Below are 53739 nucleotides of genomic sequence, written 5' to 3' on the forward strand. Positions count from 1 at the left end.
AGGCCTGGGCCGCGTTGAACGGCTCCGCCCCGGTGGCCCGCTCGTACAGGCCGCCCATATAGGTGAAGGCCGGCACGGTCACGCCGCGGTAGGTCCAGCCCTCGACCTGGCCGTACGACAGACGCAGACTGAAGGTGGCGTCCGGATATTGGTTGGTCCCATAGACCGCGAACCGGGCCTTGGCGACCGACTCGGCCGCGCGGGCGGTCGGGGCGTTGACCTCGGCGTTCCACCGCGCGCCGATCGCAGAGGCGGCGGCGTCATTGGCGATGATGAAGGCCAGCAGCGGATCGGCTGCGGCCATCTGTTCCGTGGTCATCGCGGCGGCCTGGGCGCGGAAGGCGGCGTCGCCCATCCGGGTGTTCGAGATCAGCCGTTCGGCCAGGGCCTCGGGGCTCTCGCGGCCCAGCATCGCCTTCACTTCCGGATTATCGACCGTCAGATATTCGCGAGTCTTGGACAGCCAATAGCGCAAACGAATCTCTTCCATCTCGGTCGAGATCGGCGTCTCGGCGCCCACCGCGGCGACCAGACGCGCGCGCTGCGCTTCGGTCATGGCCGTGTTCTTAGACGCCCGCACGATGGCGCGGGCCATCTGGTAGAGGGTCGAGCCGCCGCCGGCGGCCTGATCCAGCTGACGGACCGGCAGATACAGTTCGCGGGCCGTCGCCTGGACGCGCTCGAGGTCGCCCCACGGATCCCCGATCTGCTGCACCAGGTTCGGGTCGGCGGCGACGCGGGCGCGCAGCTCGGTTTCGGCCTCGCGCCGGGCGCCGAGGAACTCAGGGTCCAGCAGCGCCTGATGCTGGCCGTACTGGGCCTTGAAGCTGTTCTCCAGGCCAAAGATCGGATCGAACGAGACGCGCTTGGCCTCGTCCCCGGTCAGCGAATACTCCAGCAGGCGTCCGCGCAGTTCCGAGCTCTGGATCAGGGTCAGCGGCAGCTGCTGGTCACGCAGCCGCTCCAGCTGGCTCATGGTCAGCAGGCGGGAGGTCGAGCCGGGGTTGCCGGCCACGAACACCGGGTCGCCCTCGGCCGGAGCGTTCGGATTCCAGCGCAGGAAGCCGGGGCTCTCGACCGGACGGCCGTCCTCATAGGCGCGCAGGAAGCCGGCATCGAGGGCGTAGCGCGGGAAGTTGAAATTGTCGGGGTCGCCACCGAAGAAGGCCGCCTGGTTCTCGGGCGCGAACACCAGCCGGACGTCATCGTACTTGCGGAACTTGTACAGGGCGTAGCGACCGCCGCGGTAGAAGCTGATCACCTGGCAGTTGAACTTGGGATCGCCGGCGCAGGCCTCGGTCTGGATCGTATTGGTCTCGGCGGTGCGGGCGGCGTTGAAGGCCGCGCCTTCCAGGCCGACGCCGGCCCCCAGCACCCGGTCGGTCACGTCGACGATGTCCACCAGCACCTCGGCGGTCTGGCCGGGGCAACGCTTCTCTTCCTCGCGGTTGGCGGTCAGGAAGCCGTTCTTGACATAGTCCTGCTCGGGCGACGACAGCTCCTGGGCGCAGCCGACGACGCAGTGCCAGTTGGTCAGGATCAGACCCTGGTCGGACACGAACGAGGCCGAACAGCCCTGGAGGCGTACGGCGGCGTTGCGGACCCGGTCCAGCCACGCCTGGTCGATGTGGGTGCCGTATTTGTCGTTGACCATCTGGATCGGGAAATTGTCGAACGTCCACATGCCTTCATCGGCGCGGGCCGGAGTGGGCGTCGCCATCATGGCCATGATCCCGGCGACGGCGGCGAGCGAGGCGGTCGCCGACACGGCGGCGCGGAGTGAACGAAGCGGCATTCTGCGAAATCTCCCAAGGTGTCGGCGGATGTCGCCGATCGTTGCAACCTGCATAGACCCGATGAACGGTTTCCGTCCATCGCCGCGGGCGGGGCTTACAAATCCGTAACGGTGATCGCCTTACCCCGATTTAACTTGGCCCCGCTCCCTTGCATCGTCAGATAGCGGTCAACGTCAGGGGTCTTTCCGTTTCCATGTCGCTTGCACTGTCTACCCTTCTCTATGAGTGGCGGCGCTACATGGCCGCCGTCATGGCGCTTGCCCTGTCCGGCCTGCTGGTGCTCGCCATGACCGGCGTCTTCATCGGCATCGGCAAGGGTTTCACCGCCACCATCGAGCGGTCCAGCGCCGACATCATCATCATGCAGCCGGGCGCGACCAGCCTGATGGGCGGCCCCTCAGGCGTGCCCCGCCGCTTCATCCCGCTGGCCTACCGCAATCCCCAGGTGATCGAGGTCCAGCCGCTCGACGGAGCCGGGGGCTCCTTCCAGAGCGTCAAGAACGTTGACGCGACCATGTCCCAGGCCGACCGCGCCCGTCAGGGGGCCCCGAAGCAGGAATTCGTGCAGGCCAGCATCATCGACACCACCCCCGGCGCGGTCACCATCCCCACCGACTATTCCCCGGAACTGGTCGATGCGCTGCGCCAGCCCTACACGGTGGCGATCGACGAAACGGCATTGACCAAGCTGGGCGTCAAGCTCGGCGACAAGGCCCTCTACAACGGCCAGACCGTGACCGTGGTTGGCGTCACCCGCGGCTATCCCAACATGATGGGCGCCACCATTGTGATGTCGCGCGACACGCTGCGGATGCTGGGCCAGGCTGACACCGGTCCTCGCGTCGGCCCCTTGATGATCAAGCTGCGCGACCCGGCCCAGGCAGAGCGCGTCGCCGCCCAGCTGAACACGCTGGGCGACGGCCAGTGGAAGGCATGGACCCGTCAGGAACTGGCCGACGCCAACGCCGGCGCCATGTTCGAGGAAGGCATCCTCGTCATCATCATCGGCGGCTGCGTGGTGCTGGGCACCATCATCGGCGTGGCGATCACCTGGCAGACCCTGCGCGGCGCCATCATGGCCAATATCAAGGAGTTCGCCTCGCTGCGCGCCCTGGGCGTCGGCATGGGGTCGCTGAACCTCATTGTCATGGAACTCAGCTTCTGGGTCGGCCTCGTCGGCGTCGTCGCCGCCATCGGCTTGACCCTGCTGGTGCAGATGTTGGCCGCGGCCAATGCCGTCATCATCGCCCTGCCGCTCGTCCTGCTTATCATCGTCGGCGGCGGACTAATCGTTATCTCAATCCTGTCCGGTGCGCTGTCCCTCGGCATCCTCAAGAACAGCCAACCGGCGGATCTGCTGCGATGAGCCCGACCCGCACCCACGGCAAACACGGCGACTTCGCCATCGAGGCCAGGGGCCTGGTGAAACGCTTCAAGTCCGGCAAATCCTTCGTGGAGGTGCTGAAGGGCGTGGATTTCGACGCCCGCCACGGCGACCTGACCATGGTCATGGGCCCGTCGGGCTCGGGCAAATCCACCCTGATCGCCGCCTTGTCAGGCCTGCTGCGGCCGGAGGAAGGCCGGGTTGACACCCTCGACATCGACGATCTGTGGAAACTGTCGGCCGGCAAGATCGACAAATTCCGTCTCGACCACTGCGGCTTCATCTTCCAGGGCTTCAACCTCTTCCCCGCCCTGTCCGCACTGCAACAGGTCGAGGTGGTGTTGAAATTCCAGGGCCTGTCCAAGGACGACGCCCGGCGTCAGGCGAAGGCGACGCTGGAGGAGGTCGGCCTCGGCCCGCGTCTGCATCAGCGGCCCTCGGCCCTTTCCGGCGGCGAGAAGCAGCGCGTCGCCATCGCCCGCTGTCTGGCCAAGAACCCCCAGATCCTGTTCGCCGACGAACCGACTTCGGCCCTCGACGGCGAGAACGGCCAGATCGTCATCCGGCTGCTGCGCCGCGCCGCCACGGAACACGGCGCCGCGGTCATCTGCGTGACCCACGATCCTCGTCTCGAGGACTGGGCCGACCGCGTCATCAAGATCGAAGACGGTGTGATCATCGACGATCAACGCCGCACCCCCAATCCCGACGCCACCCTGGCCTCGCACTGAGCCGCCTTAGGACCTCCGCCATGCCCGCCTTCCTGAAGAACAAATGGCTCTGGATCGGCGTGGTGCTGATCGTCCTCATCGTCGTCGGCTTCATGTTCATGCAGAACGCGGGCAAGGCGAAGAAGGTCGAGGAAGAGAAGGAAGCGGCCACCCGGGTCGAGAGCCCCTATGCGGCCATCGCCAACGGCAAGGTCGATGTCGAGGGCGGCATCATCCAGATCGCGGCCCGCCGTGGCGGCGTCGTGCGCGAAGTGCTGGTGCAGGAAGGCGACCGCGTCGTCGCCGGCCAGATCCTCGCCCGTCAGGAAGACGACGAGCCTCGTCTGGCCCTGCAGAGCGCCAACGCCGACGTCGCCCAGGCCGAAAGCCAGCTGCGGTCGCTTCAGGTTGACATCCGCACCGCCCAGCGCGAGCACGACCGTCTCGCCCGTCTGGTCGACTCCAACTTCGTCGCCGCCTCGCGCATGGATCAGGCCCGTGACGCCATCGCCACGGCCCAGGCCCGGCTCGGCTCGCAGCAGGCGGCGGTCCAGACGGCCCGCGCCCGCCGCGACCAGGCCGCCTACAACGTCGAGCTGACGGTGATCCGCGCGCCCCAGTCGGGCCGCATCGTGCGCCGCTACGCCAACCCCGGCGCCGGAGCCTCGACCCTGAACGTGTCCAACATGTTCGATCTCGAGCCCGACGCCCCGCGCATCGCCCGGGCCGAGATTGTCGAGAGCGACATTCCCAACATCACCCCCGGCCAGGCCGTCGAAATCACCCCCGAGGGCGACCCGTCCAAGGTCTATGTCGGCGCCGTCCTGCGCCGCGCCGCTGTCTTCGGCGCCCGCAAGCTGGCCTCGGACGATCCGTCGCAGCGCTCGGACGAGCGCGTGGTCGAGGTGGTCGTCACCGCCGGCGACGCCCCGCTGCTGATCGGCCAGCGGGTGCTGGTCAAATTCATGAAGCCCGGCGAGACCCCCGGCGCCCCGCGCGCGGCCGCCGCCGGCGTTCCGGCCGATCGCTCGATGCAGGCCCCGGCGCAGGCCGGTTGAGGCAGTAGGCAGTAGCGAAACCAGCAAGCGGTATCTTCCTACTGCCTACTGCCTACCGCCTCACTTCCCCTCAAACACCGCCCCCCGCTTCTCCACCGCCGCTGTCACCCCCTCCAGATGGTCGTCCGTCAGGTGCGCCAGCGCCTGCATGGACGCCGTCATCTCCAGGATCTGGTCGAAGGTCGCGTCGCGGCCCTGGCGCAGCAGGGCCTTGGTCATGCGCAGGGCCGTGGGCGCCTGGGCAGCCACCTCGCCCGCAACGACCATGGCCTCGTCCATCAGCTTTTCGGGCGCGACCACCCGGCTGACCAGCCCCCATTCCATCGCCGTCCGGGCGTCCAGCGTCCGGGCGGTGAACAGCATCTCGGCCGCCCGCGCATAGCCGATATTGCGCGGCATCAGCCAGGCCCCGCCGTCGCCCGGCAATATGCCCAGCTTCAGGAACGGCACGCCGAATGTCGCCGTCTCCGAGGCGATGCGAATGTCGGCCAGCCCGGCGATGTCGCAGCCCAGCCCCATGGCCGGGCCGTTCACCGCCGCGATCAGCGGAACCTCCAGCCCGTACAGCGAGCGCACGATCCGGTGCACGACGCGGCGATAGCGTTCGCGGATCTCCGCCCCCGATCCGGCGAACATGTCGCGCCGGTCCTTCATCGCCTTCAGGTCGCCGCCCGCCGAGAACGCCCGCCCGGCCCCGGTCAGCACCACGCAACGGACGCTCTGGTCCGCGTTCACCGCCTCGCAGGCCGCGGCGAAGGCCTCGCCGTCCTCCGGATCGGGCAGGGCGTTCAGCCGGTCGGGCCGGTCCAGGGTCCAGAGTTCGATATGGTCGCGGCGGTCTCGGCGGATCAGGGTCATCCGGCCGATGTGCCGCAGGCGGGGTCTCGCCGCAATGTCAGGCCAGGAACGTCACGTCCGCGACGGCTTGCCCGACAGCGACCACCAGGCCAGCATGCCGGCGGTCTCCGCAACGTCCTCGCATGGAGGCTCGATCGCCGCCTCGGCCGCGGCGAGGTGGGCGAAGCTGCGCACCACTGCGGCGCATGGCGGCGCGACCCAGTCCTCGTCGATGAAACAGGCCGGTTCTGCAGCGGGCGTCTCGTCACGCGCTACAGGCGGGGCGGTCGTCGGTCGCGCCGCCGCGGCCAGTGAAAAATCCACCCCGCGGTCCTCGGACCAGCCGGTGCGCCACGGCCGCATGAGCGTCGTGGCGACGAGCGTCGCCTTCAGCCTGAACATGGTCCCCACCCCCCGAGTGATTACTCTGGCACAGGTTGAGCGATCACGCGAATGACGAACCCTGACGGGTGAATTGCAAAGCCCCGCACCTTGCGGACCGGGGCTGGGTCATCTGAGCAGCGGCGCGAACCTAGTCGCGCTTGCGAAGCTTGATGGGCACGAAGTTCGACGGGTGGCTGACCACGCGGTCGCCGGCCCCGTAGCCGTTCTTCGTATTCACCAGCATCCCGCCCCAGAGGGCGAAGGACATCATGGCGTGCTGCAGGTTGCGGTCTCTGTCTTTCATCCTGCGTCTCCTTTCGAGTGATCGATGAAAAGAGACACGTCGTGCTTTTCGGGAATCTCACCGTCATAGTCGTTTCGCGTCACGGTCAAGGTAACCGCGACGCGCAGAAAATGCAACAGGTTTTACTCCGCTACCGGATCATATTTCGCGCTCATGTCATCGACCGCCTCTCCCCCGTCCGGCCCGCCGCGCAGCATCGCCACCCCCTGCGTCAAGGTCTGCGTCGTCGACGGCGCCTCCAGCCTCTGCCTCGGCTGCTGGCGCACCCTGTCCGAGATCGGCGGCTGGAGCGGGTTCACCGACACGGAACGGGCGCGGATCATGGCGGCGCTGCCCGCGCGCGAAGCGCGCGCGGGAGGGCGTGAGGATTAGGGTGTGGGGTGCGGGGTGAGGCGAGGGCCGCGCGGACGATGCCGTACTTGGTTCACACCCTACACCCCACTCCCCACGCCCGCCCTTAACCCCCCGCAAACCATCCCCTTTCACCCCATCCCAACCGCCGTGTGCGACAGGGGAGGGGCCGCAGAAGCGGCGCGTTCACGGCGAGCTGCGTATGCGTTTCGACCTTTCCTCTCTCGGCGTCATGGCCCTTGCGGTCGCGTCCGCCCTCTCCACCGCCTGGTGGCTGAACCACGCCGACGCGGGGGGCCAGGCGCATGCCGCTACGCCCGCGGCCATCCATGCGCCCGCCACCGGCGGACCTGCACAGGTTCTGAAGGCCGCCGACGGCCACTACTGGGCCGAGGCCCTGATCGACGGCAAGGCCGTGCGGGTCATGGTCGATACCGGCGCCAGCGTCGTGGTCCTGACTCCCGAGGACGCCGCCCGTCTGGGCCTGCGGCTCAAGTCCGGCGACTTCTCCGCCACCGTCATCACCGCCTCCGGCCCAGTCAGCGCCGCCCCGGTCGCCCTCCAGACCGTCGCCGTCGCCGGCGCCCGCGTCGAACATGTCGAGGCCCTGGTCGTCGAGCGCGGCCTGCCGCACAGCCTGCTCGGCATGAGCTACCTCGGCCGCCTGTCGTCGTTCAGCGCCACGCCCGTGGGGCTGACGCTGCGGCCTTAAGGTCGGGGGTGGGGTATGGGGTATGGGGTGTGGGGGATGGCTATCAGGAATTAGTCCGCGCTTTGACCCCTGACACCTCCCCAACACCCCATACCCCACACCCCATACCCTACAGCGCCTTCACCACCACGGCCCCCGCCGTCACCAGCAGCCACACCGCGAACGCCCGTCTCAGCACGGCCCGGTCCGGCGAATGCGCCAGCTTCGCCCCCCAGGGCGCGACCGCCGGGGTCAGCACCGCCATCACCACCGCCCCGGGCACATTGACATATCCCGTCGATAGCGGCGGTCGCCCGCCCGCGTCCCGGCCCAACACCACAAACCCCCGCGTCGCCCTCAGTGCCGTAACCCCTCACCCTCCCCCCGCTTCGCGGGCGGGTCCCTCCCTCTCCCGGCAGCAGAGGGACCAAGCTGACCGCAACCTTTCCCCGCCGACACCCGTTCTTCCCGGTGAACAGGGCAACTCCCACCCGGAAAGAATTCCCCATGACCAGAATCAAGACTCTCACGGCTGTCGCCGCCGCCACCCTGACCCTCGCCGCCGCCGGCGTGGCCTCGGCCCAGACGCCTTACGGCCAGAGCCCCTACGGCCAGAGCCCCTACGGCCAAGTCCCCTACGGCCAGCAGCCTTCAGCGGGCGGGCAGGTGCTGGAGGCGATCCTCGGCACATTGTTCGGGAACGGGGGCCAGACCACGCTGGACAGCGAATGGGGCCGCGGCCGCCGGCCGCTGTTCAATCAGCGCGCAGCCTTTGAGTCCCAGCTCGACGCCCGGGTCCGTGACGGATCCCTGCCCTATTCCCACGCGACCCAGCTGCGCGCGGACTTCGGCGACCTGGTCGGGCTGGAAACCCGCTACGCCGCCGACGGCCGGTTCACCACGACCGAGCGGAGCGATCTGACTGAGCGCTATCGCAACCTGACCCGGCATCTTGAGACCGACTCGGACGGCTACGGCGACAACGACGGATATGACGGCGACCATGGCCGTTGGGATCGTCTGGCGGACCAGGGCGCGGCCTTCGACGCCCGTGTGGCCGCCAGCCTGCGAGCGCGCACCATCAGCCGCACGGAATCCAGCCGGCTGCGCGCCGACTTCCAGGCCCTCGTCCGGCTCGAAGCCCAGTATGAGCGCGACGGCCTCAGCCAACGCGAACGCGAGGACCTTGAGGCGCGCTACGCCGATCTGAACCGCCGCGTCGGCGACAACTACATGCCGGGTAACAGCGGCGGCGGCTATGGCGATCCGCACGCGATGCAGATCGAGGCCCGCATCGCCGCCGGTCTGCGTGACGGCTCAATCAGCCGCAACGACGCCGCCCGCTACCGCGACGAGCTCAGCGAGCTGAGCCGCCGCTGGGCCGACCTCGAGGCCCGGGTCTCCGTGCGCCGCTAACCGGGAACCCCTCTCCCATCGGGAGAGGGGCAGGGGTGAGGGGGTACGGTGTTCGACACGTTCGACGCCGCTACCCCTCACCCTTCCGCGCTCAAGCCGTCTCCCGTGGGAGAGGGTGCGCCACCCACACCCTGACTGCGACACCGCCGACCGGCCGGCGTCAGATGATCCGTGATACCCGGACTGGTGCTGTCAGGGGACCGGTCCATGGTTCAAATACTCGTCGCCTTCGCCGTCGGATTGCTGATCCTGACCGCGGCTATCCACTCCCTGCTGGGCGAGAAGCGCCTGATCACGCCGCTGATGCGGGAGCGGACAGGGGTGCTCGCCTCCGCGCAAGGTCGCTTTCTGCTGCGTCTGACCTGGCATCTGGCCTCGGTCCTCTGGCTGGCTCTCGCGGTGATCCTGCTGGCGGCGGTCTGGCGGCCCGAGACCGTGGTGCGCGTCGCCCTCGCCGCCACCGGCGGACTCTTTCTGATCAGCGGGCTGGTCGATGCCGTCGCGACCCGGTTCCGCCACATCGGCTGGCCCTTCCTGACCGCCATCGGCGTGCTCACCCTGACGGCGCTGGCGATGCTGCCTGCCGGCTAGATCAGCAGCGCCCCCTCGTGCCGGAGCAGCCAGCCCTTGCGCTCCAGCCCGCCGCCGAAGCCGGTCAGCGAACCGTCCGCCCCGATCACCCGATGGCAGGCCAGCACCAGCGGGATGGGATTGCGGTTCAGCGCGGTCCCGGCCGCCTGCGCCGCGCCGGGCTCTCCGGCCCGCTTCGCCATTTCGCCATAGCTGAGCGTGACCCCCGCCGGCACGACGGCCAACGCCCGCCAAACCCGCGCCTGAAAGCCGTCGCCGGCCGCCGCGCCGTCCAGCGACCATGTCACCCGCGTCAACGCCTCGCGGTCGCCGTCGAAATAGGCGGCGATGTCGCGTGCCGCCCTGGACGGCGCGACGCCGTCGCTCAGGCCCGCGCCCGGATACTCCCGCCGCATCGCCCCGATCAGCCCGTCCCCGAACGACAGCCCCCGCACCACGCCCGCGGGGTCGCACGCCAGCGCCAGCGGGCCGATCGGGCTCTCCAGCCAGGACAGGGTGAGGCGGTCGGGCGGGGCGGAGATCATCGCCTCAGTCTGTCGCGCTTGCCTCGTCGCGTCTCGCGGTTTTCGGACCGGAACAGGCGCGGCGCCGCAGCGTTATGGTGAAGCTAAGACCGGCATCCCGCCGCGTCGCGCATCAGGACACAGCCCCATGGCCCTTCGTCGCGCCGGCCTTCCCCTCACCGCCCCGTCCGTGCCCCTCTTCGCCATCGCCGTAGTGCTGGCGATCCTGGCCATGCTGGTCCAGTACGGCGACGTCGCCATCCCGGTGATCAGCGCGCACGCCTTCAACACCCTGGCCGTCGCCTTCGCGGTCCTGACCGCCGGGGTCCTGCTCCGCGGCGCCTGACCGCCCCTAGCCGCGCCGGGCCGCCGTCCCTAAGTTCCGTTCATGGCTCGTTCTCCTGCATCGCACGGCAAGTCCGCCAAGCCCATCCACGTCCCCGGCCAGTCGGCGGAGATGTCCGCCGGTCTGTCCGAGGCGCGCGCGCCCTTCATCTTCGACCCGGCGACGGCGAAGAACCGCATGCCGATGTTCGCTCCCGTCACCGGCCCGCGCCTGACGCCGGAGGAGGCCCCCGGCAAGCCCGCCGACTGGGTCCCGCACCGCCCTGACCGCCCCGACGGGCGCAAGCACATCCCCTTCCGGCTGCAGACTGAATACACCCCAGCCGGCGACCAGCCCTCGGCCATCGCCGAGCTCGTCGCCACCGCCAGGACCGGCGAGCGCGACCAGGTCCTGCTCGGCGTCACCGGCTCGGGCAAGACCTTCACCATGGCCAAGGTCATCGAGGCCACCCAGCGCCCGGCCCTGATCCTCGCCCCCAACAAGACCCTCGCCGCCCAGCTCTATTCCGAGTTCAAAAGCTTCTTCCCCGACAACGCCGTCGAGTATTTCGTCTCGTACTACGACTACTATCAACCCGAAGCTTATGTTCCGAAATCAGATACTTACATCGAGAAGGACAGCTCCATAAACGAGCAGATCGACCGCATGCGCCACTCGGCGACGCGGGCGATCCTCGAGCGGGACGACGTCATCGTGGTCGCCTCGGTCAGCTGCATCTACGGCATCGGCTCGGTCGAGACCTACACCGCCATGACCTTCACCCTGAAGGTCGGCGACCAGATCGACGAGTCCAAGCTCCGCGCCGACCTGATCGCGCTGCAGTACAAGCGCAACGACCTGAATTTCGACCGCGGCATGTTCCGCAAGCGCGGCGACACCCTCGAAATCTTCCCGGTCCACATGGAGGACCGCGCCTGGCGCATCCAGCTGTTCGGGGACGAGCTCGAATCCATCCAGGAGTTCGACCCCCTGACCGGCAAGAAGACCAACGACCTCACCGAGATCACCGTCTACGCCGCCAGCCACTACGTCACCCCGCGTCCCTCGCTCAACCAGGCCATAACCGGCATCAAGGCCGAGCTGAAGGAGACGCTCGACTGGATGGTCGAGAACGGCAAACTGCTGGAGGCCCAGCGCCTCGAGCAACGCGTGCGCTTCGATCTGGAGATGATGGAGGCCACCGGCTCCTGCGCCGGCATCGAGAACTACAGCCGCTGGCTGACCGGCCGCAGCCCCGGCGAGCCGCCGCCCACCTTCTTCGAATACATCCCCGACAACGCCCTGCTGTTCGTCGACGAGAGCCACGTCACCGTCGGCCAGATCAGCGGCATGTACCGCGGCGACTACCGCCGCAAATCCACCCTCGCCGAATACGGCTTCCGCCTGCCCAGCTGCATCGACAACCGCCCGCTGAAGTTCGACGAATGGGACGCCATGCGGCCCCAGACCCTGTTCGTCACCGCCACCCCCGGCGACTGGGAGATGGAGCGCACCGGCGGCGTCTTCACCGAACAGGTCATCCGCCCCACCGGCCTGATCGACCCCCCGGTCGAGATCCGCCCGGTCAGCGGCACGACCCGCAACCAGGTCGACGACGTCATCGATGAGGTGAAATCCGTCGCCCGCGCCGGCTATCGCTCCCTGGTCACCGTCCTGACCAAGAAGATGGCCGAGGACCTGACGGAATACATGCACGAACAGGGCGTCCGCGTCCGCTACATGCACTCCGACGTCGACACCATGGAGCGGATCGAGATCCTGCGGGATCTGCGCGTCGGCAGTTTCGACGTCCTGATCGGCATCAACCTGCTGCGCGAGGGCCTCGACATCCCCGAGTGCGGCCTGGTCGCCATCCTGGACGCCGACAAGGAGGGCTTCCTGCGCTCCGAGACCTCCCTGATCCAGACCATCGGCCGCGCCGCCCGCAACGTCGACGGCCGCGTCATCCTCTACGCCGACCGCATGACCGGCTCGATGGAACGCGCCATCGCCGAGACCAACCGCCGCCGCGAAAAGCAGCAAGCCTATAACGAAGAGCACGGCATCACGCCCGAGAGCGTCAAGCGCGACATCCGCGAGATCATGGCCAGCCCCTATGAGAGCCGCGCCCTCGACAAGCTGACCGCCCCGGGGATGAAGGAGGAGTCCAGACCCTTCACCGGCTCCAACTTCCAGGCCGCCCTCAAGGACATCGAAAGCCGCATGCGCAACGCCGCCGCCAACCTCGAGTTCGAGGAGGCCGCCCGCCTGCGCGACGAGATCAAACGCATGAAGCTGATGGACCTGGAGTTCGCCAACGAGGTGCTGACGGCGGAGGGCGAGACGGTCGACAAGGCGGCGCCGAAGCGCTGGCGGGCGGATGCGGCGGCGGAGAAGGCGGAGGCGTTCCGGAAGGGGCGGTAGGGCGGGCGGCGGGGTCGGCACTGCCGGAGGCAGGGTCGTCGTCAATTCAATCGGATAAAGCTGGTGGATCTGGAGTTCGCGAAGGATATGCTGGGCGCTGACTGAGTTTCGCCCCGAGGCTGGGTTTCAAAGCCTTATTGGGCGGGCGGCTACGGAGTGGTGAATCCTCGTCATTAGCGCGAACGACAGTCACTTTCACGCGCCGGGGCGCAAGCGGTATTCGGACGCAGAAGTTCGCCGACAATACCCAAGGGTGCGCGCGGCCTCACAATGCCAGTTATGGCCCTCCGGCGACTATAGGGTAGGGACTCTTCCAGCGCCCGTCCGGCCCCGATACGAGCGGCCGCATCTGCTCCTGGCGGTCGCTGCCTGGGCGTGACGGTTTGGGGGGTGCTGCCAGCCACCCGAGTGTCATTGGTGGTAGGGGGATTGACCTGCGCTGAAGCTTGAGTACCGATCACAACTGAAGTGAGCGTCGCCACGATGATGAGGTGGAGCTTTGACATGCCGGTTCTCCCTGTTGGATTAGAGCTAAGCAGCGCCAAACGTGATGAACGGGGTATGAACATAACCGCTGTCCGCTTGGGTTCGATATGAATATCTCTCGCTGCTTGTTTGCTGGCTTGCTGACGTGGCTGTCGAGTTGCGCTCCCTCGATCGACGCGATGTCTCCTGCCGAACTGATGGCACTTGATGACAGGGCGCTTTGCTCGGCCGTCGCCTACGGCCGCGAGCGAGGGGTCGGATCAGAATTTGTCGAGATCGAGAGAGAGCGTCGCAATCTTAGTTGTCTTGCCGCGATTGAAGAAATCGTAGACGACTGTTCTCCGCTGGAGATCGCAGACAACAACCCCCAAACTCAATACTATCCCGGACCGAACGGGGAATACGCTTATACGGTTACGCTATCGATCACCAACAAGAAGTCAAAACCGATGGATTTCAGTATATTCTGGAAGGGTCGGCAGGTGGATTTCTACACTATCAGGCCAAACCAAACCCGAGATTATACATTCATTTCAGGACTTGGGTCGCACGACCAGATGGGGCGCCCCCTGCCCGACGTCGGGGCTTATCTGAGATTTTGCAGGGTCATGAGCGGATTTGGAGGCTAAGCAGACTGGGCAGGCTTTCAGGCCTACCAGCTGACTTCGCGTTGACCGTACCCCGGCTCTACAAGGCACTCTTGAAGATAGGCCCGGGTTCTCCTGAGTTGTCCATTCGAATCGACAGGAGATTCCAGGTACGCGGACACCTCGAACGACTGTTCTGAACTGGCTCCAATATGCTGGAGCAGAGTCAGGCTGCCGCGCCAGACAATCCTGAAACTGCGGGGAGCGGTGTCTGTATTGCGTATCTGGATGGAGGCAACATGCTGGTAGCCACGACCGTCGGCCGCCATCCGCAGGCTGGCCTGCGGGTCAGGATTCGCGATCACCAGCTTGCTGCAATCGCTGACCCGTTCGGCGATTTCTGCCTGGCAGGAGAGGGATCGTCGCTGGCGCTCAAGCTCGGCCAGTGGTGTCGAGCGCCGAGAAGCCATGCCTTGCGCGATTGCATAACAGAGTGACTCTGACGGAACGTTTTGCAATTCGGTCGAGTCCATCTCCCACACGCGGATCGGAGCATTGGCGCAACTACCGACCATCGAGGCTAGAACGACTACCAAGTACGGCAAAGGGCGCATTTTTAGTCCTTTAAGAATGGCGGCGTCACTTCAGCGCGGATGCTCCGTGGCGACCGTCGATACGTTTGGTCTACCGGCGAGTTCATCTGTCACCCGAGTCAAAACCCATGACTCTCCATGACCAGAAGGTATGGCTTGATTATATATTGTTCCAATTCCGCTCGTTGATGTCCTGCGGGATATGAAGACTTGGCGTCTTATCCGGACTCCGACCAATCCTGAATCCAATGGTTCAACGGTCGCCCGGTATCTGTCCATCCACATCGCATCCCGATTCTGGCTCTCCGCGAACTCTGTTTCAAATACACCGTTCTGCAGGTCGGAAATTTTCATGGGATGACCCAAGGACGCCATAGCTCCTTCGAGCGCGCGCGAGACCTCAGGCGAAGTCGCTTGGAACGTCCTGCAGAAACCGGGTGGCTCCTGGCCAAGCCGGTTGAGCCGGCGACCCTGAAACCTGTCATGAGTCTGGACTTGGCCTGAAGCGAGGTCTCCCGTTCGACCGATAACATTCCCGGCTACCGTGCCGTATGGCTCCGAGCGACCGGTGAACGCTGCGCCCGCTTCGGCGGCGACGATTCTGGGGACGTCAGTTACGGTCTGCTGACCGATCTCCTGGAGTATCGATCCGTAGGTCGTGAAGTAGCGGTCCTTTTCCAGTCGCGTAACCCGGACGTTCGGGGCGATGTTCTGGCAGTTGGCAAGGACCGGACCGCCCGTGGCGATCTCGGTATCAAGGAGCGTCGGCGCTCCAGGAGCGGCGCAGCTACTTGCGAGAACCGAGGCGGTCCCGGCCATCAAGGCAGCAAGCCCACTCGCGCGGGTCATTCTCGAGAGTTCCATTGGCCCCTCCCCCTCCGGAGGAGCCTATCACGCGGAGACCGGAGGTAAACTATTCCGCCGCCACTGACGAGTTGTACGAATACGTCTTCCACGTCGGCGCATAGGTCTCGTCCGCCTGATTGCCCCACACGGCCCAGCCCGGCCGCTCGCCGCGCGCGAACAGTTCCAGATAGGGCCCCGTGCTGCACGCCTCGACCAGTTCGTACTGCTCGTCGGGCTTGCGGCTGTGTTCGCGCTTGCGGGTCTGGATCATGTTGACCTGGCTGCGGCCGGGGGCCTCGGTGCGGGCGTTCCTGCCGCGCGTTCCGAACAGCAGGATCTCGGTGACATTGCGGAAATAGAAGCCCACGCCCCGACCGTCCGAGCCGCCGTCTTTCCTGATCTTGTGCCAGATCAGGTTGGATTTGTAGTTGAAACCCCAGGCCTTCATGACCTCCAGCCCCTCGGGCAGCAGGGCGTTCGGCACCCACATGTAGAGGTGCGCCGTATCCTGCGCGACCTCGGCCACCGGCAGGTCGCAGATCGCCTTCAGGTCCATGGTCGAATAGCGGTTCAGCCGCTTGTGCTCGGGCGCGATCTTGCCCGTGCGGTTCTGGAACTGCCACGGCGGGTCGGCGAGGATCGTGCGGAACCGTTCGCCGCCCGCGAAGGCCCGCAGGTTTTCCGCCGGATCGGGAAACGCGGCTATAGGGAGCATCGCGTTCATGCTGGTTTCTTCCTGCCGCCGGGACGGCTTTTCTTCGGTCGCGTGATCGTAAGGAAGCCTTCGCTCAGGGCGGGCGTGGCTACGTCATCAGCATACAGGGACGGCTTGATCCCGATCGCCAGGACGGGACATCCGCCTCCCGCGCCACCGTCCAAGCGGCGCTGCAGCTTTGAAAGGATGGTTGTCGAGGCGCCGTAGCTCGTTCCTCGTCCCAGCGACTTGAATATGGTCTGGAGTTCGTCGCAGCGAGTGACGATCACGCCGACATCGACCGCTTCAAGCTCGAACAGGCGCCGAAAATTGTTCAGGTCGCGATCATAGAACTCGGTCCGGGCATTCCACTCGACCTCAAGCGCGACCTTACCCTTGAAGCAATCAACCTCATGGGTCGGACTTTCCTTGGCGACCCCGTCCACAACTATGCTTGTGGCGAACTCTCGCGGCTTCCAGCCACGGGCCTGGAACCCGTAGTCATCCATGCGCAGGACCACTTTGCTTCGGTCGCCGAACTTCTCCGCATCGGGGTCCGTGCTCTTTTCGATATCCGAGCGAAACAGTCGGAAGTTCCTCAAGACGTGCAGAAGGTCGCCCCACTCCTCCGGATACGCGGCCGACAGAACGGCAATCGCGTTTCGCCACTCGTGAAACTCGTAGAGGTCGCGCAGGTCTTCCGGCACGAATCGCATGTTGGACATTCATCAAGGGTATCCCTTCCGCGTCCTAGATCTAGGACACGCTGCCGTTCACTATCTGTTCTCTCGGCACCCCTGCAACCACCCGCAAGTTGTGAACCTGGCGAGTACGACCGTTTTTGACGGGGACGGCAAAACCGTCCCTTCTCCCGGTGGGAGAAGGTGGGCGGCGAAGCCGCTCGGATGTGGGTCGGCTGGTTGGAGCGGCGAAGCCGCCCGCGGGCGGTGAACCCTCACCCTTTCGCGCAAGAACGACCGCTTCGCGCTCGTGCGCTCAAACCCTCTCCCACCGGGAGAGGGCGCACTCCACCGCTACCAATCCACCAACTCCCAGCATAATCCACCACCCACCGTCCCCTCCCGACCCCAATCCTTTCAACCCCTTGCGCCCCGCGCCCGGTCTTTTCGCCCCTTTCAGCCCGCCATAGGAACCGCCTGCCGCAGACTCCGCCGCCTCAACACGGAGCGGAGATCATGAAGAAGACGAAGAGACGGCCCGACCCGATCGGCTACGCCCTGACGCTGGCCCAGGGCGTCGAACGGGTGGCGAACATGGCCCGGGCGGCGAGGCGGCTGCCGCCCGGCTCGGCGGCTCAGGACGCGGCCCTGACGCTGGCCGAGCGGGCGCTGGCGAGGCTGGAGCGGTTCGCGAACCGGGGGCCGCGATGAGGGCGCTGCCGAAGACCCGCTATGTCACCGTCGCGGCGGAGACCTGGGGCCTGATCCGCGGGGCCTATCTGTCGGGCCTGTCGGCGCCGACGGTGGCGGCGCGGTTCGGGGTGTCGGTGACGGCCCTGCGCAAACATGCGGCGAGGGAGGGCTGGACCAAACGGGCCTTCGCGGCCCGTCAGGCCGCGGAACGGACGGCCCTGCCTTCCGGATCCTGGGCCGCCGGACCGACGCCCGCCGCGCCCGCTGACGGCCCGCCCGACGAGGCCGCGGTGCTGGCGGCGTGGCGCTCGCCCCTGCACATCCGCCCCGAGGATCTCGCCCGCCGCGCCCTGGCCAACGCCGCCCATGCACTGAAGGCCGGCGAAGGGTTGAACGCCATCCGCCTCGCCCGCGCCGCCACCGAGATCGCCCGTCTGAACGGCGTGCTCGAATGGGCCGAGGAGGATGTGGCCCAGGCCGACGAACGGTTCGAGGCCGGTCAGGCCATGATGCGGCTGTTCCTGCGCGAACGCGCCCTGACCCTGGCGCAGGACCTCATCGCCGGCCGCGACCTGCCCCCGGAGTACGAAGACCTGAAGCTCGAACTGGCCCGGCTGGAGGCCGTGCGCGCGGCGGCGGCGGAGGGGGCGGGATGACAGCTTTCAGCGATTTTCAGCGGGGAGTGTCAACGTGCCCTTCTCCCTCCCCTCATGGGGAGGGTGGATGTCGCGTAGCGACAGACGGGTGGGGTGGAGGAGGGTCGCACGGCGACCCGACGACGACCGCACGGTCGAGCCCTGCCCTGACACACCCCACCCTGTCGTCGCTTCGCGCCGACATCCCTCCCCATGAAGGGCAGGGAGAAATCACTGTCTTCTCTCGCTATACCCCTCCCATGCCCGCCTCCCGCCTCTCCGCCCTGCTGGTGCTTATCGCCGCCGCCTGCGTCCTCGCCTTCGCCCCCATCCTCGTGCGGCTGACCGAGACCGGCCCCGCCGCCGCGGGCTTCTGGCGTTTCGCCTTCGCCATGCCGCTGCTCCTGGCGCTCACCGCCCGGCCCAAATTCCTGGGCGGGGGCGGAGAGGGCATCGGACGGCCGTCGAAATGGATGGGGTTGGCGACGCTGTTCTTCGTGCTGGACCTGTCGTTCTGGCACTACGGCATCGTCATGACCTCGGTCGCCAACGCCACCGTGCTGTGCAATCTGACGCCGGTCGTCGTCACCCTGTTCGGCTGGATCGTGTTCAGGGACCGGCCCCGCCGCCTGTTCGTGGCGGCCATCGGCCTGGCCATGGGCGGGGCGTTCGCCATGTCGGCGGGGGCGGACGGCCAGCAGGGGACCAATCCGCCGCTGGGCGACCTGTTCTCCCTGTCGGTGGCGCTCTGGTACGCGGGCTATTTCCTGGCGGTGAAGGCCGCGCGGGCGACGGCGGGGGCCATGCGCATCCTGCTCTGGTCGACCGGCCTTGGTCTGCCGCTGCTGCTCGGCGTGTCGCTGGCGCTGGGCGAGGAGCTGCTGCCCGCCTCGGCCTCCGGCTGGGCCGCCTGCGCCGCCATGGGGCTGATGCATGTGGTGGGGCAGGGCGGGGTGGCCTGGTCGCTGGGCCGGCTGCCCGCCTCCCTGACCGCCGTGACCATCCTGATCCAGCCGGTCGTCGCCTCGGGCCTCGGCTGGCTGATCTTCAAGGAGACCATGACCCCGATCCAGATGATCGGCGGCGCCGTCGTCCTCGCCGCCATCGTGCTGGCGCAGTGGTCGTCAGGCCGCCCCCGGGTCCGACCATCGGTCGGCCCGAGGACAGGCTCTGGATCGGGAGGTCCCGAAGGGCCGACGACCGCGGCCCCACCCAAAAAGAAAGGCGCGGAAGCCGAAGCCGCCGCGCCCGTCTCATGATGGGGTCAGTCGTGGCCTCAGAGGATTTTGAGATCGATCGCCGAGGTCTTGCCGCGCTGGGATTCCAGCTCGTATTCGACCTTGGCGTTCTCATCGAGCCCTTGCAGGCCCGCCTTCTGGACGGCGGTGACGTGAACGAACACGTCCTGACCGCCGCCGTCGGGCTGGATGAAGCCGAAACCCTTGGTCGGGTTGAACCACTTGACCGTGCCGGTCGCCATATTGCGTCTCCTGAACGCGCTTTCCAGGCAGGCGTCCCGAAGGGGAGGCCCGTCAGTCCTGCTGGACGGCTCGTTCAGGCGAAGGAGCAGGCACGGGTGTGGAGGCCGTGCGAAATCCGGACTGCGGCGATATTTTCCCGCGAGAAGGGAGGGCGGTCAACCGGTTTCCGCCGCCGCGTCCCTGGCGTCCTTCGCCGCCTGCTCCGGCGACGGTCCCATGGCGCACAGCGACCGGGGCGCGCCGTCGAGGTGCAGGTGGTTGGCGTGAGCCTCGTTATAGTCCGGCGTCAGCACGGTCGAGAACACCCGGCAGGCGCCGTCGCGGATTCGCCTCAGGAAGCTCGCCCCCTCGACCCCCGCGGGACCCGTTCCGGGCCAGTCGGTCAGCACCGAGACCTTTCGGCCGTCGGCCAGGGTCATGCCGCCGATGTCCAGCGCATTGGCCCGGGCGTGTTCGCTGGGCCGGGCAGCGAGGTCGGTCTGGCCGTAGATGCGGCGGCAGGCGTAGGTGCCGACGTCGTTGATCCGCGCCACCCGGCTGCCGAAGGTCGCCTCGGCCGCCGGCTGCAGCACCTGCCGGTCCCAGATGACGTAGCGGACCGCCAGCGGGCACTGCATGACGGGACTGCCCGCCAGCGGCGTCACCGCCCCGCCGGTGATGCGCACGGCGCCGCGCACGACGCAGAAGCCGCCGTCGTCGACGTCCTCGGCCCGCTCCACCTGGACCCCGGCCTCGCGCAGCACCTGCATACAGGCCTCGGTGACGGCGGCGCTCTCTTCGGGCGCGGCGGTTTGGGGCAGGATGAAATCGGCCACCTTGGCCGCGGTCGCCTGGCCGATCGGCCGGCTGAGGTCGAGCGGCTTCCACGGCAGGTCCTGCTGCGGCGCGAAGGCGTTGATCAGCGAGAAGGCCGCACAGACGCCGAGCGCCAGCTCCCACAGCAGGTTCCAGAAATCGGCGAAATCACGCTTCATGTTCCGACAGGCTTACCCGGACCCCGTGTCGGGCGGAAGGCGTTGTTAATCTTGTGGCCCTTCAGCCACAGGCGCACATTGCCCGTCCATCAGGAAAGCCGCTCATGAGTAAGTCCGATGACTACCAGGCCGAACTGGAGCGCCTCCAGCTCAAGCTGGTCGAAGCGCAGGCCTGGGCCATCGACAAGGGCGTGCGGACCCTGATGCTGTTCGAAGGCCGCGACGCCGCAGGCAAGGACGGCTCGATCACACGGCTGACCGAATATATGTCGCCGCGCCAGACCCGCGTCATCGCCATGCCCAAACCCAGCGAGCGCGAGGGCAGCCAGTGGTATTTCCAGCGGTATGTCCCTTATCTGCCGGCGGCGGGCGAGACGATCATCTTCAACCGCTCCTGGTACAATCGTGGCGGGGTCGAGCCGGTGATGGAGTTCTGCACCCCGGCCCAGCAAGAGCAGTTCCTCAAGGACGCGCCGCGTTTCGAACGACTGCTGACCGATTCCGGCATCCAGCTGATCAAATTCTGGTTTGACATCACGAAGGCCGAACAGGCCGAGCGACTGGCCGAACGGGTCGCGGAGCCGCTGAAACGATTCAAGGTGTCGCCGCTGGACGCCGAGGCGCAGAAGCGCTGGGACGCCTATTCGGCCGCTCGCGACCGGATGCTGGCCGAGACCCATTCCGCCCATGCGCCGTGGACCGTCGTCGCGACCGACCACAAGAAGACTGCCCGCCTGAACGTCATCCGGCATGTGCTGCAACGCCTGGGCGCCCCTGGCTGCGGGTCCGAGAAACCCGACAAGGACGTGGTCTTTTCGGCCGACAAGGCCGAGGGCCGCCTGGCGCCCTGATCAGAAGCCGAGTTCGGCCCGCAGGGCGTCTGGCCGCAGACCCCCCGCCCTCAGCTCCGCAAGCGTCACTGCCCGGTCACGTTTGGCGTAGCGGCGGCCGTCCGCCCCGGCCAGCAGGCGGTGGTGGCGATAGACCGGCGTAGGCCAGCCCATCAGCGCCTGGATCAGCACCTGGACATGGGTCGCCTCGAACAGGTCCTCCCCGCGAATGACGTGCGTCACGCCTTGCAGGGCGTCGTCGTGGGTCACCGCCACATGATAGGCCGCGCCCGCGTCCTTGCGGGCCAGCACCACGTCGCCGGCGGCCTCGGGCCGGGCCGCGATCCGCCCCTGTTCGCCGTCCGGTCCCCGGCCTTCCTCAACGAACGACAGGTCGGCCCACGCCCGTTCCCCCAAGGTCTCGCGCGCCCGGTCCAGCGAGAGGCGCCACGCGAACGGCCGCTCCTCCGAAAGGAAGGAGGCCTCCTCGTCGGCCGGATGCGGACCCGGCCGCGCCGCCTCCACCGGACCGTGTGGCGCATCGCCGATGGCGTCGAGGATGTTCTTGCGGGTGCGGAAACAGCGATACAGCAGGCGCCGACCGTGCAGGTCGTCGACCACGCCCGCGTAGTTGGACAGGTGGTCGGACTGGCGGCGCACCGGCCCGTCCCGGTCCAGTCCCAGCCAGGCCAGGTCCTCGAGCACGGCGGTCTCATACTCGGGCCGGCAGCGGGTTGGATCGATGTCCTCGATGCGCAGCAGGAAGCGCCCGCCGGTTTCGCGTGCGGCGCGCCAGGCGGTCAGCGCGGAAAAAGCGTGGCCCCGATGCAGCCGCCCGGTCGGCGAGGGAGCGAAACGGGTGGTCAGCATGGCAGCACGATAGCGGCAAACGGCCCTCGTCGTCACTGTCGCCTTGCCGCAGGCCGGCGCTGCGATAGGCTCGGCCATGGCTGTCGTACCATCTCACGCCCAGATCGTCGCCATACGTGAGGCGCTCACCGTTCTCGACCCCGCGCTGGACCGCGCCCACGCCCAGACGCCGGAGTTCGAGTGGCGGCTGCGTCCGGGCGGCTATGAAGGCCTGTTCCACATGATCGTGGACCAGCAGGTCTCGGTGGCCGCCGCCGCCTCGATCTGGCGGCGGGTGGTCGAGGGGCTGGATGGCGACGTCACACCGCGGGCCGTGCTGGCGCGCGATGTCGAGACCCTGAGGACCTTCGGGCTGTCGGGTCAGAAGGCGAGATTCGGTCATGAGATCGCCCGCGCCCACGTCGAGGGTTTGATCGACTTCGACCATCTGGAACGGCTGTCGGACGGGGAGGCGATCGCGAAACTGACCGCCATCAAGGGCGTCGGCAAATGGACCGCCGAGACCTTCCTGATGTTCTGCGAAGGTCGGACAGACGTCTTTCCCGGCGCCGACATCGCCCTTCAGGAGGCGATGCGCTGGGCCGATGCTGCAGCCCTGCGTCCAAACGAGCAGCAGGCCTATGCCCGCGCCGAAATCTGGCGGCCCCATCGCAGCGTCGCGGCGCATCTGCTGTGGGGATGGTATGGAGCGGTCAAGCGCGGCGAGGTCGCGCTGGAGGAGCATCCCGCGTGAGCCCCATCGTCGATCCCGCCCTGACCGACCCCGAGACCGTTCTCGGCGCGCTCGATTTCGCGGGCGTGGCTGTATTCGCCGCCACCGGCGCCCTGGCGGCAGCGCAGCAGCGGCATGATCTGGTCACCTTCGCCTTCTTCGGCGCCATCACGGGGGTCGGCGGCGGAACCTTGCGCGACCTGCTGATCGGGGCGCCGGTCTTCTGGGTGCAGGATTGGCGCTATATCGCCGTCTACCTGCTCGCCTCGCTCGCGGTCTGGATGGTCGGAGCCCGCCCTTGGCGGTTCCGGGCGCTGCTGTGGCTCGATGCGATCGGCCTGGCGGCCTATGGCGTCATGGGCGCGGCCAAGGCCGAGGCCTTTGAGGTCGCGCCGCTGATCTGCATCGTCATGGGAGCCCTGACCGCCTGTTTAGGGGGCGTGGTGCGTGATCTGCTGGCGGGCCAGCCGTCCATCCTGCTGCGGCGCGAGATCACCGTTTCCGCCGCCCTGCTGGCCGCCACCGTCTTCGTCGGCGCGCGCGCCCTGGGCCTCGACGCCTGGCCAGCCGCCCTGATCGCCGCCCCCTGCGGCTTCGCCCTGCGGGCCGGCGCCCTGGTCTGGGGCTGGAGCTTGCCGGCGTTTCCCGGGACCCCATCCCGCAGCTGAGCGTTACGGAACCGTCGCTCCCCGGTCATCGCCAAGCCGTCGAATCACGGCTAGGCTTTGTCCACAGCCAAGGAAGGAGACGTGTCTTCAGTCCGGTCGCGTCGATGATCCTCTCCCGAACGGCGAGGGCCTGATGCAGGTCCAGAGCCGCCCCCCCTCCGGCTGGCCCGCGCTGGTGCTGAACGCCGACTTTCGTCCGCTGTCCTACTATCCGCTGTCGATCTGGCCGTGGGAGGAAGTGGTCAAGGCAGTCTATCAGAACCGCGTCGATGTGGTCTCGACCTATGACAAGGTGGTCCGCAGCCCCTCCATCGAAATGGTGCTCCCCAGCGTCATCGCGCTGAAGAACTATGTCGATCAGGATCGCCAGCCCGCCTTCACCCGCTTCAATGTCTTCCTGCGCGACGGCTTCGCCTGCCAGTATTGCGCCGCCACCGCGGAGCTGACCTTTGACCATGTGATCCCCCGCTCGCGCGGCGGCCGCACCACTTGGGAAAACATCGTCGCCGCCTGTTCGCCCTGCAATCTGAGGAAGGGCGGCCGCACGCCGCAACAGGCGGGCATGCCGATCCGCCGTCCACCGCATCGGCCCACCGCCTGGCAACTGCAACAGTTTGGCCGCCGCTTCCCCCCGCACTATCTCCACCAGAGCTGGCTTGACTACCTCTACTGGGACATCGAGCTGGAGCCGTAGGGTTTGATCGCATCTGGCGGATTCGCGCACCGCCCGTTCCCGCCACGGGAACATTTTGCTTGTTCCCAAGACGGGAACGCGCTATACGAGATGCATGAACGTCGTCGCCAAGAGAACCCTTCAGGCCTTCTGGACTATCCACCCGCAAGCCCAGGGGCCGCTGATCAGTTGGTATGCCCATGCGTCGAAAGCCGAGTGGAGAACACCGCAGGACATCAAGGACGACTTTCGCAGCGTCGACTTCGTTGGTGACAATCGGGTCATCTTCGATGTCGGCGGTGACAACTACCGATTGGTGGCGCGGATTTCCTACATCTACAAGCAGGTGTTGGTGAAATTCGTAGGCACTCACAAAGAATATGACAAAATCAACCCGGAGACCATCTAGTAATCCCGACGCCAAAGCGTCTTCACCTTCTCACTGACGGGGTTAGTTGGAGGATATAATGAAAAACAATACTGTACACATTCTTCATAACAAAAACGATTACAAGGCCGCGCTCAAAGAGTATGAGTCTTATTTCGAAGATGAGCCTGAACGCGGCAGCGAAGCCGGTGATCGCTTCCAACTGCTTGGTCTTCTGCTCGCAAAATACGAGGAAGAAAGCTTCCCGATGCCGAAGGCGTCACCCGTCGAGGCTATCCGCTTTGCAATGGACCGTCTCGGCTTGGGGCAAGCAGATTTGGCTGAACTACTGGGTTCTCGGTCGCGTGCATCCGAAATCCTAAAGGAGCGGCGAGAATTAACCCTGCCTCAGATAAGAAAGCTCTCGAAGGAATGGCGCATTCCAGCCGACGCTCTGATCGGTGCATTTGAGATGGCGTGACTTGAGGAAGGCTGCGCGCCTGCCTTCATCAGCCCACGCGTGACCAGCCTGGCTGCTCCAGAGGCTCGCCGGGTGGTTCGGATTGCATCGCGAACGCGGTTCGGGTCCCGCCAGCTGTACCCGGAACGGCGGCGCACCCACGCCGTTGACGACAGGCCTGTCCTGCTTCAGTCGAGCCCTCATGAAAATCCGCGTCAGCGCCGAACTGGTCTATCGCTTCGATCCGCCGACGGACGCTATCTACAAGATTCAGGTCGCCCATTGGCCGGGCCAGACCATTCTCGAGGAAAGCCTGACCACGACGCCCGCCATCGACTTCGTCGAGAACGAGGATGAGGAGTTCGGGGCCCGCACCCTGCGCGCCCATCTGTCGGGCGAGGTGGCCCTGACCTATCGGGCGGTCGTCGACAACGGCGTGCTCAAGGGCCTGCCGCCGGTCACGGTCCAGCACGACTGGGGCGAGCTTCCGGCCGAGGTGCTGACCTATCTCTGGCCCAGCCGCTACTGCCCCTCGGACCAGTTCGGACGGTTCGCGGAGCACACCTTCGGCGGCACGGTCGGCGGCGACCGGGTGCTGAAAATCCTCGACTGGATCAAGACCGAGATCGACTATGAGCCGGGCGCCTCGGACAGCGAAACCACGGCGGCGCGCACCTTCATCGACCGCGCCGGGGTATGCCGCGACTTCACCCATATGGGCATCACCCTGTGCCGCGCCTCGGGCATTCCGGCGCGGGCGGTTAGCGCCTTCGCCCATCAACTGAACCCGCCGGACTTCCACGCCATCTTCGAGGTCTGGCTGTCGAACGGCTGGTGGCTGGTCGATCCGACCGGCCTGGCGCCGGTCGAGGGTCTGGTCCGCATCGCCTGCGGCCGCGACGCCGCCGACATCGCCTTCCTGACCACCCAGGGGTCGTGCCAGCTGGTGAGACAGTCGGTGAGGGCGGAAGCGATCTAGTTCGGCGACCCCGCCGCCTTCCATTCCTCGATGAAGACGTCGCGACGCAGCACCTTGTTGTCCGGATCGATCAGCACATGGGCCCGGGCCGGGACGGCGATCCGGCCGCGCCCGCCGGTCATGGCCACGGTCTGGCGGCGGCCGTCGATTTCGATCTCGACCGGCATGGGGAAGGCACCGGCGTCGCCGGTGACCCATTCCAGCGCCAGCTCGCCGTCCTCGCGAGTATGGCGCAGGTCTGGCAGGGCGGCCTGGTACAGATAGGCGCGGAAGAACCAGGCGAGGTCCTGTCCGGATTCCTGGTTGACGATCGCCAGGAATTCGTTGGTCGTGCCGTAGCGCGTGGTGAACTCGCCCGGCCGAGGCGTCGCCGTGCCGTAGACCAGCCGGGTCACCGACCGGAAGAAGGCCTCGTCGCCGATCAGCATCCGCAGCGAATGGGCGATCAGCGAGCCCTTGTTGTAGAGGTCCAGGCCCGGCCCGACATCGCTCTTGTAGACCTCATCCTCGGCCCGCTCCGTGCCCGAGACGACGGCAAACCGGTTGATCAGGTCGCGGCGCTGGTCCTGCAGTTCGGCCTGCATATAGCGTTCGCCATGCAGCCAGCGCAGGTAGAGCGGCTGCATATAGCTGCCCAGTCCCTCATGCAGCCACATGTCGTCGGCGTTGCGGTTGGTCATCTGGTTGCCGAACCACTCGTGCGCCATCTCGTGGTGCAGCAGCCAGTCATACCCCTTGCCGTCCAGCTTGTAGGCGTTGCCATAGGCGTTGATCGTCTGGTGCTCCATGCCCAGGTGCGGGGTCTCGACCACGCCCATCTTCTCGTCGCCGAACGGGTAGGGGCCGACGGTGGACTCGTAGAAGTCCATCATTGGCGCGAACTGGGCGAACAGGGCCTCGACCTTGGCCGGGTCGTCGGAGCGCAAATGCCAATAGGAGATCGGGATCATATTGCCGAACCGGCTCCGGTAGTCGGCCCGCATCTCGTCATACGGCCCGATGTTGAGCGCGATGGCGTAGGTGTTGGGATTGGCGGCGCTCCAGTTCCAGGTGGTCCAGCCGTCCTCGTGATCGACCGTGCCCATGAACCGCCCGTTGGAGGGCGCCGACAGGTTTGACGGCACTCTGATATGCAGATCGACCCGTTTCGGCTCGGCCAGCGGATGATCGATACAGGGCCAGAAGATATCGCATCCCTCGGGCTGGACGGCGGTGGCGATCCACGGCGTCCCGTCCGCCGTCGCTCCCCAGACGAAGCCCCCGTCCCACGGCGCCTGGGGCGCCACGCGCGGCGCGCCGGCATAGGCGATACGGACCGACACCGTCCCTCCGGCGGCCAGCGGCTCGGCCAGCGGAATGGTCATCCGTCCTTCGGGATTGCTCCAGCCGCCGTCACCCGCGGGAATCTCGCGCCCGTCGACCTGCACCGAGGACACGGTCAGCAGGGTGTCCAGCTCGACCACCACGGCGGTCAGCGGCGCCGTCGCGGTGAAGTCCAGCACGGCGATGGCGGAGATGGTCTTCGTCTCGGGCATGACCCTGATCGACAGATCGGCCTTGTCGAACGACATGGCCAGTTGTTCGGCGGTGCGCGGCTGGTCGGTGCCCAGGGTGAAGTCGGTCGATTCGCGGACCGGCGTCACGACCACGGCCGGCTCGGCGGCGACGGGAACGGCCTCCTGCGAGGCGGTCGCCGTGGCGCAGGCGGCGAGGGCGAGCATCGAAACGCCCGTCAGGACGGCGCGGACGGCTTTGAAGGACACGAACAACCTCCCGGAGACGACGGCCTCAGCCTAATGCCGGGTGCGGACTGCGCAAACAAAAAGGCCGGCGTTTCCGCCGGCCTTTTCAGATGTTGATGCTGACGCCCGATCAGGCGGCGGCGGCCCGTTCGGCGATCCTGGCCTTGACCTGGCGCTTGATCCGCTGAGCGGCCAGCGACAGCTGCTCGTCCTTGGCCTTGACGATGAACGGGTCCAGGCCACCCTTGAAGTCGAGGGTGCGCAGGGCGGCGTTCGAGATACGCAGGCTGAAGGTCTGGCCCAGGGCTTCCGAGGCGACCTTGACCGTCTTCAGCGACGGCAGGAAGCGGCGCTTGGTCTTGACGTTCGAGTGGCTCACGCTGTGGCCGACCATCGGGCCGATACCGGTGAGTTCGCAGCGACGCGACATCTGACTATCCTTGGGCAGGAGCGGGCCGCAAACTGAGCGGACGCATGAAACAGAGGCGCGCAGGGATGGGGTCCCCGCGCGAGAGGGGGCCGTATAGTGGAAGTCACCGCGCCCCGTCAAGGCTTGAGGGCGGTCGCGGGCCGTTCAGCCGCCGTTCAATTCCCGCCATATATCCTCTCTATTCATGCATTGAAGCCATGCTGCCGAGGGTTTGCCGAATGAAGTCGTCCGTCCTGATCCGCGTTGCCCCCGTGCTGGCCGGAGCCCTGTTGCTGGCCACCGCGCCCATGGCCGGTCCGGCCGCGCCGATCCAGTCCGCCGAGCCGCCAGTGCTGCCGGGCTACTGGCAATACACCGCTCGCGCCCTGGGCCAAGGCGACACCGAGACCAAATGCGTCCGGCCCAGCGAGATCAACCGCTTCTTCGGCGGTCTGTCGACGCGCCACTATCGCTGCACCTATCCGGTCCGTCAGGTAGGGAACGGTAACGCCCGGTTCGAAGGCAATTGCGTCTCCCGCAGTGGTCGACAGGTTCGGGTGCGGCTGAACGGCACCTATCAGCCGGAACAGTTCACCTTCCGCGGCGGCGCCTCGATCCGGGGTGCCGGCATCTGGAGCCCGTATATTCCCGCCACCATCACCGCCCGCCGCCTGGCGGCCCAGTGCCCGGCGAACGCGGAATATTTCTGAGAACAGACCCTTCTCCTGCAAGGGGAGAAGGAGAAAGCAAAAGGCCCCGGGATCGCTCCCGGGCCTTTCGACGTTCGCCGCTCCGGCGGACGTCTGGAACTACCAGTAGCCGCCCGGGCATTCGCCGACCGCTTCCAGCGTATAGTAGGGCGACGTCGTGCCGTGCACCGGCGACGCCACGACGTTGCCGTTCCAGCAGCCGTCAATATACCAGCCCACTTGGGTGGTCATGCTCGCGTCGCTGTAAAACGTCCGGTGGTACATGAGGCCCGGCGCCTTCGCCGTCGCGGCGCCTGAAATCGCCGCCGTCGCCAGCACCGCGGCGATCACAACAAGTCTGGTACTCTTCATGGTTGTTATCTCCAAGGGAGCCGTCCTCCCTGACCGGAAGTGAGACATGGATGACGGCGATCGGCAACCATAAATTGCATCAGTAAAATATTTCTCTTTTAGGCAGGTCTTGGATCGAGGCTCGGCGGGCCATGATGCGCGCCCGCAACGGCCGGGGTCGATCCGCTGTTGCTCTCAGGGGGCGGATCGCAGCCCTGATAACCAAAAAGGCCCGGGATCGCTCCCGGGCCTTTCGTCATTCAGCGATGCCTGCCGGAATCAGGCCGCTTCGGCCTCGGCTTCTTCCGCGGCTTCGGCCGCGGCGATGACCGCCTTCTTGGCGCTCAGCGACTTGGACAGCAGCTGGACGGCCGCGTCCTTGTCGATGCGGTTGGCGGCGGCGACTTCGCGGGCCATCCGGTCCAGCGCCGATTCATAGAGCTGACGCTCCGAATAGGACTGTTCCGGCTGGCTGTCGGCGCGGTGCAGGTCGCGGACCACTTCGGCGATCGAGATCAGGTCGCCCGAGTTGATCTTGGCTTCGTATTCCTGGGCGCGGCGCGACCACATGGTGCGCTTGATGCGGGCGCGGCCTTTCAGGGTGGTCAGCGCCTTGGTGACGACGTCGTCAGCGGCCAGCGAACGCAGGCCGGCTGTCTTGGCCTTCTTGGTCGGGACGCGCAGGGTCATCTTCTCGTGGTCGAAGGTGACCACGTAAACTTCCAGCGACATGCCGGCGACTTCCTGGACTTCGACCGCCGCGACCTTGCCGACGCCGTGCGCCGGATAGACGACCGCGTCGCCAACCTTGAACTCCAGAACGCTCTTGATGGTCATGTCATTCCTTTCCCGGCGCAGGGAAGGCGAGACGCGGACACTGAAGACACCCGTGCGCTCTCCGAAGACGGTGAACCCGTCGGCGGCGCGGCAATTTCAGGCATCAGCTGTGGAAACGGATCACCAAACCTCTGGCCGACTCCGCCTTCGTGGGCGGAGTTCTGTCGCAAACGCGGGCGGCGCGAGAAAATCGCTTACCGCCCGACCCAATGACAGGAACCTATCACAAAATTGCGGAATTTCAAAACGTCCACAGCGTCAGTGTGCGGAAGGCTGTAAATCCACACCGGATGCGGGCAGGCGCGCCGCGCGCAATCCAGGCCACGCCGGCGAGGACCAGCGCCATGGCCATGAAGGTCCACTCCGCATCGTGGATGAAGCGCGCCCACGCCACTTCCTCACAGTCTTGCGGTTCAGCCCGTGCCGCTCGGCGATTTCCGTGCTCGGAGCCTTCGATCGCTGTATCGCCGCTCGGACAGCGTGGGTGGTCGTGGCGCAGCCGTGTAGAACCTGTCCCACAATACCCTCCCGGTGTGTGCGCTCAGCTAAACTGAGTCCCCCACAATCCGGGCCTGAACAGCTAGAACCAGGCCCGAATGCCGACGACCAGCCGGGTGTCTTCCGAGCTTCGCCCGTCAGCCTCCAGAAAATCCGCCGTGTTTCCGAAGCTCCTGGTCCATTCGACGCCGACATAGGGTGCGAACTCCTTGCGGAATTCGTACCGCAACCGGGCCCCGACCTGGAGCGAGGACAGGCCGGACCCGATCCGGAGCTCGGGGATGTCCTCGGCCGACAGCAACACTTCGGCCCGGGGTTGGATGATCCAGCGATTGGTGATCCGCTGATCGTAGTCAGCTTGAGCCCGGGCCGTCAGTTCGCCCTTGTTGGACAGAAAGACCGCTGCGTCGACCTCGAACCAGTAGGGCGCCAGACCCTGGACGCCGACGACCAGATCGGTCCGGTCGCCCTCGGGCCGGTAGGTCTGTCGCAGGCCGGTCTGGAAATCGAAGAAGGGTCGGAACGCCCGGCTATATAGCGCCTGGACTTCGGCCTCCTCGATCTCGCCACCGAAGGCGCCATCCCCTTCCGACTTCCACCAGAAGCGGTTGATGTCGCCGCCGGTCCAGCCCTGGGCGTCCCAGGCAAAGCCTTCCCCACCGTTGGCGAAGGTCGCTTCGAGCCGGTCGATGATGACCGCCGACGTGCGGACGTTCCCATGCTCGACCCGCAGCTGGGCGCGGGCCGCCGCCATTTCGGCGGGGTCGAACAGCAGGTCGGCGGCGTGGGTCGGCCCGCTTGTCGCGCCCGCCGGAGCGGGGGCTTCCGGCGGACGTCCCGGATTGTTCGCGCTGGTGGGGACGTCGGGCGGCATGGCCATTCCTGACATGTCGTGCCCGGCCGGCATCTGCCCCATCGTGGACATGTCATGCCCCGCCGGCATGACCGGAGTGAGCTGCGGCTGGTCCATTGTGGACATGTCGTGACCGGCCGGCATCGCCGGAGCAGGCTGCGTTTGGCCCATCGTGGACATGTCATGCCCGGCCGGCATCGCCGGAGCAGGCTGCGTCTGACCCATGGTCGACATGTCATGGCCGGCATGCGGGGACGCGGCGGCTGGAACGGGCTGCGTCTGGCCCATCGTCGACATGTCGTGCCCCGCCGGCATCGCCGGGGCGGGCGGCGTCTGACCCATGGTCGACATGTCATGGCCGGCATGAGGGGACGCGGCGGCCGGAGCAGGCTGCGTCTGGCCCATCGTGGACATGTCATGGCCGGCATGCGGGGACGCGGCGACCGGGGCGGGCGGCGTCTGACCCATGGTCGACATGTCATGGCCGGCATGAGGCGACGCCGGGGCCGGAGCAGGCCGGGTCTGGCGCATCGTGGACATGTCGTGAGCCGGAGCCGGCAGACGGGCGGGAACCGCTCCCGTGGGGCAGGTCGGCGCTCCGGCCGTGCCGATCCGGGAGGCATCGGCGGTTGGGGACCCGCGCGCGACGCAGCCCTCGGGGAGCGCCTGTCGAACGGGCGCGGGCATGGCGTGTCCGGCGTGGCTCTGGGCCACCGCCGGCGTTCCCGCCGCCGCGGAAGCTGCGGCGAGGATCAGGGGAAGGATCGCGACCGACGTTTTCACGATGCGGCTCCTTCCATCGGACGGACCGTGACGACGTTGAACATCCCGGCATGCATGTGCAGCAACAGGTGACAGTGAAAGGCCCAGTCGCCCGGGTTGTCGGCGGTCAGGTCGAAGGTGACCTTGCCACCCGGCGGGACATTGACCGTGTGTTTGAGCGGCTGGCGCCCGGCCGGCCCCCCGGTGACCAGTTCGAAGAAATGGCCATGCAGATGGATCGGGTGCGACATCATCGAGTCATTGACCAGGGTCACTCGTACCCGTTCATCCCGCTCGAACCGGATCGGTTCGACCAGTTCGCTGAACTTGCGGCCATCGAAGCCCCACATGAAGCGCTCCATGTTCCCGGTCAGGTGGATTTCCATGGTTCGGGACGGGGGACGCTGGTCCTTGTTGGGCTCAAGCGCCACCAGGTCGGTGTAAACGAGGACGCGATGTGGCACGTCCTGCAACCCGATAGGCCGCTCGCCCATGCGATTGGCCGGCGCCATGGCGATGGCGTCGACGCCCACGCCGACCGCCATGTCGGGTGGCGCGTTTTCGGCATCGCGCATGTTCATCCCGGCCATGTCCATGCCAGACATCGTCCCGGCGGGGGCCTGTGGGGCCATGGCGCCGTGATCCATGCCCGCCATGGCTCCGCCGGCGGCGGCGGTCATGGCCCCGTGGTCCATCCCGGCCATGGCTCCGCCCGGTTGGGCTCCCATGGACCCGTGATCCATTCCGCCCATGTCCCCCATGCCCATGTCCTTCATGGTCAGGTTGGGAACCTCGCGCAGCGGCGGGATCTCGGCGGTCATGCCCAGGCGCGGCGCCAGGGTCGCCCGGCCCATACCGGAGCGGTCGATGGCTTCCGAGACGATGGTGTAGGCGCGGTCTTCGGTCGGCCGAACGATGACGTCATAAGTCTCCGCCGCTGAAATCTGGAACTCGTCGGTCTCGACCGGGCGAACGTTCTCGCCGTCGGCCTGGACCACCGTCATGGGCAGGCCCGGGATCCGGACGTTGAAGATAGACATGGCGGACGCGTTGATGATGCGCAGCCGCACCCGCTCGCCCGGTCGGAACAGGCCGGTCCAGTTCTCCTGCGGCCCGTGCCCATTGATCAAATAGGTGTAGGTCGAGCCGTTGACGTCGAGCAGATCTCGCGGGTCCATGCGCATCTGTCCCCAGGTGCGACGCTCTTCCAGGCTCATCCGGTCGCTGCCGTCCAGCAGGCCGGCGAGGGTGGTCCGCTGGCGGTTGAAATAGCCGGGGCTCTTCTTGAGCTTCTCGAAGATTTCGTGAGGGTGCATGAAGCTCCAGTCCGACAGGACCAGCACATGCTCGCGGTCATAGCCGACCGGATCGGCCCCGGCCGGGTCGATGACGATCGGCCCATAGTGGCCGAGCGCCTCCTGGAGACCGGAGTGGCTGTGGTACCAGAATGTGCCCGACTGCCGGACCGAGAATTCGTAGACGAAGGTTTCGCGTGGGCGGATGCCGGGGAAGCTGATACCTGGAACGCCGTCCATCTGGAACGGCAGTAGAATTCCGTGCCAATGGATCGAGGTGTCCTCATCGAGCTGGTTCGTCACCGCCAAGCGAACGTTTTGCCCTTCGCGGAGGCGAAGCACCGGGGCCGGGAGAACGCCGTTGATCGTCGTCGCTGTGGCCGTGCGCCCGTTCACGGTGAACGGCGTCTGGCCGACCGTGAGATCGATGTTCGGGCCCGTGAGGGTCGGCAGATCCGCCCGTAGGCCCGGCGAACCGGTCTGGGCCCAGGCAGGCATCAGGCCCTGCAAGGCCGCAAGACCGCCTCCGGCGACGGCGCCGCGCAGCAGCACTCGACGATCCAGCTTCATGGGATACTCCTGAAAGTCATGATCGCGCCTCCATGAGGCGATGATCTATAGGGTTTTACGCAAGCGGCGCGGCCCGCCCTCGCGACACGCTGCCGCAGACCAGTCCACGCCCTGGCCCCCCGATGACAAACTCGCGTAAAAGTCCAACCGCACGGAGCCGCAGCGCATTGGTCGCCGCAGGCACATTCAGCTACAGGCGCTTCCTCGTAGCCCGCCTCGCGCGCCTCTATCCGCTCCATCTGGCGGTCTTGGGCAGCGTTCTGATCATCCATGGCCCCCGCAAATCGCCCGACTGATTGCTCCAGGCCGGCGAGATGGACGCGGACTCAGCGTTTCGCTCTCCTGGACGCGCGCGCCGTTTTTAGGTCCCGCGAAATCCGTATCCACAACAGGATGAACCCCGACACGACGATGCTCAGCGTCAACGCCGTAGTGATGATGATCAGGGGGTGATTGAAATCCTCGCCGTCGTTCCAGTCCATGACATGGAGACGCCAGAAGAAGTCGAAGATCCGCCAGACGCCCGAGCGACGCGTCACCACCTCGCCGGTCGCCGGCGACAGGTAGAAGCTGGTCTTTTCGCGATCCGCGAAATCCACGCGCCAGAGAGGCCCGGTTCGCCCCGTCTCCTCGGGCGCTTCGCGCAACAGGACGGCGCCGGACACTTCGGCCGGTCCCTGATAGGCGCGCTTGGCGAACGCTGAGACCTCTACGGCCGACAGGGGACCGAAGGATCGACCGGTCAAGGCGGACACGATGACCGGCTCGCCCTTGGCCGGCTTCAATGTCCAGGCGGGGCCGCGGGGCGTGGTGTGGAGGTCCGCCTGCGTCGGCGCCACGCCCGCTTGTCGAGAAATCTCATCAAGCGACGGCAGGGCGGCGAGCGCCAGTGGGACCGGGAGCTGTTCGGCCACGCGGTGCTCGCTGCGGACCGTCTCGATCGGGATGGCCACCATCACCAGACCGCCGCCGACCCAGAAGAGCACCTGGAGACCGACGACCAGCGCGATCCATTTGTGCAACTGCGTCGAAAGCTTAAGAACTTTCATACCTGCGCCTCGACTAGTTGTGATGTGCGAAGGTGCGAGTCCCGCCACCCCTGAGAATTAGTAGGGTTTGATACGGCTCGCGCCGGCCGTCGGGCATCTCCATGCCGGGAGATCCCAGCGGCATGGCAGGGACCGCGAGACCCAGGGCGTCGGGACGCTCCGCGAGCAGCCTGCGCACATCCTCGGCAGGCACATGGCCTTCCAGGACATAACCCCCGATTACGGCCGTATGGCAGGAGGCTACAGACGCTGGAACGCCTTGTGCGCTGCGAACTGAGCCGGGGTCAGCCACCTCTGTTACCCGCGCCTGAAACCCGGCGGCTGTCATGTGCTCCACCCAAGCGCCACAGCAGCCGCACGTGGGCGATTTGTAGACGGCCAGGTCAGACGAAGGACGCGGGGTTTGAGCGCAGGCCGCTGCTGCCGAGGCGCTGACGCCGAGGATCAGAAGAAAGCGGCGCGAAAGCGAATTTGTCATTGGCTCGTTACTCTGGTGACTGAGGGCACAGCAACCCGGTTGCGCGTCTTCAGGTCGCCCGGCGCAACGGCCGAGCCGAAGAGTGATAGATGTCGAACCTCCACTCGTCGCCCCGCTTGCGCAGGACGCTGGTGGCGACGCCGCGGCGCTCGATCGGTTCGCGCGCCGTGTCCTTGAAGGTGATGTGATAGGTGTAGGTCTCGCTCACGAAGGCGGTGTCGCCATCGATCTCCACCGTCATCTCGTGGTTGCGAAACTCGAACCCCGCCAGATCAGCGAACTCGGGTCCGAGGTGATGCTCAAGATAATAGGCGAACGTCCCCTCGACTCCGCCGTTCTCGAAGATCGCTGAGTCCTCCCAGAACAGAGCCGGGGTCTGTGACACGTCCATCCGGGTGATGGCGTCCTTGTAGGCGGTCACGACGGTGCGGACGCGCGCCTCATCGGCGGTTTGCGGGTGGCCGGAGGCGGGAGCCGGGTTGTGAGCGTGAGGGTGAGCCGGGGTTTGGGCCTGGGCCGACGTGATGACGACGGCGGCGAGCGCCAATCCGGCAAGTGCGGAACGATGCATGATGGATCAGGCTCCTGGTTTGCGGCAGCCGCATTGGCGTGCCGGTCCGGCGAGAGTGGATGAAAACTATGTCGCCTCGGGAAACTGCCGAGAGCCGTCAGAACATCAGGTGCCTCATACCGTGGGTCAGCATCCCACCCAGCAGGCCGTTGATGATCACGGCGGCGGCCGTCAGCGTCAACAGGCCAATGTAGATCAGTTCACGCCCGCGCTCCGGCTTGCGAACCCAGTGCTCCTTAGCCCACCAGCAAAGCAGGCCAAGAGCCGCGATCGAGGTTCCAAGCCAGCGGTGGTAGGTATGGGTGACGTCATCCTTGCCCGGTAATCCCATGGCGAACCAACCCAGTGCTACGGCGGCAAGCGCGGAGATCGCCGCCAGGGCGATGATGACGCGCGTGCCCTGGGTCAGGACCGGACGGCGCAGTGTGAGCGCGGCGATCTCGAGAAGGGCGGCGACGAGGAACAGCGCGATGGGGAAATGCACAGCCGCCGGATGCATGGCCCCGAGCCAGCGATACAAGCGCTGGGGCATGGGCTTGGGACCCTCATCCGCCATCATGGCGCCGTGGTCCATGTCCTGGGCCATGCCCGGCATGGCCATCATGCCCTCTTCAGGAACGGCGGCCGTCGGCGTGGCGGCCTGGGCGCGAGCTGCGGCGGCCTTCTCGTGAGCCTCATGGGCGAACGCCGGCGCGCTGACTGACAGCGCCAGCGCCAGGGCGAGGCCCGGCAGAAATTTGCGTATGGTCATTGTTCTCTCCCATCCCGTCCCTTCTGCTAACTACGCACCGGAGAGGCCATCCCCTCGTTTGAGGGTTTCAGCCCGTATCGGCGTATTAGGGATTAGGGGCCAAGGAGAGTGTTCGATGACGCGTAATCTGGATGATCTTCTGATGCGATCGGCGGCCCTGTCCGCCGATCGGTCGCTGGACGGTCTCGAGCCGCTCGTCTGGAGCCGGGTCGATACGCTTCGCGGCGAAAGACTGGCTTCGCAGCTGCGGCTCGGGGCCGTCGTCATGGCCCTGGTCACCGGCCTGACCGTGGGCGGCGTCGGCGCTGTCGCCGCCCCCCGACCGCCTGGAGACATGACCATCTTCACCGTCGATGCGGGTCTATCCCCCCTGGTGCGCCTGGAAACCGGCCGGTGATGCGCGGCTGGCGGGCGATCGTGCTGACAGCCGTGCTGGCGGCGATCGCCAGCGGCGCTGGCACCTGGATCAGCGCCAGCTGGGTGCTGAGCCGGCGCGAACCGCCGTCCCTCCACGACATCGTCCACCATGACCTCAAGCCCTCACCCGCCCAGCTGACCCGTATCGAGGCGGTCGAAGGCCGATTCGCCGCCCGCCGTCCCGCGCTCGAAGCCGACGTCCGCGCGGCCAACCTGGAACTGGCGCGCGCCATCGAACAGAGCGATGGCGACAGTCCCCAGGTCCAGGCTGCGGTGGACCATTTCCACGTCGCGATGGGCGCCCTGCAGAAGGAGACCATCGCTCACGTCTTCGAGATGCGGTCCGTGCTGACGCCGGCCCAGGCTGACGTTTTCGACGAGCGTATCGTCGAGGCCCTCGCGCCCGACGAAGGCTAGCGTTCCGGGTGGAGAGTCCCGCGGACCTGTCAGCCCGCGCCGCCGGCGGTGATCGGGCGGCCTTCAGCGAGTTGATGCGGCAGACCAGGTCGGCCCTGTTCCGTTTCGTCCGGCGCTATGTCGGCGACGAGCAGGACGCATGGGATCTGTTGCAGGACACCTATGCGGCGGCCTGGATCAACATCCGCCGTTACGATCCGACGCGGCCCTTCGAGGCCTGGATCCGGACCATCGCGCTCAACAAATGCCGGGACTGGAGCCGTCGTCGTTTCGTCCGGCGGCTCATTCGGGGCGGCGTCGATCTTGCGTCGCCGGAAGCGATGTCCGTGCCGGACGGGGCCGAGTGGGCGGATGATCGGATGGAGGCCGGCCACCGGCTCGCCCGACTCAACGAGGCGATGAGCCGTTTGCCTCCTCACCTCAAGGCTCCGCTCCTGCTCACCGCGATCGAGGGACGCAGTCAGGCGGAAGCGGCCGGCATGCTCGGAGTCTCCGTCAAGACGGTGGAGACCCGGGTGGCGCGTGCCCGGCGAAAGCTGTCCGACGCCCTGAACGACACGAGCGCTGTCCAGACCGTTCCGGAATAGTGGGTTCAAGGCGTTCTGGAACCGTCGTCGTTGTCTGGCTCCTGCACTCGCACCGGAGTCGGCGCGTTGATCGACCCGGGCGGCGAGGGCTGCGGTGCACGCCCGCGTAATCCATTATGAAGGCGCCGCCGGACACAACGCGGCGGTCGCCCTCTTCTTTCAGGAGCTTGCCACATGAGATTCTCGATCCTGGCCGCCGCTGCGGCCGTCACCCTGGGCGCCTGCCAGCCGGCCGCAGAGCCTCAGCCGGTCGATGCCCAGACGGCGCCCGACGCCCTGGCGACGACCCCAATGGAGCCCGCGCCAGTCGCCCCGCCTGAGCCGACCCCGCAGCCGCAGGCCGCCGCGCCCGCGCCAGCCACAACCCCGCGGCCCTCGACACCGCGGGCCTCGGCGCCTCGTCCGGCCCGACCAGCGCCCGCGCCCGCCCCGACGCCACCGCCGCCCGCCGATCCGATGGCCGGGCATGACATGTCGAAGATGGACGGCATGACCATGCCGCCCAAGCAATAGCCGCGCAAGAATCAGGAGTTTCCGAATGAACCGTTCAATCCTCGCCAGCCTCGCCAGCCTCGCCAGCCTCGCCGCCGTGGCGGCGCTGGCCCCCGTCTCGCTCGCCTACGCCCAGAGCCATTCGCACGCGGGCATGTCGGCGCAGGATCACGCCGCCATGCAGGCGCCGGCCAGCGGCGTCGTCACAACCCCGGCGGACAACGCTATGCTGGCCGCCGCGCCGACGGCGTTTTCCGTGACCTTTCCGCATGCGATGGCCCTGAAGACGCTCAAGCTGACGGGCCCTTCGGACCAGTCCGTCGATGTGGCTGTTTCCGTAGACGCTCCGCCGGCCACGACGGTCAGCGCGCCCCTGCCCGCCCTGGCGCCCGGAGCCTATTCCGCCGCCTGGGCCGCGATGGGCGCCGACGGCCATCAGATGAACGGCGTCGTCCGTTTCATGGTTCACTGAGGGGCCAGTCTCCCGCCCCCCTTAAGGGGCCGAAGCCGATGTGAAGAAACGCCGCGCAGCTTGCTGCGGGGCGTTTCAGAGCGGCCCCCGCGCCGGCTATGACGGGGCCAGGCGCAAGAAGGGCTCCAGGATCCATATCGCGGTGGACACGCTCGGCCATTTGCTCGCCGCCCACGTCACCACCGGCCAGAACGCAGCCGAGGCCGCGGCCGGCGCGGCATCCGGCTGGAGGTCGTAAAACTCCCCGAGGCCAAGCGCGGCTTCGTCCTCCTGCCCAGACGATGGGTCGTCGAGCGAAGCTTTGCCTGGGCAACCGGTTCCGGCGTCTCGTCCGCGACTACGAACGGCTGCCCGAGACCGTCAAAGGGCTACCCTTCGTCGCCTTCGCCTGTCACATGCTACAAAAGCTATCCCCGCTATGCTCGGTCCCTGACAGCCTCTGGACGCAGGGCGCTACCGTTCGCCGCGCGGCGGCTCGTTGCTTGTGCACCGGAATGGGCGCAGCACCAGGTCGCCCCCCGGCCCGACCCTTGGTCGGCCCGAGGACAGGCTTTGGGCCGGCAGGTCCCGAAGGGCCCACGACCGCGGCCCCCTGGAATGCCATCAGAAACAATCAGCTCCCTGGAGGCGTGCAACCGTTAGTTTGCGCGAACGCGGTCCGTTGAGCATTGTCATTCCGTATCAACGCCGTATCGTCAGCGGAGGGTGGAGTGACGGTCATGGGCGGAGCAGCGACAGGCATCGATGGCGACGATCCGTTCGCCCAGCTGCGCGAGGTCTTCGCGGGGCGCCGGGCCCTTTTACTGGAAGACGACCCGGCCTTGTCGGAGCACGTCGCCGAACGGCTGATGCGGGCCGGATTCGAGGCCGTGGACCGGGTCGAAAGCGGTGAGGCCGCAATCGCCGCGGCTGCCGCTCCCTTTGACGTCCTTATCCTCGATCGCCTGACCGTCGGACTGGACGGGCTGGAGACGCTGAAGCGACTGCGCGCCGGGGGCGGTCCCTGCGCCGATGCGCCGGCCCTTATGCTGACGGCGCTGGGCGGTGAGCGACAGAAGGTCGAGGGCCTGCTGGGCGGCGCCGACGACTATCTGGCCAAGCCGGTCGGCGACGAGGAGTTGCTGGCCCGCATCGCCGCCCAGTTGCGCCGTGCCGCCCGGCGAGAAGCCCCGCTCGGGGGCGATCTGATCAACGGCCCGTTCCGTCTGGCGTTTGGCGCCCGGACGCTGAAGTTCAGCGCCGACGGCGTGTCGCGACTGATCGACCTGTCGCCGCTGGAATTCGCCATCGTCTGCGAACTGATGACGGCGCGCGGTCAGCCCGTGACCAAGACCATGCTGTGGGATCGTTGCTGGGTCGAATGGCGATTTCTGCCCGACAATTTCGTCAACATCATTGACGCCCGGATCAGCGCCCTGCGCCGTCGGTTGAAGGAACAGACGCCCGAGCTGGGCGAGGATCTGCATCCCCTGATCGTCTCGGCCCGCAGCCAGAGCCTGATTTTCCGCGACCTGTCCGCCTGGACGGGCTGAGGCCGCCGTGGCGTTTCGCTTCCGCCGCCTGCGCGCCTGGCTGGGACGGCGGACCACGACCCAGTTGGCGGCCGGCATCGCGGTGATGGCCGCCGTGGCCCTGACGGGCTCGCTGATGGCCACCAGCGCTGCCGTGCGCATGGACCAGCGCGAGAAGGCGGCCTTGGCGGCGCTGAACGACTACAGTTCCATGGTCGGCAAGCTCGGCGTCGAATCCAGCCTGACCGCCGCCAACCTCACCGCTGCCGACGCCGCCTATCTGTCAGCCTGGCTGAGCGCGTTTCAGGCAGGACCGACGCGCGAGGCCGGCAGCCTGGCCGAGACCTGCCGCACCGGCCAGGGCGGGGCGGGGGTGCGGTTCATCCGCGCGCCGGTGGGCAAGCCTGCGGGTCTCGCTGCCCTGGAGACCATCCGGGGCGAGCGCGCGCCGGGGCTGGGTGACGGCGTTTATGTGGTCCGGCTCGAGCGCGGCGTACTGTGCCGTTCGCGCGCTGTGGAAGTGGTGGTGGTGCGCCAATCGGTGGGGGCGCTCGACTTCGCGGTCGGAAGGGTGGTCGACCGGTCGGGACAGGCCTGGGGCTGGGCCGTGGGGGCGGTGGCCGCCGCGGGAGTGCTGTTGCTGGCGTTCGGCCTGACCGCGGCGACCTTTGCGCGCCGACGTCTGACCAGCGCCGTGGCCGAGGTCAGCCGCGCGCTCGATCTCGCGTCGGTGGGAGACTTCTCGGTCCGGGCGCCAGAGACTGCGGTCGCTCCCGAACTGACCGAACTAACCGGCCAGGTGAACCTGACCCTCGATCGGCTGGAGGAGTTGCTCAGCTGGCTGAGGGATTCGGCGGACCAGTTGGCGCATGATTTCCGCACGCCGTTGGCGCGGGCCTCGGCCCGGCTGGATCGGCTGAAGGAGGCGTCGACGACGCCTGAGGCGCGCGCCCTGGCCGACGAAGCCCGCGCCGATCTGACCCGGCTGACCCGGGCGATGAACGAGGCGATGGCCCTGCGCGACGGCGAGGCCTGGGTGTTCGAAACGGTGCGGCTGGATCGGCTGGCGGCGTCTGCAGCCGAACTCTACCAGCCGCTGGCCGAAGAGCGCGAGGTCGTGATCCGGGTCGAAGCTGCTCCGGTTTCGGTGCTCGGGGTGCGGTCCCTCCTGCAGCGGGCGGTGACCAATCTGGTGGACAATGCGGTGAAGTTTTCGCCTGAAGGCGGGGTCGTGACGCTCACTGTCCGGCTGGATGACGGCAAGCCCGTCCTTTCGGTCGCGGATCAGGGGCCCGGGTTCGATCCGGAGCTGCTGGACAACCCCGCGCGCGCGGTCGCGCGGGCGGCCGAAGAGGGTCGGGAAAGCCACGGCATGGGGCTGGCGTTCGTCCGGGCCATCCTCAAGCGGCACGGCGCGGCCATGACGATTGATGACGCCGGTCCGGGGGCTGTCGTCACGGCGCGTTTCTCGCGCTAGGGTCAGGGTAACAACAGGGGATAGGCGATGCGTTCCATCATCCGGGCCGGCGGCCTCTCCGTGCTGGCGCTTGTCGTCGCGGTCCCCCTGCTGGCGGCCACGCCTGCCGTCGCGCAGCAATCGCCCGTGCCGTTCGACGCCCAGCGCGGCGTTTTCACCTTCGCCACCGGCCTGGAGCGGGCCCTGCCCGCCGTCGTCCAGGTCACCACCCTCGGTCAGTCGGAGGGCCCCAGTTCCGGCGATAATGAACCCCGCACGATCTCCAGCGGCTCGGGCGCCATCATCGATGCCCGTGAAGGCATCGTCGTCACCAACAACCACGTCGTCGAGGGCGGGCGAAAATTCACCGTCGACATGACCGACGGCCGCATCTTCGACGCCGTGCTGATTGGAACCGACAAGGCCACGGACCTCGCCGTGCTGAAGATCGAGGCGACCGGCCTGTCGCAGATTGAGGTGGTCAATTCCGATTCCCTGCGCACCGGCGATCTGGCGTTCGCAGTCGGCTATCCGCTGGGTCTGGACCAGACCCTGACCATGGGCGTGATCTCGGGCATGGGCCGCTCGGGCATGGGCGACCGGATCGAGGACTATATCCAGACCGACGCGGCGGTGAATTCCGGCAACTCCGGCGGTCCGCTGCTGGACAGCCGCGGCCGTCTGATCGGGATCAACACCTCCATCCTGTCCGGCGGCGGCGGCGGCAACGACGGCATCGCCTTCGCCGTGCCCAGCCGTATCCTGATGTATGTGGTCGCCCAGCTGCGCGAGAACGGCGAGGTCCGGCGCGGCGTCACAGGCGCTATCCTCGGCTCCCTCAACGCCCAGCGCTCGCGCGACCTCGGCCTCGGCATCGTGCGCGGCGCGGTGATCGAGGACGTCGCCCCGGGCTCGTCGGCCGAGGCCGCGGGCCTGCGTCGAGGCGACATCGTCACCCGTATCCAGAACCGGCCCGTCTCGAATGCGGGCACGGTGGCGGCCACGATCGGCATCGCCGCGCCCGGCGCCCAGGTCGAGGTCGTCTATCTGCGCGAAGGTCGTGAGGGCCGCACCACACTGACCGTTGAGTCTCCGTCAGAGCGTCTGGTCAGCGTCGGCCCGGAGGCGGTCATGGCGCGAGGCGCCGCCATGCGGGCCGTCGCGGACGGTCTGCAGGTTTTTTCGGTCGAGGGCGGCTCGGCGGCGGCGGCGGCCGCTCTGCAGGCCGGCGATTTGATCCGCTCGGTTGACGGCGCCCCGGTCTCGGACCTCGGCTCCCTCGCTGCGGCGTTGGACGGCGATGCCGGCCGCACCCTCTCGGTCACACGGGGCGGTGAGACGGTCGAGATCGTCCTGCCCTGACGCTTCAGCCCGACCCTCACCTGCGGCCAGACGCCGGACAGCAAAACGCCCGCTCTGCCGGGGGGGAGGGTGGCGGAGCGGGCGTCTCTGCTTTGGAGGAAGCATCGGCCCGCTGGAGCCCTTGGTGGAGTGATCCAGGAGGGGCTGGGGGGGCTGTTCAGGATCCGGAAACGCTCCGAACTCCAACGGGCCGATGGGTCTGGTGTCGCCCCCCAAGGGGGCGGACGCTGGGCGGAAGCGAGGCGATTTCATGTTCGCGGCGAATTGTTCGCGTTGCAGCGTTCCAGACACAGTGTTCGCCCACTCGACGTCTGTGAATGCCCGCAGGCCACTGGCGTTTTCAGGATGGCGGCGTAACCTTCTCAAGATGAGCGACGCCGCTGATTTGCAGTCCGTTCCCGGCCCGGTCTTCTTCGACCGGCGCGAACTCGACCTGATCCTGCGAGTTTATGGTCGGATGGTCGCGGCGGCCGAGTGGCGCGACTACGCCATGGTCGGCCACAAGGACGTCGCCGAGTTCGCCGTCTTCCGCCGCTCGGGCGACACCCCCCTGTACCGCATCGAGAAGCGCCCGGCCCTGCGCCTGCGGCAGGGCCAGTGGGCCGTCATCGGCGAGGGCGGCCTGGTGCTGCGCCGGGGCCGCGAACTGGCCCAGGTGCTGCGCCTCTTCGACAGCCGCAGATTCACGATCGTGGAATAGAAAAAGGCCCGGATTGCTCCGGGCCCTCATCTTGTTTGCCCTGCCGCCCCTCGGGCGCTCGAGGCCGGGTACGTCCGCGCTCAAGCAGTGAGCCGCCGCGCGGCGAGCGTTAGCGCCTCAAGATGATCAGCGACGCCCGCCGAACAGGGCCAACAGGAACTGGAACATATTGATGAAGTTGATGTACAGGCTCAGCGCGCCGTAGCTGGTGGCCACGCTCATCGCCGTCTGGTTCCCGCCCAGGGCGTAGTAGGTCATCTTCAGCCGCTGGGTGTCATAGGCCGTCAGGCCGGCGAAGATCAGCACACCGGCGATGCTGATGATCATCTGCATCATGCTGCTCTGCAGGAACATGTTGACCACCGAGGCGATGATCAGGCCGATCACGCCCATGATCAGGAAGCTGCCGATGCCGGTCAGATCCTTCTTGGTCGTATAGCCGAACAGGCTCAGGCCGCCGAAGGCCGCGGCCGTGATCAGAAAGGTCTGCACCACCGAAGTTTCGGTATAGAGCAGCACCACCGTGCCCATCGACGCGCCGATCAGGGCCACGATCAGCCAGTACAGTGCGCTCGCGCCACCGGACGTCGGGTTCTTCATCACGAAATTCGAACCCAGCAGCACGACCAGCGGCGAGAAGGCCACGATCATGCCCAGCAGGGTGTAACCGGTCAGACGGGTCACCCCGTCCGGGAAGACCGCGGTCGAGAAGAGCAAGTCACGCACCGCAGGCACCGAGCCGGTGACATAGGCCAAGGCGGCCGAGACCAGCAGGCCAAGGGCCACCTTGTTATAGACGCCCAGCATGAAGCTGCGCAGGCCCGCGTCCGTCGACATGTCGGCGGTGGCGGGGATCGAATGGCTGTTTCTGAAATCGCTCATGGCGAGATCCGTCCTCCTTGGGGCCGGGCGATCCCGACCTTTGTGTAAATATCGGGCGCGTCCCGCCCTTCCGCAAGCAAAACCGGACTTGGGCCATGCGTTTCCAGCCGCTACCAAGGGTCGCATGATCCGTTTGTTCACCGCCCTGTCTGTTCCCGACGACGTGGCGGAGGCGCTCGCCCGCCGCCAGACCGGCCTGCCGGGCGCGAAATGGCGCACGTCGGATCAGTTGCACATCACCCTGACCTTCTATGGCGAAGTCGACGAGCGCCGGGCTGATGACCTGTCCCTCGAACTGGAGCGGGCGGCGACGGGCGGACCGTTCGAGATCGCCTTGGCCGGCGTCGGCGCCTTCGGCGACGGCCATCGCACCCATGCCGTCTGGGCCGGGCTCGAGCCGAACGAACGGCTGGCGGTTTTGGCCGGGCGCACGCGCAGCGCGGCCGAGCGCGCCGCCATCAACATCGAGCGCCGCGACTACCGCCCCCATCTGACCCTGGCCTATCTCAAGCCGCAGACCGATCCGGCCCGCATCGGGGCCTGGATCGCGGAACACAATCTGCTGCACTCGCCGCCGATCCGGATCGACCGGTTCGGCCTGTATTCCAGCGTCCTGACCCATGACGGCAGCCGCTATGAACTCGAAAGGGAGTATCGCCTTTGACCGGACCGGTGCTGGAAACCGAACGCCTGACCCTGCGCCCCCCCGTGATCGAGGACTTCCCGCGCTGGTCCGAGATGATGGCCGATCCCGAGACGGCGAAATTCCTCGGCGGCGTCCAGCCGGCGGCCGTCACCTGGCGTAGCTTTATGTCCATGGCCGGGGCCTGGAGCCTGACCGGCGTTTCCATGTTCTCGGTGGTCGAGCGTGACACCGGCCTGTGGCTGGGCCGGATCGGTCCGTGGACCCCGCACGGCTGGCCGGGCACCGAAGTCGGCTGGGGCCTCCATCCGGACGCCCAGGGCAAGGGCTTTGGCGTCGAGGCGGCGCCGGCGACCATCGACTACGCCTTCGACGTGCTGGGCTGGACTGAGGTGATCCACTGCATCGACCCCGGGAATACGCCATCGCGACGGCTGGCCGAGCGGATCGGCTCGTACAATCAGGGGCCGACCCGGATGCCGCCTCCGTTCCACGAGGTCAACGTCGACCGTTGGGGCCAGAGCCGGGAAGAGTGGCGGGCGCGACCCCGCTGAGGGCGGCGCTGGAACGATCCGGGGCCGGATACTGACGCTTTGACCGATTGGCGCGTTCCGCTAGTCAGGGTGCAGGAAACGACGAGGAGTAGCGGATGCGGGTTCTGGTTCTGGGCGGCGACGGTTTCTGCGGCTGGCCGACAGTGCTGCATCTGTCGGCGCGGGGCTGGGATGTCTGCGTCGTCGACAATCTGAGCCGCCGCAACATCGACAACGAGCTGGAAGTCCAGTCCCTGACCCCGATCCGGACCATGGGCGAGCGCATCGCCGCCTGGAAGGAAATCAGCGGTCGGAGCATCGACTTCGTCAACATGACCGTCGGCAAGGAATTCGACCGTCTGGTGGCCCTGATCAAGGACTGGAAGCCCGACAGCGTCGTCCATTTCGCCGAACAGCGGGCAGCCCCCTATTCGATGAAGTCGGCGCGGCACAAGCTGTACACCGTCGACAACAACATCAACGCCACCAACCATCTGCTGGCCGCCATCGTCGAGAGCGGGCGCGACGTGCATCTGGCCCACCTCGGCACCATGGGCGTCTATGGCTACACCACCGCCGGCCTGCGTATCCCCGAGGGTTATCTGAAGGTCACCGTCGACACCGATTTCGGCCCGACCGAGCAGGAGATCCTGTTCCCGCCGAACCCGGGGTCGATCTACCACATGACCAAGACCCAGGACGCCCTGCTGTTCCAGTTCTACGCCAAGAACGACGGGGTCCGGATCACCGACCTGCATCAGGGCATCGTCTGGGGCGCCCAGACCGAGGAGACCCGCCAGGACGAACGGCTGATCAACCGCTTCGACTATGACGGCGACTACGGCACCGTGCTGAACCGGTTCCTGATGCAGGCGGCGGTGGGCTATCCGCTGACCGTGCACGGCACCGGCGGCCAGACCCGGGCGTTCATCCACATCCAGGACACGGTGCGCTGCGTCGAACTGGCGCTGGCCAATCCGCCCAAGGTCGGCGACCGGGTCAAGATTCTCAACCAGATGACCGAAAGCCGCCGGGTGCGCGACCTGGCCGCCATGATCGCCGCCATGACCGGGGCCGAGGTGCACAATGTGCCCAACCCGCGTCAGGAGGCCGACGAGAACGAGCTTGTCGTCGCCAACGACCAGTTCCGCGAACTGGGGCTCAAGCCCATCACCCTGGCTGAGGGGCTGATGCAGGACGTGACTGAGATCGCCCGCCGCTACGCCGACCGCGCCGACCTGTCCAAGGTGCCGTGCGTCTCGACCTGGAACGGCAAACGGGCCGAGGCGGTGAAGGCGCCGTCGATCGTCGTCACGCCGCCGCCCGCCCCGATACAGGCGCGCTCGGCCTGAGCCATGTCCGAGGCCGCTGTCGCTCCCTCGCTGCTGGTCTTCGGCGGCGGCTGGCTCGGCCAGGCCGCGGGGCGAGAGGCCGTCAGCCGCGGCGGCCGCGCCGTCCTGACCAGCCATGATGCGGACCGGCGGGCGGGGCTGGGGGCGGAAGGGCTGGCCGCGATTGATCCGAACGACCCGGCGGCGCTGGCCGGCGCGGTCGCCGGGGCCTCGGCTATCTTGGTCTGCGCCCCGCCCGTGGCGGACGGCTGTCCGGGGCTGAAGGCCCTGTCACCGGCGTTGGCGGCCGCGGACGCCTGGCCTGACTGGATCGGCTATGTCTCCTCGACCGCCGTCTATGGCGACCGCGCCGGCGGCTGGGCGTTTGAGGACAGCGAACTGAACGCCGCCAGCCTTGAAGGCGCCCGCCGCGTGCGGGCCGAACGCGACTGGCTGGACGCCGGACGGGGCATGGGGCTGACGGTGCAGCTTTTCCGCCTGCCGGCGCTCTACGGCCGCGGCCGGTCGCCGCTGGACCGTCTGCGCGACGGCACGGCGCGGCTGGTGCGCAAACCGGGGCAGCTGTTCAACCGGGTTCACGTCGACGACGTCGTATCGGGCCTGTTCGCCTCCATGGTCCGCCCCCGGCCCGGCGCCGCCTACATCCTGTGCGACGACGAGCCCGCCCCTGCGGATGTGGTCATGGAGGGCGCCGCGCGCCGCCTCGGCCTGCCGCTGCCGCCGGAGGTGGACCTCGACGACCCGTCGGTGTCCGACGCCATGCGGCGCTTCTACCTCGACTCCAAACGGCTTTCGAACGCCCGCGCGAAAGCCGAGCTGGGTTGGCGGCCGCGCTATCCGACGTGGCGAGACGGGCTGGAAGCGATGGTCCGCGACGACGCGACATAGTCGACATCGACCCAAGACAATTCGGCGGTGATATCGTCGACATTCCGATGACGACAACCACGACATCCGCGACAACGCGCGGACCGCGCTCAAGCAGCGAGCGACCGCGTCGCGAGCGTTAGCGCCCTACTAAAACGGCAGCAGGTTCCGCTGGCGGCTGTAGGCCATCGTGCCGACATTGGCGCCCAGACGCAGGCCGACGCCGGTGCGGATCGGGGCCAGGACGATGCCGTCGGCGCGCTGATAGTTCACGCCCAGACCGCCGACCAGGTAGGCCGTGCCCTCAACGCCGGGATAGCGGCGATAGATCATGTCGGGATGGTAGAGGCCGTACACCAGGGTGAAGACCCGGCTGGCATTGCCGCCGATGTCCCAACCGATCGAAATGCCCTGCCAGTACACCTCCTGCGAGGCCGAGAGGTCCTTCATGTGCAGGGCGCCGCGGCCGTAGCGGGCGCCGACAGCCATGGCTCCGGACGCCTCCTCGCCGGCGATATAGGCCGTCGGACGGTCGCCCTGTTCGGCGAAGATGCGCTCGATGGCTCCGCCCAGGGCCTCGGCCGCGATGCCCAGCTCGCGCGAGCCGGCGGCGACCAGTTCATCGGCGGTATAGGCCGGCGCCTGCCCGTCCGAGGCGATCGGATAGTTGGGGTCCGTCGGCTGCTGTCCGGTGGTGGCGCAGGCGGACAGGCCCGAGACGCCGGCGGTGGCGGCGAGGCCCGACAGGATCAGTTGGCGGCGATGCATGGTTCTGGCTCCGGGGCGGGGGCGGCTCGCCCGACTCGCGCGGGCGCTTGCTGGCACCGTCACCGCTCTTTGAGTCAGCCTTGCGGCGATGAGGTTAACGGGAGGTTGCCATTCCTCCCCCCAGCGCAGCGCCGGGGGAGGAATGCTAGCCCCGCAGCACCGCGCCCAGCTTGCCCGCCGCCGCCACGACCCTGGCCGACAGGGCCTCGATCTCGGCCTCGGTCAGGGTGGCCTCGACGGGCTGGATCGCAACCTCAAGCGCCACCGACTTCATGCCCTCGGGTACGCCCGCGCCGCGATAGACGTCGAACACCGACACCCCGGCGATCAAAGCCTTGTCGGCGCCGGCGACGGCCCGGACCAGATCGCCCACGGCCTTGCCGTCCTCGACCACGAAGGCGAAGTCGCGGGTCAGGGGCATGAGGTTGGCCAGATGGGCCGGACCCCGCGTCTTGGACCTGGCGCCGCGCGGCTCGGGCACGGCGTCCAGCACGATCTCGAAGGCCAGCATTGGTGCGTCGGCGTCCAGCGCCTTGAGCACGCGCGGATGCACAGCGCCGAACTCGGCCATGATGGTCTTCGGACCCAGTTGCAGCCGCCCCGAACGGCCCGGGTGCCACCAGTCGCGGTTCTGGCCCTGGGCCAGCTGCAGCGAGGCCACGGGCGCGCCCAGAGCTTCCAGCAGAGCCATCAGGTCACCCTTGAGGCCGAACAGGGCGTCCTCGGCTCCGCCGCCCCAGTGGCGCGCGGCCCGCGGCGCCACCAAGCCGGCGATGACGGTGCGCTGGCCGGTCGGGCTGTCGTCCAGATAGATGGGGCCGATCTCGAACAGGGCGGCGTCGGCGCGGCCGCGCGCGGCGTTGCGCGCCGCCGCCTGGATCAGATTGGGCAGGGCCGAGGGCCGCATACAGTCCAGATCGGCGGCGATGGGGTTCTCGACCCTCAGAGAGTCATCGCCGCCGCCGAACAGGGCCGCCGTCGACTGTTTGGTGAAGGACCAGGTGACCGCCTCGGCATAGCCCATGGCCGCCAGCGCCCGTCGGGCCAGCCGCACCCGCGCCTGACGCGGGTTCAGGACGCCCTTCGACGGCGCGCCGAGGTCCGGCAGAGGGGTAGAGGGCAGGGCGCCATAGCCCTCGATCCGTGCGACCTCCTCGACCAGATCGGCCGGGCCTTCGACGTCGCGGCGCCACGACGGCGGGGTCACGGTCCACGGCGTTCCACGCGCGACCTCGAAGCCGAGCCGGGTCAGGATTTCTGCGATCCGGTCGTCGTCGAGCGCCAGTCCTGTCAGGGAGGCCACGCGCGCCGGTTCGAACGCGAAGGCGACGGGATCAGCGGGCGCCTGACCCGCCACCACCATCTCCGACGGCTCGCCGCCGCACAGGTCGAGGATCATCCGGGTGGCCAGCTCGACGCCGGGCACGACGGAGGCGGGATCAACGCCCCGGGCGAACCGGTACTGGGCGTCGGAGTTCAGTGACAGGGTCCGGCCGGTCTGGGCCGTGACCAGCGGATCGAACCAGGCGCATTCGACGAAGACGTCCGTGGTCGCGTCCGAACAGCCGGTGGACTCGCCGCCCATGACGCCGCCGAGGCCGATGGGCCGTTCGCCGGCCGCGTCGGCGATGACGCACATGGCCGGATCGACCGTATAGGTCTTGCCGTCCAGCGCGATCAGGTGCTCGTGCTCGCCGGTGTCGGAGGCGATCTGGCCGCCGCGCACCACGAGCTCGCCACCCACCAGCTTGGCCGCATCATAGACATGCGCGGGCCGGCAGCGGTCGTAGGCCAGCAGGTTGGTGACATCCACCAGCCGGCTGATCGAACGCAGGCCAATGGCCGCCAGCCGCCGTTGCAGCCACTCGGGCGAGGGGCCGTTCTTTACGCCCCGGATCAGCCGCCCGGCGAACACCGGGCACATCTCCGGCGCCTCGATCCGCACCGTCATGGGCGAGGGGAAGGCTCCGGGAACCGGCGCAATCGACGGCGTCTTCAACTGGCCGACGCCGGCCGCCGCCAGGTCGCGCGCGATGCCCGCCACGCCCAGCCAGTCGGGCCGGTTCGGGGTCACCTCGAAATCGATCACCGGCTCGGCCCCGAACACGCCCGCCGCCGGGGTTCCCACGGCCAGGTCGTCGGCCAGTTCGAGGATGCCGTCGGCCTCGTCGGACAGTTCCAGCTCGGAGGCGGAACACAGCATGCCGTGGGAGACCACGCCGCGCACCGGCTTTTCGACCAGGGTCACGCCCAGACCGGGGACGAAGGCGCCGATCGGCGCATAGATGGTGGTCAGCCCCGCCCGCGCATTGGGCGCGCCGCACACGATCTCTTTCGGTCCATCGACGGTATCGACCTGGCAGACCCGCAGCCGGTCGGCGTTGGGATGCTGTTCGGCCGAGACGATCCGCGCCACGGTGAAGGGCGCCAGCGCCGCGATCGGGTTATGGACGTCCTCAACCTCCAGACCGGCCATGGTCATGGCCTCGGCCACGGTGGCGACGTCGGCCTCCGTGTCGAGATGGTCCTTGAGCCAGGAGAGGGTGAATTTCATCCGTGGTTCTCAGCTCAGGCCGGAGGCCGGATTGGGGGCGGCGAAGGCGGAGAAGCCGTAGTGGGCCAGCCACCGGGTGTCGGCGTCGAACATGGGGCGCAGGTCGGGGATGCCGTACTTCAGCATGGCCAGACGGTCCACGCCCATGCCGAAGGCGAAGCCCTGGAACGCGTCGGGGTCGATGCCGCAGTTCCGCAGCACATTGGGATGCACCATGCCGCAGCCCAGGATCTCCATCCAGCTATCGCCCTGGTTCAGCTTCAGCTCGCCGCCCGAACGGTCGCAGCGGATGTCCATCTCGGCCGAGGGCTCGGTGAAGGGGAAATGGTGCGGCCGGAAGCGGGCGTCGACGCCGTCCACCTCGAAGAAGCGGGCGACAAAGGTCTCCAGCGTCCACTTCAGGTGGCCCATGTGGATGTCGCGGTCGATGACCAGCCCCTCGACCTGATGGAACATCGGCGTGTGGGTGGCGTCGGAATCTTTCCGGAAGGTCCGGCCCGGCGCGATGATCCGGATCGGCGGCGTCTGGGTCATCATGGTCCGCACCTGCACCGGGCTGGTGTGGGTGCGCAGAACCTTGCGCTCGCCGGTCACCGGATCGGGCCGCAGGAAGAAGGTGTCGTGCATCTCGCGCGCCGGGTGTTTCGGCGGAAAGTTCAGCGCGGTGAAATTGTGGAAATCGTCCTCGACGTCCGGTCCCTCGGCCACCGCGAAGCCCATCCCGGCGAACAGGGCGATCATCTCGTCCATCACCTGCATGGTCGGATGCACCGAACCGGCGCGGCGCGGTCGCGACGGCAGGGTCAGGTCGACGCGCTCGGCCTGCAGCCGGGCGTCCAGCTCGCCCGCCTCCAGCTCGCCCTTGCGGGCCGCCAGCGCCGCCGACACCCGATCGCGCAGTCCGTTGATCATCGGCCCCTGTTCGCGCCGCTCGTCCGGGCTCATCGCCCCCATGCCCTTGAGCAGGCCGGAGATCGATCCCGACTTGCCCAGGGCCGCGACACGCAGATCCTCGACCGCCGCCGCGGTCTCCGCGCCGCCAATGGCGTTGATCAGGTCGAGTTCGAGTTGGGCGAGGTCGGTCATGTCGGGTTTCGTCTAGCGGGTAGGGCGCAAAGCAAAAAGCCCCCCGGCGCGGGCCGGAGGGCTTTTGCGTCTTCCGTTGCCGGAAAATCAGGCCTTCAGCGCGTCGCGGACCTTGTCGGCCACGGCCTTGAAGGCGGCTTCGTCAGCGGCCATCGCAGCGAGGACCTTGCGGTCCAGCTCGATGCCGGCCTCGCCGAGCCCGTGCATGAACTGCGAATAGGTGAAGCCTTCCAGACGCGCGGCGGCGTTGATGCGCTGGATCCACAGGGCGCGGAACGAGCGTTTCTTGTTGCGGCGGTCGCGATAGGCGTACTGCCCGGCGCGATCGACCGCGGCCTTGGCGGTGCGGATGGTGTTCTTGCGGCGGCCGTAGAAACCCTTGGCCTGCTTGAGAACCTTCTTGTGTCTGGCGTGTGAAACTACGCCGCGTTTGACGCGAGCCATGATGTTATTCCTCGGATGTCCCTATCGTTCGCGCCGCGGGCGCTCACTGCTTGAGGGACGATGTTCAAATTCAATGCGGTGAAAGGTTCAGGTCAGCGTACGCCTAGGCGTACGGCATGTAGGACTTGATCTTCCTGGCGTCGGCGTCGGCCATGACCTTGGTGCCGCGGTTCTGGCGGATGTATTTGCTGTTGTGGCTGATCAAACGGTGCCGCTTGCCCGCCACGCCAGACTTCACCTTGCCGGTCGCCGTGAATTTGAAGCGCTTCTTGGCGCCAGACTTCGTCTTCAGTTTGGGCATTTTCACTCTCTTTTGAGTGGGCTACCGCCCTTCGGGCT

Annotated in this window: 64 protein-coding genes and 1 pseudogene (1 of these 65 running past the window's edge); 35 read left to right on the top strand and 30 right to left on the bottom strand. The window is 67.3% G+C overall.

From position 1 onward, the window contains the following. On the bottom strand, nt 1-1795 hold the 5' portion of the coding sequence (locus Q8K49_RS05590) for a S46 family peptidase (protein WP_305304685.1). Its footprint begins 275 nt before the window's first position; only the first 1795 of its 2070 coding nucleotides appear in the window; the start codon lies at nt 1793-1795; its stop codon lies beyond the left edge, outside the window. A gap of 194 nt (nt 1796-1989) precedes the next feature. On the opposite strand from Q8K49_RS05590, the gene Q8K49_RS05595 reads away from it, so the two are divergent. From Q8K49_RS05595 to Q8K49_RS05605, 3 genes are read left to right on the top strand one after another with little or no spacing between them, the layout of a single operon-like run. After that, the gene (locus Q8K49_RS05595) at nt 1990-3162 is read left to right on the top strand and encodes an ABC transporter permease (RefSeq protein WP_305304686.1); all 1173 of its coding nucleotides are present in this window, start codon (nt 1990-1992) and stop codon (nt 3160-3162) included. Further along, a complete protein-coding gene (locus Q8K49_RS05600; RefSeq protein WP_305304687.1) occupies nt 3159-3911 on the top strand; it encodes an ABC transporter ATP-binding protein in 753 nt (250 codons plus the stop codon). The genes Q8K49_RS05595 and Q8K49_RS05600 overlap by 4 nt, the downstream gene beginning before the upstream one ends. Before the next feature lie 20 nt (nt 3912-3931). After that, nucleotides 3932-4948 carry an HlyD family secretion protein gene (locus Q8K49_RS05605; RefSeq protein WP_305304688.1) on the top strand — a complete coding sequence of 339 codons (1017 nt, stop codon included), beginning with the start codon at nt 3932-3934 and terminating at the stop codon, nt 4946-4948. Nucleotides 4949-5008: 60 nt separating this feature from the next. Here Q8K49_RS05605 and Q8K49_RS05610 read toward each other — a convergent pair whose 3' ends face one another. The 3 genes from Q8K49_RS05610 to Q8K49_RS05620 all read right to left on the bottom strand — a co-directional run bounded on the left by Q8K49_RS05610 (nt 5009) and on the right by Q8K49_RS05620 (nt 6473). Then, nucleotides 5009-5806: a crotonase/enoyl-CoA hydratase family protein gene (locus Q8K49_RS05610; protein ID WP_305304690.1), complete on the bottom strand. Its 798-nt coding sequence runs from the start codon at nt 5804-5806 to the stop codon at nt 5009-5011. 51 nt (nt 5807-5857) lie between these two features. Continuing rightward, a complete protein-coding gene (locus tag Q8K49_RS05615) occupies nt 5858-6187 on the bottom strand; it encodes a hypothetical protein (RefSeq protein ID WP_305304691.1) in 330 nt (109 codons plus the stop codon). Between the two features lie 130 nt (nt 6188-6317). Continuing rightward, entirely contained in the window at nt 6318-6473 is a 156-nt protein-coding gene (locus Q8K49_RS05620; RefSeq protein ID WP_292029036.1) for a hypothetical protein, read from the bottom strand. Between the two features lie 153 nt (nt 6474-6626). Between Q8K49_RS05620 and Q8K49_RS05625 the strand changes: the two genes are divergently transcribed. Further along, nucleotides 6627-6845, top strand: a complete 219-nt coding sequence (locus Q8K49_RS05625; RefSeq protein WP_305304694.1) for a DUF1289 domain-containing protein — start codon at nt 6627-6629, stop codon at nt 6843-6845. Between the two features lie 181 nt (nt 6846-7026). Next, entirely contained in the window at nt 7027-7536 is a 510-nt protein-coding gene (locus tag Q8K49_RS05630; RefSeq protein WP_305304696.1) for a TIGR02281 family clan AA aspartic protease, read from the top strand. Nucleotides 7537-7645: 109 nt separating this feature from the next. Here the strand turns inward: Q8K49_RS05630 and Q8K49_RS05635 are convergent, their stop codons facing one another. Continuing rightward, nucleotides 7646-7852: a hypothetical protein gene (locus Q8K49_RS05635; RefSeq protein WP_305304698.1), complete on the bottom strand. Its 207-nt coding sequence runs from the start codon at nt 7850-7852 to the stop codon at nt 7646-7648. A gap of 170 nt (nt 7853-8022) precedes the next feature. Between Q8K49_RS05635 and Q8K49_RS05640 the strand changes: the two genes are divergently transcribed. Both Q8K49_RS05640 and Q8K49_RS05645 read left to right on the top strand, forming a co-directional pair. Next, nucleotides 8023-8931 carry a hypothetical protein gene (locus Q8K49_RS05640; protein WP_305304700.1) on the top strand — a complete coding sequence of 303 codons (909 nt, stop codon included), beginning with the start codon at nt 8023-8025 and terminating at the stop codon, nt 8929-8931. Nucleotides 8932-9138: 207 nt separating this feature from the next. After that, nucleotides 9139-9522 (top strand): hypothetical protein, encoded by a 384-nt coding sequence (locus tag Q8K49_RS05645; protein ID WP_305304701.1) that lies wholly within the window; start codon nt 9139-9141, stop codon nt 9520-9522. Here Q8K49_RS05645 and Q8K49_RS05650 read toward each other — a convergent pair. After that, a complete protein-coding gene (locus tag Q8K49_RS05650) occupies nt 9519-10046 on the bottom strand; it encodes a methylated-DNA--[protein]-cysteine S-methyltransferase (RefSeq protein ID WP_305304702.1) in 528 nt (175 codons plus the stop codon). The two genes, Q8K49_RS05645 and Q8K49_RS05650, sit on opposite strands and share 4 nt — an antisense overlap. Nucleotides 10047-10173: 127 nt before the next feature. Between Q8K49_RS05650 and Q8K49_RS05655 the strand changes: the two genes are divergently transcribed. The 3 genes from Q8K49_RS05655 (at nt 10174) to Q8K49_RS05665 (ending at nt 13889) form a co-directional block, all read left to right on the top strand. Continuing rightward, nucleotides 10174-10371 carry a hypothetical protein gene (locus tag Q8K49_RS05655; protein WP_305304703.1) on the top strand — a complete coding sequence of 66 codons (198 nt, stop codon included), beginning with the start codon at nt 10174-10176 and terminating at the stop codon, nt 10369-10371. 42 nt (nt 10372-10413) lie between these two features. Next, entirely contained in the window at nt 10414-12774 is a 2361-nt protein-coding gene (uvrB, locus tag Q8K49_RS05660; RefSeq protein WP_305304704.1) for an excinuclease ABC subunit UvrB, read from the top strand. Nucleotides 12775-13367: 593 nt separating this feature from the next. Continuing rightward, nucleotides 13368-13889, top strand: coding sequence for a hypothetical protein (locus tag Q8K49_RS05665; RefSeq protein WP_305304706.1), 522 nt, complete (start codon nt 13368-13370; stop codon nt 13887-13889). 23 nt (nt 13890-13912) lie between these two features. Here Q8K49_RS05665 and Q8K49_RS05670 read toward each other — a convergent pair whose 3' ends face one another. The 4 genes from Q8K49_RS05670 to Q8K49_RS05685 form a co-directional block, all read right to left on the bottom strand. Then, on the bottom strand, nt 13913-14380 hold the full coding sequence (locus Q8K49_RS05670; protein ID WP_305304708.1) for a hypothetical protein: 468 nt from the start codon (nt 14378-14380) through the stop codon (nt 13913-13915). Between the two features lie 111 nt (nt 14381-14491). Continuing rightward, nucleotides 14492-15304 carry a hypothetical protein gene (locus Q8K49_RS05675; protein WP_305304709.1) on the bottom strand — a complete coding sequence of 271 codons (813 nt, stop codon included), beginning with the start codon at nt 15302-15304 and terminating at the stop codon, nt 14492-14494. 49 nt (nt 15305-15353) lie between these two features. Next, a complete protein-coding gene (locus tag Q8K49_RS05680; RefSeq protein ID WP_305304711.1) occupies nt 15354-16010 on the bottom strand; it encodes an MT-A70 family methyltransferase in 657 nt (218 codons plus the stop codon). After that, nucleotides 16007-16705 carry a BglII/BstYI family type II restriction endonuclease gene (locus Q8K49_RS05685; RefSeq protein WP_305304712.1) on the bottom strand — a complete coding sequence of 233 codons (699 nt, stop codon included), beginning with the start codon at nt 16703-16705 and terminating at the stop codon, nt 16007-16009. The genes Q8K49_RS05680 and Q8K49_RS05685 overlap by 4 nt, the downstream gene beginning before the upstream one ends. Nucleotides 16706-17176: 471 nt before the next feature. Here Q8K49_RS05685 and Q8K49_RS05690 point away from each other — a divergent pair, with 471 nt between their 5' ends. From Q8K49_RS05690 to Q8K49_RS05700, 3 genes are all read left to right on the top strand, one after another. After that, nucleotides 17177-17371, top strand: coding sequence for a hypothetical protein (locus Q8K49_RS05690; protein WP_305304714.1), 195 nt, complete (start codon nt 17177-17179; stop codon nt 17369-17371). Beyond that, a complete protein-coding gene (locus Q8K49_RS05695; RefSeq protein ID WP_305304716.1) occupies nt 17368-18009 on the top strand; it encodes a hypothetical protein in 642 nt (213 codons plus the stop codon). Before Q8K49_RS05690 ends, Q8K49_RS05695 begins: the two co-directional genes overlap by 4 nt. Nucleotides 18010-18248: 239 nt before the next feature. Further along, nucleotides 18249-19247 (top strand): DMT family transporter, encoded by a 999-nt coding sequence (locus tag Q8K49_RS05700; RefSeq protein ID WP_305304717.1) that lies wholly within the window; start codon nt 18249-18251, stop codon nt 19245-19247. A gap of 17 nt (nt 19248-19264) precedes the next feature. Here Q8K49_RS05700 and Q8K49_RS05705 read toward each other — a convergent pair whose 3' ends face one another. Then, nucleotides 19265-19468: a cold-shock protein gene (locus Q8K49_RS05705; RefSeq protein WP_305304718.1), complete on the bottom strand. Its 204-nt coding sequence runs from the start codon at nt 19466-19468 to the stop codon at nt 19265-19267. 156 nt (nt 19469-19624) lie between these two features. Next, nucleotides 19625-20443 carry an extensin family protein gene (locus tag Q8K49_RS05710; protein ID WP_305304721.1) on the bottom strand — a complete coding sequence of 273 codons (819 nt, stop codon included), beginning with the start codon at nt 20441-20443 and terminating at the stop codon, nt 19625-19627. A 104-nt stretch (nt 20444-20547) separates the two neighbouring features. On the opposite strand from Q8K49_RS05710, the gene ppk2 reads away from it, so the two are divergent. Further along, nucleotides 20548-21294 (top strand): polyphosphate kinase 2, encoded by a 747-nt coding sequence (ppk2, locus tag Q8K49_RS05715; RefSeq protein WP_305304722.1) that lies wholly within the window; start codon nt 20548-20550, stop codon nt 21292-21294. On the opposite strand, the gene gluQRS is transcribed toward ppk2, so the two are convergent. After that, nucleotides 21295-22143 (bottom strand): tRNA glutamyl-Q(34) synthetase GluQRS, encoded by an 849-nt coding sequence (gene gluQRS, locus Q8K49_RS05720; protein ID WP_305305162.1) that lies wholly within the window; start codon nt 22141-22143, stop codon nt 21295-21297. A gap of 76 nt (nt 22144-22219) precedes the next feature. Between gluQRS and Q8K49_RS05725 the strand changes: the two genes are divergently transcribed. The 6 genes from Q8K49_RS05725 (at nt 22220) to Q8K49_RS05750 (ending at nt 26002) form a co-directional block, all read left to right on the top strand. Next, entirely contained in the window at nt 22220-22876 is a 657-nt protein-coding gene (locus tag Q8K49_RS05725) for a DNA-3-methyladenine glycosylase (RefSeq protein ID WP_305304723.1), read from the top strand. After that, entirely contained in the window at nt 22873-23523 is a 651-nt protein-coding gene (locus Q8K49_RS05730; protein WP_305304724.1) for a trimeric intracellular cation channel family protein, read from the top strand. The genes Q8K49_RS05725 and Q8K49_RS05730 overlap by 4 nt, the downstream gene beginning before the upstream one ends. A 133-nt stretch (nt 23524-23656) precedes the next feature. Continuing rightward, nucleotides 23657-24217: an HNH endonuclease gene (locus tag Q8K49_RS05735; RefSeq protein WP_305304725.1), complete on the top strand. Its 561-nt coding sequence runs from the start codon at nt 23657-23659 to the stop codon at nt 24215-24217. Nucleotides 24218-24311: 94 nt separating this feature from the next. Continuing rightward, nucleotides 24312-24605 (top strand): type II toxin-antitoxin system HigB family toxin, encoded by a 294-nt coding sequence (locus Q8K49_RS05740; protein WP_305304726.1) that lies wholly within the window; start codon nt 24312-24314, stop codon nt 24603-24605. Nucleotides 24606-24663: 58 nt separating this feature from the next. Further along, on the top strand, nt 24664-25044 hold the full coding sequence (locus tag Q8K49_RS05745; RefSeq protein ID WP_305304727.1) for a type II toxin-antitoxin system HigA family antitoxin: 381 nt from the start codon (nt 24664-24666) through the stop codon (nt 25042-25044). Between the two features lie 181 nt (nt 25045-25225). Further along, entirely contained in the window at nt 25226-26002 is a 777-nt protein-coding gene (locus Q8K49_RS05750; protein WP_305304728.1) for a transglutaminase family protein, read from the top strand. Here the strand turns inward: Q8K49_RS05750 and Q8K49_RS05755 are convergent. Together Q8K49_RS05755 and rpmB are read right to left on the bottom strand one after the other, a co-directional pair. Then, nucleotides 25999-27765 carry a M1 family metallopeptidase gene (locus Q8K49_RS05755; protein ID WP_305304729.1) on the bottom strand — a complete coding sequence of 589 codons (1767 nt, stop codon included), beginning with the start codon at nt 27763-27765 and terminating at the stop codon, nt 25999-26001. The genes Q8K49_RS05750 and Q8K49_RS05755 overlap by 4 nt on opposite strands. Before the next feature lie 109 nt (nt 27766-27874). After that, nucleotides 27875-28174 (bottom strand): 50S ribosomal protein L28, encoded by a 300-nt coding sequence (gene rpmB / locus Q8K49_RS05760; RefSeq protein ID WP_305304731.1) that lies wholly within the window; start codon nt 28172-28174, stop codon nt 27875-27877. A 218-nt stretch (nt 28175-28392) separates the two neighbouring features. Between rpmB and Q8K49_RS05765 the strand changes: the two genes are divergently transcribed. After that, nucleotides 28393-28863, top strand: coding sequence for a DUF3617 family protein (locus Q8K49_RS05765; RefSeq protein ID WP_305304733.1), 471 nt, complete (start codon nt 28393-28395; stop codon nt 28861-28863). Between the two features lie 99 nt (nt 28864-28962). On the opposite strand, the gene Q8K49_RS05770 is transcribed toward Q8K49_RS05765, so the two are convergent. The 9 genes from Q8K49_RS05770 to Q8K49_RS05810 form a co-directional block, all read right to left on the bottom strand. Beyond that, nucleotides 28963-29214, bottom strand: coding sequence for a hypothetical protein (locus Q8K49_RS05770; RefSeq protein WP_305304734.1), 252 nt, complete (start codon nt 29212-29214; stop codon nt 28963-28965). 258 nt (nt 29215-29472) lie between these two features. Further along, a complete protein-coding gene (locus Q8K49_RS05775) occupies nt 29473-30030 on the bottom strand; it encodes a CarD family transcriptional regulator (RefSeq protein WP_305304736.1) in 558 nt (185 codons plus the stop codon). 241 nt (nt 30031-30271) lie between these two features. Beyond that, the gene (locus tag Q8K49_RS05780; protein WP_305304737.1) at nt 30272-30424 is read right to left on the bottom strand and encodes a hypothetical protein; all 153 of its coding nucleotides are present in this window, start codon (nt 30422-30424) and stop codon (nt 30272-30274) included. 186 nt (nt 30425-30610) lie between these two features. Then, nucleotides 30611-32164: a copper resistance protein B gene (locus Q8K49_RS05785; protein ID WP_305304738.1), complete on the bottom strand. Its 1554-nt coding sequence runs from the start codon at nt 32162-32164 to the stop codon at nt 30611-30613. Then, nucleotides 32161-34008, bottom strand: a complete 1848-nt coding sequence (locus Q8K49_RS05790; RefSeq protein ID WP_305304739.1) for a copper resistance system multicopper oxidase — start codon at nt 34006-34008, stop codon at nt 32161-32163. Before Q8K49_RS05790 ends, Q8K49_RS05785 begins: the two co-directional genes overlap by 4 nt. Nucleotides 34009-34334: 326 nt before the next feature. Next, nucleotides 34335-35057, bottom strand: coding sequence for a PepSY domain-containing protein (locus tag Q8K49_RS05795; RefSeq protein WP_305304740.1), 723 nt, complete (start codon nt 35055-35057; stop codon nt 34335-34337). A gap of 13 nt (nt 35058-35070) precedes the next feature. Then, a complete protein-coding gene (locus Q8K49_RS05800; protein WP_305304742.1) occupies nt 35071-35535 on the bottom strand; it encodes a DUF411 domain-containing protein in 465 nt (154 codons plus the stop codon). A 49-nt stretch (nt 35536-35584) separates the two neighbouring features. Continuing rightward, complete coding sequence (locus Q8K49_RS05805) at nt 35585-36106, bottom strand: nuclear transport factor 2 family protein (protein ID WP_305304743.1); 522 nt, start codon at nt 36104-36106, stop codon at nt 35585-35587. Nucleotides 36107-36203: 97 nt separating this feature from the next. Next, entirely contained in the window at nt 36204-36857 is a 654-nt protein-coding gene (locus Q8K49_RS05810) for a DUF2231 domain-containing protein (RefSeq protein ID WP_305304744.1), read from the bottom strand. A gap of 115 nt (nt 36858-36972) precedes the next feature. On the opposite strand from Q8K49_RS05810, the gene Q8K49_RS05815 reads away from it, so the two are divergent. The 10 genes and pseudogenes from Q8K49_RS05815 (at nt 36973) to Q8K49_RS05860 (ending at nt 44271) form a co-directional block, all read left to right on the top strand. Then, entirely contained in the window at nt 36973-37254 is a 282-nt protein-coding gene (locus tag Q8K49_RS05815) for a hypothetical protein (protein WP_305304746.1), read from the top strand. Next, nucleotides 37254-37691, top strand: a complete 438-nt coding sequence (locus Q8K49_RS05820) for a Spy/CpxP family protein refolding chaperone (protein ID WP_370867735.1) — start codon at nt 37254-37256, stop codon at nt 37689-37691. Before Q8K49_RS05815 ends, Q8K49_RS05820 begins: the two co-directional genes overlap by 1 nt. A gap of 8 nt (nt 37692-37699) precedes the next feature. Continuing rightward, the gene (locus Q8K49_RS05825) at nt 37700-38278 is read left to right on the top strand and encodes an RNA polymerase sigma factor (RefSeq protein WP_305304749.1); all 579 of its coding nucleotides are present in this window, start codon (nt 37700-37702) and stop codon (nt 38276-38278) included. A 174-nt stretch (nt 38279-38452) separates the two neighbouring features. Further along, nucleotides 38453-38791: a hypothetical protein gene (locus Q8K49_RS05830; protein WP_305304751.1), complete on the top strand. Its 339-nt coding sequence runs from the start codon at nt 38453-38455 to the stop codon at nt 38789-38791. Between the two features lie 25 nt (nt 38792-38816). After that, nucleotides 38817-39242 (top strand): copper resistance CopC family protein, encoded by a 426-nt coding sequence (locus Q8K49_RS05835; protein WP_305304752.1) that lies wholly within the window; start codon nt 38817-38819, stop codon nt 39240-39242. Nucleotides 39243-39318: 76 nt separating this feature from the next. Continuing rightward, nucleotides 39319-39661: pseudogene (locus Q8K49_RS05840) on the top strand (transposase); the annotation flags it as partial. 300 nt (nt 39662-39961) lie between these two features. Next, nucleotides 39962-40774, top strand: a complete 813-nt coding sequence (locus Q8K49_RS05845) for a response regulator transcription factor (RefSeq protein WP_305304754.1) — start codon at nt 39962-39964, stop codon at nt 40772-40774. 7 nt (nt 40775-40781) lie between these two features. Next, the gene (locus Q8K49_RS05850; RefSeq protein WP_305304755.1) at nt 40782-42230 is read left to right on the top strand and encodes a HAMP domain-containing sensor histidine kinase; all 1449 of its coding nucleotides are present in this window, start codon (nt 40782-40784) and stop codon (nt 42228-42230) included. Nucleotides 42231-42257: 27 nt separating this feature from the next. Continuing rightward, complete coding sequence (locus Q8K49_RS05855) at nt 42258-43571, top strand: trypsin-like peptidase domain-containing protein (protein ID WP_305304756.1); 1314 nt, start codon at nt 42258-42260, stop codon at nt 43569-43571. 367 nt (nt 43572-43938) lie between these two features. Further along, complete coding sequence (locus Q8K49_RS05860; RefSeq protein WP_305304758.1) at nt 43939-44271, top strand: DUF2794 domain-containing protein; 333 nt, start codon at nt 43939-43941, stop codon at nt 44269-44271. Nucleotides 44272-44397: 126 nt separating this feature from the next. Here Q8K49_RS05860 and Q8K49_RS05865 read toward each other — a convergent pair whose 3' ends face one another. Then, complete coding sequence (locus Q8K49_RS05865) at nt 44398-45153, bottom strand: Bax inhibitor-1/YccA family protein (protein ID WP_305304759.1); 756 nt, start codon at nt 45151-45153, stop codon at nt 44398-44400. Between the two features lie 124 nt (nt 45154-45277). Between Q8K49_RS05865 and thpR the strand changes: the two genes are divergently transcribed. From thpR to Q8K49_RS05885, 4 genes are all read left to right on the top strand, one after another. Next, nucleotides 45278-45817, top strand: a complete 540-nt coding sequence (gene thpR / locus Q8K49_RS05870) for an RNA 2',3'-cyclic phosphodiesterase (RefSeq protein WP_305304760.1) — start codon at nt 45278-45280, stop codon at nt 45815-45817. Beyond that, nucleotides 45814-46350 (top strand): GNAT family N-acetyltransferase, encoded by a 537-nt coding sequence (locus Q8K49_RS05875; RefSeq protein WP_305304762.1) that lies wholly within the window; start codon nt 45814-45816, stop codon nt 46348-46350. Before thpR ends, Q8K49_RS05875 begins: the two co-directional genes overlap by 4 nt. Before the next feature lie 95 nt (nt 46351-46445). Continuing rightward, entirely contained in the window at nt 46446-47681 is a 1236-nt protein-coding gene (locus Q8K49_RS05880; protein WP_305304764.1) for an NAD-dependent epimerase/dehydratase family protein, read from the top strand. 3 nt (nt 47682-47684) lie between these two features. Then, nucleotides 47685-48569 (top strand): SDR family NAD(P)-dependent oxidoreductase, encoded by an 885-nt coding sequence (locus Q8K49_RS05885; protein WP_305304766.1) that lies wholly within the window; start codon nt 47685-47687, stop codon nt 48567-48569. Nucleotides 48570-48698: 129 nt separating this feature from the next. On the opposite strand, the gene Q8K49_RS05890 is transcribed toward Q8K49_RS05885, so the two are convergent. The 5 genes from Q8K49_RS05890 to rpmI form a co-directional block, all read right to left on the bottom strand. After that, nucleotides 48699-49316 (bottom strand): DUF1134 domain-containing protein, encoded by a 618-nt coding sequence (locus Q8K49_RS05890; protein WP_305304768.1) that lies wholly within the window; start codon nt 49314-49316, stop codon nt 48699-48701. 145 nt (nt 49317-49461) lie between these two features. Further along, on the bottom strand, nt 49462-51870 hold the full coding sequence (gene pheT / locus Q8K49_RS05895; protein WP_305304770.1) for a phenylalanine--tRNA ligase subunit beta: 2409 nt from the start codon (nt 51868-51870) through the stop codon (nt 49462-49464). A 9-nt stretch (nt 51871-51879) separates the two neighbouring features. Beyond that, entirely contained in the window at nt 51880-52956 is a 1077-nt protein-coding gene (pheS, locus tag Q8K49_RS05900) for a phenylalanine--tRNA ligase subunit alpha (RefSeq protein ID WP_305304772.1), read from the bottom strand. A gap of 87 nt (nt 52957-53043) precedes the next feature. After that, nucleotides 53044-53400: a 50S ribosomal protein L20 gene (rplT, locus tag Q8K49_RS05905; RefSeq protein ID WP_055827447.1), complete on the bottom strand. Its 357-nt coding sequence runs from the start codon at nt 53398-53400 to the stop codon at nt 53044-53046. Between the two features lie 103 nt (nt 53401-53503). Then, nucleotides 53504-53701 (bottom strand): 50S ribosomal protein L35, encoded by a 198-nt coding sequence (rpmI, locus tag Q8K49_RS05910; protein WP_305304774.1) that lies wholly within the window; start codon nt 53699-53701, stop codon nt 53504-53506. Nucleotides 53702-53739: the final 38 nt, after the last annotated feature.

Source organism: Brevundimonas sp., assembly GCF_030682035.1.
Lineage (GTDB): Bacteria > Pseudomonadota > Alphaproteobacteria > Caulobacterales > Caulobacteraceae > Brevundimonas.

Bases quoted from the DNA above. Each gene is read 5' to 3' on its own strand.
- Q8K49_RS05595 (WP_305304686.1), top strand. From the start codon at position 1,990: ATGTCGCTTGCACTGTCTACCCTTCTCTATGAGTGGCGGCGCTACATG.
- Q8K49_RS05600 (WP_305304687.1), top strand. From the start codon at position 3,159: ATGAGCCCGACCCGCACCCACGGCAAACACGGCGACTTCGCCATCGAG.
- Q8K49_RS05605 (WP_305304688.1), top strand. From the start codon at position 3,932: ATGCCCGCCTTCCTGAAGAACAAATGGCTCTGGATCGGCGTGGTGCTG.
- Q8K49_RS05610 (WP_305304690.1), bottom strand. From the start codon at position 5,806: ATGACCCTGATCCGCCGAGACCGCCGCGACCATATCGAACTCTGGACC.
- Q8K49_RS05615 (WP_305304691.1), bottom strand. From the start codon at position 6,187: ATGTTCAGGCTGAAGGCGACGCTCGTCGCCACGACGCTCATGCGGCCG.
- Q8K49_RS05620 (WP_292029036.1), bottom strand. From the start codon at position 6,473: ATGAAAGACAGAGACCGCAACCTGCAGCACGCCATGATGTCCTTCGCC.
- Q8K49_RS05625 (WP_305304694.1), top strand. From the start codon at position 6,627: ATGTCATCGACCGCCTCTCCCCCGTCCGGCCCGCCGCGCAGCATCGCC.
- Q8K49_RS05630 (WP_305304696.1), top strand. From the start codon at position 7,027: ATGCGTTTCGACCTTTCCTCTCTCGGCGTCATGGCCCTTGCGGTCGCG.
- Q8K49_RS05640 (WP_305304700.1), top strand. From the start codon at position 8,023: ATGACCAGAATCAAGACTCTCACGGCTGTCGCCGCCGCCACCCTGACC.
- Q8K49_RS05645 (WP_305304701.1), top strand. From the start codon at position 9,139: ATGGTTCAAATACTCGTCGCCTTCGCCGTCGGATTGCTGATCCTGACC.
- Q8K49_RS05650 (WP_305304702.1), bottom strand. From the start codon at position 10,046: ATGATCTCCGCCCCGCCCGACCGCCTCACCCTGTCCTGGCTGGAGAGC.
- Q8K49_RS05655 (WP_305304703.1), top strand. From the start codon at position 10,174: ATGGCCCTTCGTCGCGCCGGCCTTCCCCTCACCGCCCCGTCCGTGCCC.
- uvrB (WP_305304704.1), top strand. From the start codon at position 10,414: ATGGCTCGTTCTCCTGCATCGCACGGCAAGTCCGCCAAGCCCATCCAC.
- Q8K49_RS05665 (WP_305304706.1), top strand. From the start codon at position 13,368: ATGAATATCTCTCGCTGCTTGTTTGCTGGCTTGCTGACGTGGCTGTCG.
- Q8K49_RS05670 (WP_305304708.1), bottom strand. From the start codon at position 14,380: ATGGACTCGACCGAATTGCAAAACGTTCCGTCAGAGTCACTCTGTTAT.
- Q8K49_RS05675 (WP_305304709.1), bottom strand. From the start codon at position 15,304: ATGGAACTCTCGAGAATGACCCGCGCGAGTGGGCTTGCTGCCTTGATG.
- Q8K49_RS05680 (WP_305304711.1), bottom strand. From the start codon at position 16,010: ATGAACGCGATGCTCCCTATAGCCGCGTTTCCCGATCCGGCGGAAAAC.
- Q8K49_RS05685 (WP_305304712.1), bottom strand. From the start codon at position 16,705: ATGTCCAACATGCGATTCGTGCCGGAAGACCTGCGCGACCTCTACGAG.
- Q8K49_RS05690 (WP_305304714.1), top strand. From the start codon at position 17,177: ATGAAGAAGACGAAGAGACGGCCCGACCCGATCGGCTACGCCCTGACG.
- Q8K49_RS05695 (WP_305304716.1), top strand. From the start codon at position 17,368: ATGAGGGCGCTGCCGAAGACCCGCTATGTCACCGTCGCGGCGGAGACC.
- Q8K49_RS05700 (WP_305304717.1), top strand. From the start codon at position 18,249: ATGCCCGCCTCCCGCCTCTCCGCCCTGCTGGTGCTTATCGCCGCCGCC.
- Q8K49_RS05705 (WP_305304718.1), bottom strand. From the start codon at position 19,468: ATGGCGACCGGCACGGTCAAGTGGTTCAACCCGACCAAGGGTTTCGGC.
- Q8K49_RS05710 (WP_305304721.1), bottom strand. From the start codon at position 20,443: ATGAAGCGTGATTTCGCCGATTTCTGGAACCTGCTGTGGGAGCTGGCG.
- ppk2 (WP_305304722.1), top strand. From the start codon at position 20,548: ATGAGTAAGTCCGATGACTACCAGGCCGAACTGGAGCGCCTCCAGCTC.
- gluQRS (WP_305305162.1), bottom strand. From the start codon at position 22,143: ATGCTGACCACCCGTTTCGCTCCCTCGCCGACCGGGCGGCTGCATCGG.
- Q8K49_RS05725 (WP_305304723.1), top strand. From the start codon at position 22,220: ATGGCTGTCGTACCATCTCACGCCCAGATCGTCGCCATACGTGAGGCG.
- Q8K49_RS05735 (WP_305304725.1), top strand. From the start codon at position 23,657: ATGCAGGTCCAGAGCCGCCCCCCCTCCGGCTGGCCCGCGCTGGTGCTG.
- Q8K49_RS05740 (WP_305304726.1), top strand. From the start codon at position 24,312: ATGAACGTCGTCGCCAAGAGAACCCTTCAGGCCTTCTGGACTATCCAC.
- Q8K49_RS05745 (WP_305304727.1), top strand. From the start codon at position 24,664: ATGAAAAACAATACTGTACACATTCTTCATAACAAAAACGATTACAAG.
- Q8K49_RS05750 (WP_305304728.1), top strand. From the start codon at position 25,226: ATGAAAATCCGCGTCAGCGCCGAACTGGTCTATCGCTTCGATCCGCCG.
- rpmB (WP_305304731.1), bottom strand. From the start codon at position 28,174: ATGTCGCGTCGCTGCGAACTCACCGGTATCGGCCCGATGGTCGGCCAC.
- Q8K49_RS05765 (WP_305304733.1), top strand. From the start codon at position 28,393: ATGAAGTCGTCCGTCCTGATCCGCGTTGCCCCCGTGCTGGCCGGAGCC.
- Q8K49_RS05770 (WP_305304734.1), bottom strand. From the start codon at position 29,214: ATGAAGAGTACCAGACTTGTTGTGATCGCCGCGGTGCTGGCGACGGCG.
- Q8K49_RS05775 (WP_305304736.1), bottom strand. From the start codon at position 30,030: ATGACCATCAAGAGCGTTCTGGAGTTCAAGGTTGGCGACGCGGTCGTC.
- Q8K49_RS05790 (WP_305304739.1), bottom strand. From the start codon at position 34,008: ATGAAGCTGGATCGTCGAGTGCTGCTGCGCGGCGCCGTCGCCGGAGGC.
- Q8K49_RS05795 (WP_305304740.1), bottom strand. From the start codon at position 35,057: ATGAAAGTTCTTAAGCTTTCGACGCAGTTGCACAAATGGATCGCGCTG.
- Q8K49_RS05800 (WP_305304742.1), bottom strand. From the start codon at position 35,535: ATGACAAATTCGCTTTCGCGCCGCTTTCTTCTGATCCTCGGCGTCAGC.
- Q8K49_RS05805 (WP_305304743.1), bottom strand. From the start codon at position 36,106: ATGCATCGTTCCGCACTTGCCGGATTGGCGCTCGCCGCCGTCGTCATC.
- Q8K49_RS05810 (WP_305304744.1), bottom strand. From the start codon at position 36,857: ATGACCATACGCAAATTTCTGCCGGGCCTCGCCCTGGCGCTGGCGCTG.
- Q8K49_RS05815 (WP_305304746.1), top strand. From the start codon at position 36,973: ATGACGCGTAATCTGGATGATCTTCTGATGCGATCGGCGGCCCTGTCC.
- Q8K49_RS05820 (WP_370867735.1), top strand. From the start codon at position 37,254: ATGCGCGGCTGGCGGGCGATCGTGCTGACAGCCGTGCTGGCGGCGATC.
- Q8K49_RS05830 (WP_305304751.1), top strand. From the start codon at position 38,453: ATGAGATTCTCGATCCTGGCCGCCGCTGCGGCCGTCACCCTGGGCGCC.
- Q8K49_RS05835 (WP_305304752.1), top strand. From the start codon at position 38,817: ATGAACCGTTCAATCCTCGCCAGCCTCGCCAGCCTCGCCAGCCTCGCC.
- Q8K49_RS05845 (WP_305304754.1), top strand. From the start codon at position 39,962: ATGGGCGGAGCAGCGACAGGCATCGATGGCGACGATCCGTTCGCCCAG.
- Q8K49_RS05855 (WP_305304756.1), top strand. From the start codon at position 42,258: ATGCGTTCCATCATCCGGGCCGGCGGCCTCTCCGTGCTGGCGCTTGTC.
- Q8K49_RS05860 (WP_305304758.1), top strand. From the start codon at position 43,939: ATGAGCGACGCCGCTGATTTGCAGTCCGTTCCCGGCCCGGTCTTCTTC.
- Q8K49_RS05865 (WP_305304759.1), bottom strand. From the start codon at position 45,153: ATGAGCGATTTCAGAAACAGCCATTCGATCCCCGCCACCGCCGACATG.
- thpR (WP_305304760.1), top strand. From the start codon at position 45,278: ATGATCCGTTTGTTCACCGCCCTGTCTGTTCCCGACGACGTGGCGGAG.
- Q8K49_RS05880 (WP_305304764.1), top strand. From the start codon at position 46,446: ATGCGGGTTCTGGTTCTGGGCGGCGACGGTTTCTGCGGCTGGCCGACA.
- Q8K49_RS05885 (WP_305304766.1), top strand. From the start codon at position 47,685: ATGTCCGAGGCCGCTGTCGCTCCCTCGCTGCTGGTCTTCGGCGGCGGC.
- Q8K49_RS05890 (WP_305304768.1), bottom strand. From the start codon at position 49,316: ATGCATCGCCGCCAACTGATCCTGTCGGGCCTCGCCGCCACCGCCGGC.
- pheT (WP_305304770.1), bottom strand. From the start codon at position 51,870: ATGAAATTCACCCTCTCCTGGCTCAAGGACCATCTCGACACGGAGGCC.
- pheS (WP_305304772.1), bottom strand. From the start codon at position 52,956: ATGACCGACCTCGCCCAACTCGAACTCGACCTGATCAACGCCATTGGC.
- rplT (WP_055827447.1), bottom strand. From the start codon at position 53,400: ATGGCTCGCGTCAAACGCGGCGTAGTTTCACACGCCAGACACAAGAAG.
- rpmI (WP_305304774.1), bottom strand. From the start codon at position 53,701: ATGCCCAAACTGAAGACGAAGTCTGGCGCCAAGAAGCGCTTCAAATTC.